This window comes from Xenorhabdus sp. SGI246, from assembly GCF_040838225.1.
Lineage (GTDB): Bacteria > Pseudomonadota > Gammaproteobacteria > Enterobacterales > Enterobacteriaceae > Xenorhabdus > Xenorhabdus indica.
Map to the genome: position 1 here is coordinate 1 of NZ_JBFPEZ010000024.1, position 57,671 is coordinate 57,671.

Annotated in this window: 46 protein-coding genes and 1 pseudogene (1 of these 47 running past the window's edge); 34 read left to right on the forward strand and 13 right to left on the reverse strand. The window is 43.1% G+C overall.

Translation table 11 applies throughout. The features are described from left to right. From ABLA85_RS06055 to ABLA85_RS06090, 8 genes are all read left to right on the forward strand, one after another. Window positions 1-893 (forward strand): thioesterase domain-containing protein (locus ABLA85_RS06055; protein WP_367962241.1); only part of this gene is annotated, 893 nt, incomplete at its 5' end. A gap of 620 nt (window positions 894-1,513) precedes the next feature. Continuing rightward, window positions 1,514-2,725, forward strand: a complete 1,212-nt coding sequence (locus ABLA85_RS06060; RefSeq protein WP_367962243.1) for an aspartate aminotransferase family protein — start codon at window positions 1,514-1,516, stop codon at window positions 2,723-2,725. 21 nt (window positions 2,726-2,746) lie between these two features. Further along, window positions 2,747-3,823, forward strand: a complete 1,077-nt coding sequence (gene astA, locus ABLA85_RS06065; protein WP_367962245.1) for an arginine N-succinyltransferase — start codon at window positions 2,747-2,749, stop codon at window positions 3,821-3,823. Then, window positions 3,820-5,298, forward strand: coding sequence for a succinylglutamate-semialdehyde dehydrogenase (astD, locus tag ABLA85_RS06070; protein WP_367962247.1), 1,479 nt, complete (start codon window positions 3,820-3,822; stop codon window positions 5,296-5,298). Before astA ends, astD begins: the two co-directional genes overlap by 4 nt. A gap of 52 nt (window positions 5,299-5,350) precedes the next feature. Next, on the forward strand, window positions 5,351-6,694 hold the full coding sequence (gene astB / locus ABLA85_RS06075) for an N-succinylarginine dihydrolase (RefSeq protein ID WP_367962248.1): 1,344 nt from the start codon (window positions 5,351-5,353) through the stop codon (window positions 6,692-6,694). 12 nt (window positions 6,695-6,706) lie between these two features. Further along, entirely contained in the window at window positions 6,707-7,696 is a 990-nt protein-coding gene (astE, locus tag ABLA85_RS06080) for a succinylglutamate desuccinylase (RefSeq protein WP_367962250.1), read from the forward strand. A gap of 46 nt (window positions 7,697-7,742) precedes the next feature. Further along, window positions 7,743-9,137, forward strand: a complete 1,395-nt coding sequence (locus ABLA85_RS06085; RefSeq protein ID WP_367962251.1) for an amino acid permease — start codon at window positions 7,743-7,745, stop codon at window positions 9,135-9,137. A gap of 369 nt (window positions 9,138-9,506) precedes the next feature. Beyond that, the gene (locus ABLA85_RS06090; protein WP_367962253.1) at window positions 9,507-10,091 is read left to right on the forward strand and encodes a GNAT family N-acetyltransferase; all 585 of its coding nucleotides are present in this window, start codon (window positions 9,507-9,509) and stop codon (window positions 10,089-10,091) included. Between the two features lie 183 nt (window positions 10,092-10,274). Here ABLA85_RS06090 and pta read toward each other — a convergent pair whose 3' ends face one another. Both pta and ackA read right to left on the reverse strand, forming a co-directional pair. Next, window positions 10,275-12,419 (reverse strand): phosphate acetyltransferase, encoded by a 2,145-nt coding sequence (gene pta, locus ABLA85_RS06095; protein WP_367962254.1) that lies wholly within the window; start codon window positions 12,417-12,419, stop codon window positions 10,275-10,277. A 96-nt stretch (window positions 12,420-12,515) separates the two neighbouring features. Then, a complete protein-coding gene (gene ackA / locus ABLA85_RS06100) occupies window positions 12,516-13,718 on the reverse strand; it encodes an acetate kinase (RefSeq protein WP_367962256.1) in 1,203 nt (400 codons plus the stop codon). Window positions 13,719-13,973: 255 nt separating this feature from the next. Between ackA and yfbV the strand changes: the two genes are divergently transcribed. The 3 genes from yfbV to ABLA85_RS06115 all read left to right on the forward strand — a co-directional run bounded on the left by yfbV (window position 13,974) and on the right by ABLA85_RS06115 (window position 17,352). Beyond that, the gene (gene yfbV / locus ABLA85_RS06105) at window positions 13,974-14,429 is read left to right on the forward strand and encodes a terminus macrodomain insulation protein YfbV (protein ID WP_340619385.1); all 456 of its coding nucleotides are present in this window, start codon (window positions 13,974-13,976) and stop codon (window positions 14,427-14,429) included. 292 nt (window positions 14,430-14,721) lie between these two features. Beyond that, window positions 14,722-15,396 (forward strand): sugar phosphatase, encoded by a 675-nt coding sequence (locus tag ABLA85_RS06110; protein WP_367962258.1) that lies wholly within the window; start codon window positions 14,722-14,724, stop codon window positions 15,394-15,396. A 126-nt stretch (window positions 15,397-15,522) separates the two neighbouring features. Then, entirely contained in the window at window positions 15,523-17,352 is a 1,830-nt protein-coding gene (locus tag ABLA85_RS06115) for an SLC13 family permease (RefSeq protein WP_367962323.1), read from the forward strand. 47 nt (window positions 17,353-17,399) lie between these two features. On the opposite strand, the gene yfbR is transcribed toward ABLA85_RS06115, so the two are convergent. Together yfbR and ABLA85_RS06125 are read right to left on the reverse strand one after the other, a co-directional pair. Then, window positions 17,400-17,981 carry a 5'-deoxynucleotidase gene (yfbR, locus tag ABLA85_RS06120; protein ID WP_367962260.1) on the reverse strand — a complete coding sequence of 194 codons (582 nt, stop codon included), beginning with the start codon at window positions 17,979-17,981 and terminating at the stop codon, window positions 17,400-17,402. A gap of 164 nt (window positions 17,982-18,145) precedes the next feature. After that, complete coding sequence (locus ABLA85_RS06125) at window positions 18,146-19,360, reverse strand: pyridoxal phosphate-dependent aminotransferase (protein ID WP_367962262.1); 1,215 nt, start codon at window positions 19,358-19,360, stop codon at window positions 18,146-18,148. A gap of 801 nt (window positions 19,361-20,161) precedes the next feature. On the opposite strand from ABLA85_RS06125, the gene hexA reads away from it, so the two are divergent. From hexA to nuoN, 14 genes are all read left to right on the forward strand, one after another. Continuing rightward, window positions 20,162-21,127 (forward strand): transcriptional regulator HexA, encoded by a 966-nt coding sequence (gene hexA / locus ABLA85_RS06130; RefSeq protein WP_367962264.1) that lies wholly within the window; start codon window positions 20,162-20,164, stop codon window positions 21,125-21,127. 714 nt (window positions 21,128-21,841) lie between these two features. After that, a complete protein-coding gene (locus ABLA85_RS06135) occupies window positions 21,842-22,300 on the forward strand; it encodes an NADH-quinone oxidoreductase subunit A (protein WP_047682314.1) in 459 nt (152 codons plus the stop codon). Between the two features lie 15 nt (window positions 22,301-22,315). Further along, window positions 22,316-22,990 (forward strand): NADH-quinone oxidoreductase subunit B family protein, encoded by a 675-nt coding sequence (locus tag ABLA85_RS06140; RefSeq protein ID WP_047682317.1) that lies wholly within the window; start codon window positions 22,316-22,318, stop codon window positions 22,988-22,990. A gap of 91 nt (window positions 22,991-23,081) precedes the next feature. Then, window positions 23,082-24,881: an NADH-quinone oxidoreductase subunit C/D gene (gene nuoC, locus ABLA85_RS06145; protein WP_367962266.1), complete on the forward strand. Its 1,800-nt coding sequence runs from the start codon at window positions 23,082-23,084 to the stop codon at window positions 24,879-24,881. A 2-nt stretch (window positions 24,882-24,883) separates the two neighbouring features. Continuing rightward, the gene (gene nuoE / locus ABLA85_RS06150) at window positions 24,884-25,429 is read left to right on the forward strand and encodes an NADH-quinone oxidoreductase subunit NuoE (protein WP_367962268.1); all 546 of its coding nucleotides are present in this window, start codon (window positions 24,884-24,886) and stop codon (window positions 25,427-25,429) included. Further along, on the forward strand, window positions 25,426-26,790 hold the full coding sequence (nuoF, locus tag ABLA85_RS06155) for an NADH-quinone oxidoreductase subunit NuoF (RefSeq protein WP_367962270.1): 1,365 nt from the start codon (window positions 25,426-25,428) through the stop codon (window positions 26,788-26,790). The genes nuoE and nuoF overlap by 4 nt, the downstream gene beginning before the upstream one ends. A gap of 108 nt (window positions 26,791-26,898) precedes the next feature. Further along, window positions 26,899-29,622, forward strand: coding sequence for an NADH-quinone oxidoreductase subunit NuoG (gene nuoG / locus ABLA85_RS06160; protein WP_367962272.1), 2,724 nt, complete (start codon window positions 26,899-26,901; stop codon window positions 29,620-29,622). Then, on the forward strand, window positions 29,622-30,599 hold the full coding sequence (gene nuoH / locus ABLA85_RS06165; protein ID WP_367962274.1) for an NADH-quinone oxidoreductase subunit NuoH: 978 nt from the start codon (window positions 29,622-29,624) through the stop codon (window positions 30,597-30,599). The genes nuoG and nuoH overlap by 1 nt, the downstream gene beginning before the upstream one ends. A 15-nt stretch (window positions 30,600-30,614) precedes the next feature. Continuing rightward, window positions 30,615-31,157 (forward strand): NADH-quinone oxidoreductase subunit NuoI, encoded by a 543-nt coding sequence (nuoI, locus tag ABLA85_RS06170; protein ID WP_047682329.1) that lies wholly within the window; start codon window positions 30,615-30,617, stop codon window positions 31,155-31,157. 12 nt (window positions 31,158-31,169) lie between these two features. Next, window positions 31,170-31,694: an NADH-quinone oxidoreductase subunit J gene (nuoJ, locus tag ABLA85_RS06175; protein ID WP_187650439.1), complete on the forward strand. Its 525-nt coding sequence runs from the start codon at window positions 31,170-31,172 to the stop codon at window positions 31,692-31,694. Window positions 31,695-31,696: 2 nt separating this feature from the next. After that, window positions 31,697-31,999 (forward strand): NADH-quinone oxidoreductase subunit NuoK, encoded by a 303-nt coding sequence (nuoK, locus tag ABLA85_RS06180; protein ID WP_038268170.1) that lies wholly within the window; start codon window positions 31,697-31,699, stop codon window positions 31,997-31,999. Next, entirely contained in the window at window positions 31,996-33,861 is a 1,866-nt protein-coding gene (gene nuoL / locus ABLA85_RS06185; RefSeq protein ID WP_367962277.1) for an NADH-quinone oxidoreductase subunit L, read from the forward strand. The genes nuoK and nuoL overlap by 4 nt, the downstream gene beginning before the upstream one ends. Before the next feature lie 19 nt (window positions 33,862-33,880). Beyond that, the gene (gene nuoM / locus ABLA85_RS06190) at window positions 33,881-35,401 is read left to right on the forward strand and encodes an NADH-quinone oxidoreductase subunit M (RefSeq protein WP_367962279.1); all 1,521 of its coding nucleotides are present in this window, start codon (window positions 33,881-33,883) and stop codon (window positions 35,399-35,401) included. Between the two features lie 6 nt (window positions 35,402-35,407). After that, window positions 35,408-36,865 (forward strand): NADH-quinone oxidoreductase subunit NuoN, encoded by a 1,458-nt coding sequence (nuoN, locus tag ABLA85_RS06195; protein WP_367962281.1) that lies wholly within the window; start codon window positions 35,408-35,410, stop codon window positions 36,863-36,865. Window positions 36,866-36,967: 102 nt separating this feature from the next. On the opposite strand, the pseudogene ABLA85_RS06200 reads toward nuoN, so the two are convergent. Both ABLA85_RS06200 and ABLA85_RS06205 read right to left on the reverse strand, forming a co-directional pair. Next, window positions 36,968-37,117: pseudogene (locus ABLA85_RS06200) on the reverse strand (type II toxin-antitoxin system death-on-curing family toxin); the annotation flags it as partial. 30 nt (window positions 37,118-37,147) lie between these two features. Further along, window positions 37,148-37,930, reverse strand: a complete 783-nt coding sequence (locus ABLA85_RS06205) for an SDR family oxidoreductase (protein ID WP_367962283.1) — start codon at window positions 37,928-37,930, stop codon at window positions 37,148-37,150. A 357-nt stretch (window positions 37,931-38,287) separates the two neighbouring features. On the opposite strand from ABLA85_RS06205, the gene betT reads away from it, so the two are divergent. The 6 genes from betT to ABLA85_RS06235 all read left to right on the forward strand — a co-directional run bounded on the left by betT (window position 38,288) and on the right by ABLA85_RS06235 (window position 44,714). Continuing rightward, window positions 38,288-40,282, forward strand: a complete 1,995-nt coding sequence (gene betT, locus ABLA85_RS06210; protein ID WP_367962285.1) for a choline BCCT transporter BetT — start codon at window positions 38,288-38,290, stop codon at window positions 40,280-40,282. Between the two features lie 254 nt (window positions 40,283-40,536). Beyond that, complete coding sequence (locus ABLA85_RS06215; RefSeq protein WP_367962326.1) at window positions 40,537-40,980, forward strand: PTS sugar transporter subunit IIA; 444 nt, start codon at window positions 40,537-40,539, stop codon at window positions 40,978-40,980. 29 nt (window positions 40,981-41,009) lie between these two features. Beyond that, window positions 41,010-41,297: a PTS sugar transporter subunit IIB gene (locus tag ABLA85_RS06220; RefSeq protein WP_367962287.1), complete on the forward strand. Its 288-nt coding sequence runs from the start codon at window positions 41,010-41,012 to the stop codon at window positions 41,295-41,297. 12 nt (window positions 41,298-41,309) lie between these two features. Continuing rightward, entirely contained in the window at window positions 41,310-42,566 is a 1,257-nt protein-coding gene (locus ABLA85_RS06225) for a PTS ascorbate transporter subunit IIC (protein WP_367962289.1), read from the forward strand. A 638-nt stretch (window positions 42,567-43,204) separates the two neighbouring features. Beyond that, complete coding sequence (locus ABLA85_RS06230; protein WP_367962291.1) at window positions 43,205-43,480, forward strand: helix-turn-helix domain-containing protein; 276 nt, start codon at window positions 43,205-43,207, stop codon at window positions 43,478-43,480. After that, complete coding sequence (locus ABLA85_RS06235) at window positions 43,473-44,714, forward strand: type II toxin-antitoxin system HipA family toxin (RefSeq protein ID WP_367962293.1); 1,242 nt, start codon at window positions 43,473-43,475, stop codon at window positions 44,712-44,714. Before ABLA85_RS06230 ends, ABLA85_RS06235 begins: the two co-directional genes overlap by 8 nt. 151 nt (window positions 44,715-44,865) lie before the next feature. Here ABLA85_RS06235 and ABLA85_RS06240 read toward each other — a convergent pair whose 3' ends face one another. From ABLA85_RS06240 to pgaA, 7 genes are all read right to left on the reverse strand, one after another. Continuing rightward, window positions 44,866-45,873 carry an EAL domain-containing protein gene (locus tag ABLA85_RS06240; RefSeq protein WP_367962295.1) on the reverse strand — a complete coding sequence of 336 codons (1,008 nt, stop codon included), beginning with the start codon at window positions 45,871-45,873 and terminating at the stop codon, window positions 44,866-44,868. 229 nt (window positions 45,874-46,102) lie between these two features. Then, a complete protein-coding gene (locus ABLA85_RS06245; protein ID WP_367962297.1) occupies window positions 46,103-47,365 on the reverse strand; it encodes a diguanylate cyclase in 1,263 nt (420 codons plus the stop codon). A gap of 4 nt (window positions 47,366-47,369) precedes the next feature. Further along, on the reverse strand, window positions 47,370-47,834 hold the full coding sequence (locus ABLA85_RS06250; protein ID WP_367962299.1) for a YfiR family protein: 465 nt from the start codon (window positions 47,832-47,834) through the stop codon (window positions 47,370-47,372). A 303-nt stretch (window positions 47,835-48,137) separates the two neighbouring features. Further along, on the reverse strand, window positions 48,138-48,569 hold the full coding sequence (pgaD, locus tag ABLA85_RS06255) for a poly-beta-1,6-N-acetyl-D-glucosamine biosynthesis protein PgaD (RefSeq protein WP_367962301.1): 432 nt from the start codon (window positions 48,567-48,569) through the stop codon (window positions 48,138-48,140). Continuing rightward, window positions 48,569-49,894 (reverse strand): poly-beta-1,6-N-acetyl-D-glucosamine synthase, encoded by a 1,326-nt coding sequence (gene pgaC, locus ABLA85_RS06260; RefSeq protein ID WP_367962304.1) that lies wholly within the window; start codon window positions 49,892-49,894, stop codon window positions 48,569-48,571. The genes pgaD and pgaC overlap by 1 nt, the downstream gene beginning before the upstream one ends. Continuing rightward, window positions 49,887-51,923 (reverse strand): poly-beta-1,6-N-acetyl-D-glucosamine N-deacetylase PgaB, encoded by a 2,037-nt coding sequence (pgaB, locus tag ABLA85_RS06265; protein ID WP_367962306.1) that lies wholly within the window; start codon window positions 51,921-51,923, stop codon window positions 49,887-49,889. Before pgaB ends, pgaC begins: the two co-directional genes overlap by 8 nt. 10 nt (window positions 51,924-51,933) lie before the next feature. Next, window positions 51,934-54,435: a poly-beta-1,6 N-acetyl-D-glucosamine export porin PgaA gene (gene pgaA / locus ABLA85_RS06270; protein WP_367962308.1), complete on the reverse strand. Its 2,502-nt coding sequence runs from the start codon at window positions 54,433-54,435 to the stop codon at window positions 51,934-51,936. Between the two features lie 833 nt (window positions 54,436-55,268). Here pgaA and ABLA85_RS06275 point away from each other — a divergent pair. The 3 genes from ABLA85_RS06275 to menH form a co-directional block, all read left to right on the forward strand. Next, on the forward strand, window positions 55,269-55,577 hold the full coding sequence (locus ABLA85_RS06275; protein ID WP_367962328.1) for a hypothetical protein: 309 nt from the start codon (window positions 55,269-55,271) through the stop codon (window positions 55,575-55,577). A gap of 130 nt (window positions 55,578-55,707) precedes the next feature. Further along, complete coding sequence (menD, locus tag ABLA85_RS06280) at window positions 55,708-57,432, forward strand: 2-succinyl-5-enolpyruvyl-6-hydroxy-3-cyclohexene-1-carboxylic-acid synthase (RefSeq protein WP_367962310.1); 1,725 nt, start codon at window positions 55,708-55,710, stop codon at window positions 57,430-57,432. Next, window positions 57,429-57,671 carry the 5' portion of a 2-succinyl-6-hydroxy-2,4-cyclohexadiene-1-carboxylate synthase gene (gene menH, locus ABLA85_RS06285; protein ID WP_367962312.1) on the forward strand. The gene runs 588 nt beyond the window's last position, so the window shows 243 of its 831 coding nt (coding positions 1-243); the start codon lies at window positions 57,429-57,431; its stop codon lies off the right edge, out of view. The genes menD and menH overlap by 4 nt, the downstream gene beginning before the upstream one ends.

A 57,671-nucleotide genomic window follows, 5' to 3' on the forward strand; every position in this document is an offset into this window, starting at 1 on the left:
TTAAACTGGCAGCCGCTATTCATCGTGAAATGGAGATTGAGATCCCATTGCATATATTGTTTAGCTACCGATCTGTGTCTTTGCTAGCAGGATGGTTGGAGGATGGGCATTCTAAATGTGAACTGCTTCATCAATTAACGCCAAAATCAACAGCAACAGATAAATTGTTTATGGTTCATGCAGCTAATTGCGGTAGTGAGGTATATACTTCTCTGGCTAATGAATTATCTGATGTCTATCACTGTATAGGTATCAATAATTATAATTTGCTGACGGAATATCACATTAGTTCATTAGAAAAAATAGCTCAAGTCTATTTAGAATTGATTTTAACTGAAACTTCTATTGATAAAACTATCAGGATATTAGGATGGTCATTAGGAGGACAATTAGCGATGGAAATTGCATTTCAACTTGAACAGCATGGAGCAAAAGATATCGAGTTATTTTTGTTAGATACAATAATAAATACCGATGAGTTAAAAAGAGTAAAAAATCAAATAGATATGTCATATGTGATTAAGAGTGTTACAAAAAAATTACAGCAGATGGGGGCTGAGGATACTTATATAAATAAAGTATTGGAAGCCATTCCTTTTGAAAATAAAATTATTAATTGTGACTTAAGTGGTAAATTAACGCATACGAAAATTATTCTATTTAAAGCAGGAAAAACAGATCAAAGTTACAAAGGAGAAATTGGGGTATTAGTAAATCAGTTAGTAGCCAAAATGCCGGATAATAATATTTCTGCCTGGGTTACTAATCCTTTAATGATTAAATTAATTGAACATTACTCTCACTCGGATATCATTGAAGCGACTTCCATTATTAAAGATGAAATCATTAATAAAAATTCAGTTAAGAAAGGTGTATCAATATTTGCTGAATAAGTTTCAAGTCACTGTGTGACTACAATTAAACGATCCTCCAGAAGCAACAGTAATCAACTTCTGGGGGATTATCAGGCCAGTTTTCTGAATGACGTGAACATTTCTCTATAGACATATCAATTAACCGAATGATTTTAATATAATTTTTTTGGTTATATTAAAAATTTGTATTTGCAAATATTTTTTGATAAATCTGATCAAAAAATATCACCTTAATAACTGAATAATTATCGAGGAAAAAAACGAATTTTTCGTCAGCACTTAATTTTATACCTCTTTTTATTTAGTTTTTATGCATAAGCATTGCATAAATTGCCGAAAAAATCATTTTTATAAATTGTGAAAAACATCATAAAGTAAATTTATTGTGATTTTTTTGTGTTGACTTTGTTAAAAATCAAGGCAATGATTCGATTAATTGTTAACCAAAAGAGGCAATGAAAGGCATTGGAAAATTAATATGAAAATTAAATGAAATATTGTTCGAATGAATGAATTTAATTGGAAATCAATAGAAATAATTAACAGAAAATAAGATTTTATCTATTAATTTGAAGAAATATTCTATTAAATAGGAATTCATAATCGCCTTTCTTGTTCATTTTTTCGAGGTAAAACAAATGTCGAAAACGATTCAGAGAAGTTGGTTTGATCAGTATATGGTTCCTTGTTTCTCACCGGCACCTTTTATTCCGGTCAGAGCTGAAGGTTCCAGAGTGTGGGATCAGGATGGAAAAGGATATATTGATTTTGCTGGAGGTATTGCTGTTAACGTATTGGGACATGCTAATAATGAGTTAAAAGAAACGTTAAGTGCCCAAATGGAAAATTTCTGGCATATCGGTAATGGTTATACAAATGAACCTGTCCTAAAACTGGCAAAAGAGCTGGTTGAAACTACCTTTGCTGATAAGGTTTTTTTCTGTAACTCCGGTGCTGAAGCGAATGAGGCAGCACTGAAAATTGCCAGAAAATATGCCTTAGATAAATATGGCAGCCATAAAAACGAAATTATCTCATTTGAAAACTCTTTCCACGGCAGAACATTATTTACAGTGACAGTTGGGGGACAACCCAAATACTCACAAGATTTTGCCCCGCTTCCACAACAAATTACCCACCTCCCTTATAACGATATTGAAACGATCAAAGCACATATTTCTGAAAAAACCTGTGCGGTTATTGTTGAACCCATTATTGGTGAAGGGGGAGTTATCCCTGCTGATCAGGCATTTCTGCAGGCTTTAAGGGCGTTGTGTGATCAACATCAGGCACTGCTGATTTTTGACGAAATACAGACAGGAATTGGCCGCACGGGCTATCTGTATGCCTACGAAGAAGTAGATGTTGAACCAGATATATTAACCAGTGCGAAAGGGCTAGGAGGTGGTTTCCCCATCGGGGCTATGCTGGTTAAACAGCATATTGCAGAGGTTTTCCAACCGGGTTCACACGGTACAACATTCGGTGGTAACCCGTTGGCAGCCGCAGTTGCTCATAAGGTATTGAGTATAGTCAATCAGCGGGAATTCCTGGCAGGTGTGCAGGCGCGCCACCATGAATTTATGCGGCAGATATCCACTTTGAACCAACGTTACCCGCTGTTTCGTGAAATCCGTGGCAAGGGGTTACTGCTGGGGGCAGAGCTGGAGAAAAAATATCAGGGCAAGGCTAAGGATCTGAACAATATCGGGGCGGAAGAAGGGTTAATTGCTCTGATTGCCGGGCCGGATGTGCTGCGTTTTGCTCCGGCATTAAATATTGAACAACAGGATATCAACGAAGGCTTTGCCCGGCTTGAGAGCGCCCTCAAGCGATTTGTTCAGGAATAAAAGCAGTTTTGAGGTGATACCATGATGCTATTCAGATCCGTTCAACATAAAGATTTGGGGGATATCCTTAATCTCTCATCTTGTGCTGGAGTTGGTTTAACATCGTTGCCAAACAATCAGGAATACTTGGCATCCCGGATTTCACGCAGTATTGATTCATTTAATGATGCCCGCGGACGCTCACAGCAGGGATTCTTGTTTACTCTGGAAGACACGGAAAAGCATCGTGTTATTGGGGTGAGTGCACTGGAAGTTGCGGTTGGGTTAGAGGAGCCTTTCTATAATTACCGGGTACAGAAATCGGTGCGCTCATCCCGCGAATTAGGTGTTTATAATGCCTTTGAAACGCTGATTGTTGGTCAGGATTATACCGGATGCAGTGAATTGTGTACTTTGTTCCTTGATCCTACTTATCATGGAGGACGCAATGGTGTTTTCCTTTCCCGAAGTCGGTTCTTATTTATTTCGGCCTTTCGTCATCTTTTTCCGAAATCTATTTTTGCGGAAATGCGCGGAGTGGTAAATAAACAGGGAGAATCGCCATTCTGGAATGCTCTTGGGCAACACTTTTTCAATGTCCCTTTTGCACAGGCAGACTATTTAACCGGCATTGGTGCGAAAACATTTATTGCTGAATTAATGCCGTTCCATCCGATTTATGTCCCTCTGTTGCCTGAAGCGGCTCAACGTGCTATCGGTCAAGTACATGAAAATACTGTGCCAGCCCGTATCATTTTAGAAAAAGAAGGTTTTACCTATCACGATTTGGTCGATATTTTTGACGCCGGTGCCATTTTACAGGCTGATATTGATGAGGTACGAGCGGTAAAAGCAAGTCAGCTTGTATCTGTACAAAGATGCGAAAATGTTTCCAGACAGTACAGCGGCAGACTATATATTGTCTCTAACCTACATTTTCAGGATTTTAAAGCGTTGCTACTGAATATTCCTGATCCTGCTGGCATTAATTCATTAAATAATAACGTACTAAATAATAATGAACTGAGGCTGACTTCCGCAGAAATGGATGCACTTCAGGTGGCGGAAGGGGAGTCAGTACGCTGTGTTGCTCTTTTTTCAGAGGAAACTTCACAATGAATTATCAGGCAAATTACATTGATGGTCATTGGATTGCAGGGCAAGGTGCGCTGCTTGTCAAATCTTCGCCCGTTGATCAGGCAGTTTTATGGCAAGCACATAGTGCTTCTGTTAATCAAGTGGATGAAGCCTGCCAGGCAGCCCGCAGAGCGTTTCCGGTATGGGCAAAACTGGCAGTTGAAAAGCGTATTGCTATTGTTCAGACGTTTGCTGCTTTATTAGCACAGGAAAAAGAAACCATTGCTCGTGTGATCAGTGAAGAAACCAGCAAACCGTTGTGGGAAACCCGGACGGAAGTTCAATCCATGATTGGTAAAGTTGCTATCTCCATTGAAGCATGGCAGCACCGCACAGGTTATTCTGAAACCACTATGCCGGATGGCAAAGCCATATTACAGCATCGTCCCCATGGTGTAATGGCAGTTTTCGGCCCTTACAATTTCCCAGGGCACTTACCTAATGGTCATATCGTTCCTGCACTAATTGCCGGTAACACATTAGTATTTAAACCAAGTGAACTGACCCCAATAACAGCAGAAAAAATCATGATCTTATGGATCAGGTCGGGTTTGCCTGTGGGAGTGCTGAATCTTGTTCAGGGAGGTAAAGATACTGGTGGCGCCTTACTGGATAACCGCGATATTGACGGTGTGTTATTTACAGGCAGTGCAACAACCGGTTTTCATTTCCACCGTTTATTGGCCGGGCAACCGGAAAAAATGCTGGCGTTGGAGATGGGGGGCAACAATGCCTTGATCGTGGATGATTATGCGGATCTGGATGCAGCAGTGTATACCATTATTCAATCCGCATATATCTCCGCCGGGCAACGTTGTACTTGTGCTCGCAGATTGCTGGTAAGACGTGGAGAGAGGGGAGATACACTGATCCGGCGGTTGGTCGAAGCAACACGTCAGATAGTTCCATCCCGTTGGGATGCCGATCCTCAACCTTTCATGGGGGGCGTTATCTCTTTGTCTGCGGCAGAAAGTTTATTGGATGCTCAGTCCAGATTAGTAGCCTTAGGAGGCAACGCGCTGCTCACTTTAACACAGCCCGATCCTCACTCTACATTTATGACTCCTGGTATTGTCGATTTGACGGGTGTCAGTCAGGTTCCAGATGAAGAATATTTCGGTCCTCTGTTGACTTTGCAACGCTATGACGGTTTTGAGGAAGCTATTTCCATTGCTAATAACACTCGGTTTGGTCTGGCAGCGGGATTGATATCCCCTGATGAGAGTCTTTTTCAGCGTTTGTCCCAGGAAGCAAGAGCCGGAATCGTGAACTGGAATAAACCACTGACCGGCGCTTCCAGCCAGGCACCTTTTGGCGGGATTGGCGCATCAGGTAATCATCGCCCCAACGCTTACTATGCCGCAGATTATTGTGCCTGGCCAATGGCATCTCTGGCGACAGATAAATTAGTTCTGCCTGATACCCCTGTGCCGGGGCTTGATTTTTTCCGCTCTTAATTTTTCTGATTAACATTATTTTCAATGAACAGCAGGAAGAGACGAGGTCATTATGTCGGGAATTGAAGCAAACTTTGATGGTTTGGTGGGCATGACACATCATTATGCCGGGTTGTCGATGGGTAATGAAGCCTCAATGAATCATCGTGGACAAGAGTCTAACCCTCGCAGAGCGGCACTTCAGGGGTTACTAAAAATGAAAGCATTGTCTGATATGGGATTGGTACAGGGGGTTTTGCCTCCGCAACAACGTCCTAATCTACCCGTCCTGCGGCAACTTGGGTTTACAGGCAATGATGAGCAGGTATTAAATAAAGCTGCACGTTATTCACCGTTATTATTATCCAATCTCAGTTCAGCTTCTGCCATGTGGGCAGCTAATGCCGCAACCGTTTCACCTTCTGCTGATAGTGCAGATCGGCGAGTTCACTTTACGGTAGCAAATTTAAATAACAAGCTGCATCGCTCACTGGAGAGTGCCACAACATCCCTGGCATTAAAGGCGGTCTTTTCTGACCAGAACTATTTTGTCCATCATGATCCGTTACCCCAACATGCTGACTGGGGCGATGAAGGTGCAGCAAATCACAATCGTTTTTGTGGTGAGTATGATGAAGCGGGAGTGCAGTTATTTGTTTATGGGCGTAGTGCCTTTCAGAACGGGATAACACCAGAACATTATCCTGCGCGGCAGACATTGGAAGCCAGTCAGGCCATCGCACGATTACATCAGCTTGAAGAGGCACAAACTGTCTTTGCTCAGCAGAATCCCATTGCTATTGACAGCGGAGTCTTCCATAACGATGTGATTGCAGTCAGTAACCGGAATGTTTTTTTCTGCCATGAGCAGGCATTTTTAAACCAGCAATCAGTATTTGCTGAACTTGAGAAAAAACTGGCACATTTGGGGCAAACGTTGATCACAATTGAAGTACCGACATCGCAAGTGACTATTCAGGATGCGGTAAGATCTTATCTTTTCAACAGTCAACTTTTGAGCCAGCCTGATGGCAATATGATGTTGATTTTGCCGGAAGAGTGCCGGCAAAATGCCAATGTCTCAGCGTATTTACAGTCTCTGGTTGCGTCAGGGAATTCACCTATCAGTAAACTCCATTTCTTTGATTTGCGTGAAAGTATGCGTAACGGTGGTGGTCCGGCTTGTCTGCGGCTTCGGGTTGCCATGAAAGAGAAAGAATTGGCAGCGGTCAATCCGGCTGTACTGATGACCCCAGATCTGTACCTGCGTTTAACGGACTGGGTTGAACGCTATTATCGTGATGCTTTGTATGCCGATGATCTGGCTGATCCACAATTGTTAACAGAAGTCTATTTTGCTCTGGATGAATTAACTCAGATCCTCAATATCGGTTCTGTCTATGAATTTCAGCGTTAATCGGGAGGTCAAATGGATTTACTTTCTCTATTGCTTGAAAAGAAGCCACTTGGAAAAAATCTTGAGAATACGCTCAGTTTCCCGTCCTCATTAACAGCAGCATGGGTGGCGGAAGGGGTATTACAGTTAATTCCACAAGAGAGAAAAGACCATACATTGATTATTTCCGCAGGAATACATGGTAATGAAACGGCTCCTGTGGAAATTCTGCTCCAATTATTATCACAACTGGTGCAGGGAACTTTACCAATACAGCATAACCTATTGTTGATTTTTGGTAATGTGCCCGCTATGCGTGCCAATAAGCGCTATATCCACAATGATCTCAATCGTATGTTTGGTGGGCGGTATCAGAATTTCCCTACCGGGATTGAATCAGAACGGGCGGCAGAATTGGAATCTGTGATACAGCGATTCTTTCAGGAGCCTATGGTTATGACATCAACACGACGCTGGCATCTTGATTTGCATACCGCCATACGTGGTTCCTTTCATGAACAATTTGCTTTATTGCCTTTCCAACAGCGTGAGTATGCGGCTGATCTATTACAGTGGCTGGAGGGATGCGATATTGATGCACTGGTTTTCCATAAAAGTGAAGGTAGTACTTTCAGTCAATTTACCAGCCAATATTTCAACATGGACAGTTGTACGATGGAAATTGGTAAGGTGTATCCCTTTGGACAGAATGATCTGACTCATTTCAAAAATATCACGACGGCATTACATGATCTGGTAGCAGGTTTATTCTCTGTTAAACGGGAAAAACCAATAATCAAACGTTACCGCGTTATCGATTCAATTATCAAACAAGACAGTAGCTTCCGGCTTCATATTTCAGAAGATACAAAAAACTTCACTGCACTGCCGGATGGTTTTGAAATTGCCAGTCAGGAAAATCAATCTTGGGAAATTATTTCCCCGGCAAACTTTATTTTGTTCCCTAATGCCAATGTTGCCATTGGTCTGAGAGCGGGTCTGTTATTGGAGCAAATAATGTAATCAATTGATGTAAATTCATCATAAACAGAAACCGTGGAGGTTATTGATGACGGATATGGTAAAAACACCTGTAGAACAGCCCATAGGCGCACAGAAACTTCACCGTGGATTAGGAAAACGTCATGTCCAGTTAATAGCCATTGGTGGTGCTATCGGGACTGGGCTATTCATGGGGACAGGGAAAACTATAGCTGTATCAGGTACTTCCATTATTCTGACTTACCTGTTGATCGGTTTTTTTGCTTTCATGGTTATGCGAGCAATGGGAGAACTCTTGCTCACTAAGCTGGATTACCGTACGTTCGCCGATTTTGTTGCTGATTATTTAGGGGAAAAAGCCAGTTATTTTCTCGGATGGACATATTGGATGAGCTGGGTAGTGAGCTGCATTGCAGATGTTGTGGTATGTGGTGGCTATATTCAGTACTGGTTTCCTGATATTTCCCTTTGGATTACCGCGTTGTTTATTTTGGGGTTGATGTGTTTATGCAACTTTTTTACGGTGCGATTGTTCGGAGAGGCTGAATTCTGGTTTGCTATGATCAAAGTAGTGGCAATAATTGCACTGATTATTGTTGGGGCAGGAATGGTTGTTGTTGGCTGGACTTCACCTAATGGAGTCACAGCATCTGTTCGTCACCTGACTGAGCCAGCAGTCTTCTTGCCCAATGGTATAATCGGGTTTCTGGCAGGTTTTCAAATTGCTATTTTCTCTTTTACCGGCATTGAGCTGGTGGGGACTGTGGCGGCCGAAACGAAAGAGCCGGAAAAAATTTTACCAAAATCCATTAATAGTATTCCTATCCGTATCATTATCTTTTATGTATTTTCCATGATGTGCATTATTGCAGTCACTTCATGGCCGAATATTTCTCCGGAAGTCAGCCCATTTGTTACGTTGTTTGCATTAGCCGGATTACCAGCCGCAGCCGCAATCATTAATTTTGTGGCTCTGACTTCAGCGATGTCCTCAGCAAACAGTGGATTGTACGCCTGTACCCGCATGTTGTATGGCTTGTCCACGGAAAAGCTGGCGCATGGTAAATTTGGTCTGCTTTCGGTGGGTAATGCAATCCCGATTTTCGGTCTGATATTCTCTGTTGTTTGTATGGCAAGTGGTGTACTTCTGCTGTTTATTATTCCTGATGTTATGAAGTTATTTACGATTGTTTCAACGGTGGCAGCCATCATGGTTGTTTATAGTTGGTGCATGATATTGCTTGCTTATCTGGCATACCGTAAGAAACGACCTGATTTACATCAGGTTTCTGCCTATAAAATGCCAATGGGCATTCCGATGACATGGTGTACCCTGATATTTTTTGCTTTCACAATAGTGATTATGATCTTTGATTATGATACACGTATTGCATTGTATGGCACACCTATCTGGTTTCTGATATTGGAAATTTTATGGCGTATGCGGAAAAAACATAAGTAGTATAAAAACAGTGGAGTTTATTGATTAGTTGAGGTTGCCATTTATTTTAATTGAAATTGATTATATCCCTTGTTTAAAAATAAAGAGTAGAATACAAATAATGATTGTGAATATAGAAATTCGTGAGATTGTGCTTTACTATTGAGTCTGTGTTTAATGAATCATACAGTTTTGGGAATAATAGGAAATTAAAGATTTATTCAATGATGATTCCCCAAAATGCTTATCTTAAAATATAAAAATCTTAACCTATTAATTAAAATTAATAATAATATTTTATTAAACTATTTAAGAATATTTTTATAGTAATTTTATATTATTAATCACAAAAATTAAATTTTAATTAATATTATTGTGTGGGTATGTATTATGAAATTTAATTTAGAGTCTTTTAATGCCAGATGGTTTCTTGTGATAAAGGAAGTATCTTTTTCAGAGGGAATAATGGTTGCTAGAAATATAGAAAGAAATATTAAAAAAGAATGGTTATATGAACCTAATAAAGGTGAAAAAATCATGGACTTACAAGAAGATTGGAATGAAAGATGCCATGCTACACTGTGTATGATTAGATCTTCACAGTCTCTTTTACAGGAGCTGCTTTTTGAATCCTCTGAGCAAGAAAATATTTGTTGTTTTGTGGCTTATATTGACGGTGCACCTATAGGTATATTGATATTTTCTTGGAAAGAAGAACCTCCTAGAGTTAAAAATTTGTTAACTCATCCCGGTTGTCGTGATTGTGGTGTTTTATTGATGGAAAAGGCTGTCAATAAATCAAAAGAATATGGAAGAAATGGAAAAGTGAGCCTTTCACCTTTTAGTGGTTCAGAGCGAGCTTATTTACGTATGGATTTTGATTATTGTGGAAAAAACGAGATGATACTTGAACCTAATAAAAGTAATCTATGGGTATTGATGGATGGGGAATATACTTTCAAGGGCACTATATAGGAATTCAAACTGATACTAACAATAAGTTTCAGAACAATTTAGTCATGTTTTGCTGGAAAAGTATTCCCAGGTAGCCCGATCAGGCCGCTTAGAGATGACTTCTGCTATATTATTTTTCCAGACGTATAGTTTGTACGGTCCCCCATCTTTAGCCGGGACCGTACAAGACAAGATACCTAAAAATTAGGCGTTTTCTTGTTGAGTTGCCTGAATAGCAGTCAGTGCAACGGTATAAACGATATCGTCAACCAGTGCGCCACGGGACAGGTCGTTAACAGGTTTACGCATACCTTGCAGCATTGGCCCGATAGAAACCAGATCCGCAGAGCGCTGTACCGCTTTATAAGTGGTGTTACCGGTGTTCAGATCCGGGAAGATGAACACGGTAGCCTGACCAGCAACCGGAGAGTTTGGTGCTTTGGATTTTGCGACGTCTGCCATGATAGCCGCATCGTACTGCAATGGGCCGTCAATGATCAGATCCGGGCGTTTTTCCTGTGCCAGGCGTGTTGCTTCGCGAACTTTCTCTACATCGCTGCCGGCACCAGAGTTGCCAGTGGAGTAGGAGATCATAGCAACGCGAGGCTCGATACCAAATGCTTTGGCAGAATCTGCGGACTGAATCGCAATTTCAGACAGTTGCTCAGCGGTTGGGTCCGGGTTGATTGCACAGTCACCGTAAACCAATACTTGTTCTGGCAGCAACATAAAGAATACAGAAGAGACCAGAGAGCTGTTTGGTGCAGTTTTAATTAACTGCAATGGTGGACGGATTGTGTTTGCCGTTGTGTGAACAGCACCGGAAACCAGACCATCAACTTCACCTTGTTCCAGCATCATTGTGCCCAGAACAACATTGTCTTCCAGTTGTTCACGGGCAACAACTTCGGTCATGCCTTTGTTTTTACGCAGTTCAACCAGACGTGGAACATAGCGTTCACGTACAGAAGCCGGGTTAACGATTTCTATGCCAGTACCCAGTTCAACACCCTGAGCGGCTGCCACACGGCGAATTTCTTCTGGATCACCGAGCAGAATACATTCAGCGATACCACGTTCAGCACAGATAGACGCCGCTTTAACAGTACGTGGTTCATCACCTTCCGGCAGAACGATACGTTTGCCAGCCTGACGCGCCAGTTCAGTTAACTGGTAACGGAATGCTGGTGGAGACAGGCGATTCGGACGTTCAGAAGCGGCTGCCAGGGAATCAATCCACTCGTTGCTGATGTGCTGCGCAACATAGTCTTGCAGTTTTTCGATACGCTCATGGTCATCCGCAGGAACTTCCAGACTGAAACTTTGCAGGTTCAGGGAAGTCTGCCAGGTATTGGTGTTCACGGTGAATACAGGCAGACCAGTGCTGAAGGCACGTTCACACAGCTCACGGATGGAGTCATCAATCTTATAACCACCAGTCAGCAAAACCGCCCCAACTTCAACGCCGTTCATGGCGGCCAGACAAGCTGTGATCAACACATCAGGACGGTCTGCTGAAGTTACCAGCAGAGAGCCAGGACGGAAGTATTCCAGCATGTTGGGAATGCTGCGGGCACAGAAAGTCACAGATTTAATACGGCGGGTCTGGATAGCCCCTTCGTTGATAATGTCTGCTTTCAGATGTCTTGCCATATCAATCGCACGGGTGGCGATCAGATCGAAATTCCAGGGAATGCAACCGAGAATTGGCAATGGGCTGTTTTTGAATGCAGTTTTCGGATCAACATGAGTAACAGTAGCTTTTGTTGCTTCGTCGAAGATTTCGGACAGGTCAGGACGAGTACGGCCTTGCTCATCAACCGGGGCATTCAGCTTGTTGACAATGACACCGATAATGTTCTTGTTCTTGCTTCCACCGTATTCTGCGCGGCTTAGTTCAATCTGTTCTTTTAATTGTTCCGGGGAGTGAGTACCCAGAGCAGTAATGAAGACAATTTCAGCATTCAGTGTTTTGGCAATTTCATAGTTCAGAGACTGCGCAAATGGATGTTTACGAGTCGGAACCAAACCTTCGATCAGAACCACTTCTGCGTCTTTAGTGTTAGCGTGGTAGCGAGCCACGATCTCTTCCATCAGCACATCTTTTTTATTGGTGGTCAGAAGAGATTCCACATAAGCCATTTCCAAGGGCTCAGCAGCGTGAATGCTGGAGTGAGAACGAATAATTGTTGTGGTTCTGTCTTGGGAACCGCTACTGCGTTGTTGCGCGATAGGTTTAAAGACACTCAGGCGAACGCCTTTTTGCTCCATGGAGCGGATTACCCCCAGGCTGACACTGGTTAAACCAATGCTGGTGCCAGTAGGGATCAACATAATTGTACGGGACACGGAAACCTCTTTAACGGTTGCTCGTTAGTCAATCAACATGATGTAAATGCGATAAACAACCACCAGCAATGCTGGCGGTTATAAGAAGTCATTTGCTTATGCAGTCAGGCGCGCTGAGTCCTGAGCGATCACCAATTCTTCATTGGTTGGGATCACCAGAGCAGGACGGCTGTTATCAGTTGTGATCACGCCATCTTTACCGAAACGAGCAGCAAGGTTACGCTCGTGATCGTATTCAAAACCTAGCAGAGCAACTTTTTTCAGCGTCAACTCACGAACCAGAGCAGAGTTTTCACCGATGCCGCCAGTGAAGATGACTGCATCCAGACGACCTTCCATCAATGCACCGTAAGCACCAATATATTTCGCCAGACGGTGGCAGTAAACATCCATTGCACGTTTTGCATCTGTTTTAGTTTCGTAGTTATCTTCTACATAACGGCAGTCGCTAGTGACTTCAGTCAGACCCAGGAAACCGGATTCTTTGGTCAACAGGGTATTGATCTGGTCAACACTCATGCCCATTGCGTCATGCAGGTGGAATACGATAGCTGGGTCGATGTCACCGCTGCGAGTCCCCATAACCAGACCTTCCAGTGGAGTCAGACCCATAGAAGTATCAACACATTTACCATTGACAATAGCAGAAACAGAGCCACCATTACCCAAGTGGCAGGTGATAACGTTCAGTTCTTCAACGGGTTTGTTCAGCATTTTAGCTGCTTCACGGGAAACATAGAAATGGCTAGTACCGTGTGCACCGTAGCGGCGGATGCCATGCTCTTTGTACAGATTATATGGCAGTGCATACAGATATGCTTCTTCAGGCATAGACTGGTGGAATGCGGTATCAAATACAGCAATGTTTTTCTCAACCAGATGAGGGAAGGCTTTTTTCGCTTCTGCGATACCGATCAGGTGTGCAGGGTTGTGCAGTGGTGCAAATGGGATTGCTGCTTCGATGCCTTTGATAACTTCATCAGTGATAATCACAGAAGAAGTGAATTTTTCACCGCCGTGAACGATACGGTGACCGATGGCTGAAATTTGCTCAGAAAGTTCTGGCTTTTCAGACAAAATCGTATTAACAATAAAGTTCAGAGCTTCACTGTGTGCTGCGCCGGCACCTAAAGCAGCTTCGTTTTTCGCTCCATCTATTTTCCATTTAATACGCGCTTCTGGCAGACCGAAACATTCAGCCAAACCAGAGAGATATTCTTCACCATTGGCAGGATCGATGATAGCGAATTTCAGAGAGGAGCTACCGCAATTAAGAACCAGTACCAGCTTACTTGACATGGAATTACCTATTATCTTGTTGTGATCTAATCTTAAAGAAGAAAAGTGTTAAAAAAATGAAGCAATTTATTAACAAACGAACCAAAATGTTGCGAAAACAGGCGGTCTTTCTGTTTTGTTGCTGCAACAACACAAAAGTCTGTGTAGGATACCGTTTGCCAGCAATAAAGACAAAATATACTTAATACTACAAAAAAGATTTTATCTTTTGTAGAGATTTTTTAAAAACTATGCTTTTAATTGATTGAGGTCATGATGAATATGACGCCACCTGTCAACCAGGGTTGGTTTAAAAGAGTCCAATTAGGGCAACAATATCTAAAAATATGGCCACTGGAAAAACAGCTTGCTCCTGTGTTTCCGGAAAACCGCGTGATTAAAGCGACTCGCTTTGGCATTCGCTTTATGCCGCCATTGGCGATCTTTACCTTAACCTGGCAAATCGCATTGGGTGGGCAGTTAGGGCCATCTGTTGCGACAGCACTGTTTGCCTGTAGCCTGCCATTACAAGGGTTATGGTGGCTAGGAAAACGGGCAGCAACGCCTTTGCCTGAAAGTTTGCTGAAATGGTTTTACGAAATTCGTGAGAAATTTGCTGAAGCCGGGATCGCAATGATGCCAGTAGAAAGCACGCCGACTTACTTATCACTGGCTGAATTGCTGAAACGGGCGTTCAAACAGTTGGATAACTCTTTCCTTGATGATATTTAAACCGTCAGAGGCCATTCTGGCCTGACGGTTTTTGAATCAGTTGACTAATAAATTCCCCATCCAGAATTTTTTCGCTATCTTGCCTATGTAGATTTTCATTCAGGTTTTTTGCTTTTGCTTACTATACCAATCTAACTTCAAGATGCGTGTGATTTCTCCCCGCGAAGCGGGGAGAAATCAGGTTTCATATAGTGTTGTAAATTGCAACTTGAAGTTTAATGCGTATATCACCTGAATATTGTTGAAATATACCAGATGATTAACAGATGACTGCATTTGAAGGAGTTGGGCTTTGGTACTGAAATGTAGAGGTTTTTTATTTGATTTGGATGGCACGCTGATTGATTCATTGCCTGCGGTTGAGCGAGCGTGGATTAAGTTCGCTGATAAGATGGGTATCGACCGTGATGAAGTCCTGAACTATGTTCATGGTACTCCGGCGATATTATCATTACGCCATTTTATGCCTGATGCTACGGAAGAAGAGATTGACAGTACGTTCAGGTGGATTGAAAAACTCGAAACGGAAGATACGGAAGGTATTGCCGCTTTACCCGGTGCCATTGCTTTGATTGATAAACTGAATGCGCTGGATATTCCGTGGGCAATTGTGACATCGGGGACTGTTCCTCTTGCGTCTGCCCGCCATAAAGTGGCGGAGTTACCAGAACCGGCTCATTGGGTAACGGCTGAATCCGTCAAGATCGGCAAACCAAATCCCGAACCTTATTTGTTGGGGGCGCACAAATTGGGATTGTTGCCGGAAGAGTGTGTGGTTTTTGAAGATGCAGCGGCGGGAGTTCATGCCGGGTTGGATGCAGGCTGTCAGGTTGTTGTCGTTCATGACTCACCGGATATTCCACGCAGAGATGAGATTCATATGACTATCACGAATCTGGAAGATATCGAAATTGTTAAATCTGGTGGTTATGTAACAATTTATGCTATGAATCAGGAAGTTTGTTGATCCACACCGAGGATTTTTTCTGACAAAACTGGTCTACTGACTCTATTCATACCCTATGGTAATAGGTTTTTGTTGATAATATCCGGCCTGCCTGTTGGCAGGTCGGCTTTGCTGATAGAGGCCGTATTGAATAGCGAATTGTTGTGGGTATTGACCCTGTTATTGATAGCCATTGTTCTTTTCACGACCAATAAAGTCAGAATGGATGTAGTGGCTTTACTGGTGATTATTGCTTTTGTCCTGAGTGGTACGCTCTCCTTAAATGAAGCTACAATTGGTTTCAGCGATCCCAATGTCTTGTTAATTGCAGCGCTGTTTGTTATCGGCGAAGGGCTGGTAAGAACAGGTGTTGCTTATCAGATGGGAGATTGGCTAGTTCGGGTTGCAGGTAATAGCGAAACCAGAATGCTGGCTTTATTGATGTTGTCAGTTGCAGGACTAGGGGCTTTTATGAGCTCCACTGGTGTTGTTGCTATTTTCATTCCTGTCGTTTTAAGTGTCGCGGCCAGAATGCAGACTTCACCGGGGCGGTTAATGATGCCATTAGGGTTTGCTGGCCTGATCAGTGGCATGATGACACTGGTTGCGACGCCTCCCAATATGGTGGTGAATAGTGAGTTAGTACGCGAAGGGTTACACAGCTTTGGTTTTTTCTCTATTACACCCATCGGTATTTTAGTTTTGTTGGCAGGGATCGTTTATATGCTGATTGTCCGCCGTTGGCTAGGAAGCAAAACGCCCCAGAAAACGGATGAGCATTACCATCGTTCATTTCGTGATCTCATTCGTGACTACAAATTATCCGGGCGTGCCCGTCGTCTTGCTATCCGGCAACATTCGCCATTGATTGGCCATTCACTGGATGAGTTGGGATTGCGTGCGCGTTATGGGGCGAATGTTATCGGCATTGAGCGTTGGCGGAAATTCCGTCGGGTGATGGTTGCTGCAACCGGCGAAACGGAATTACGGCAACAGGATGTTCTGCTGGTGGATATGTCTGATAGTGATGTGGATTTGCGGCAATTTTGTAGCGAACAACTGTTAGAACCTATGATATTGCGCGGGGAATATTTCTCTGATCAATCCCGCGATGTCGGCATGGCAGAAATATCTGTGATCCCTGAATCAGATTTGTTGGGACAATCATTGCGTAGTATGAAATTCCGTACGCGCTACGGGCTTAACGTAGTAGGCATCCGACGCAGTGGTAAGGCATTGGTCGGTAAGTTGGTTGATGAGCCACTGCTGCTTGGAGATACGTTGCTAGTCATCGGTGACTGGAAGTTAGTGCGGGAGTTGAAAACCAAAGCGCCTGATTTTATCATGCTGAATTTGCCCGTTGAAGTGGAAAGCGCTGCATCGGCAGCATCTCAGGCACCTCATGCTCTGTTTTGCCTTGTTTTAATGGTGGCAATGATGTTGACCAATGAAATTCCCAATTTTATTGCCGCTTTGATTGCCTGCCTGTTAATGGGAAAATTTCGTTGCATTGATATGGAAAGTGCTTATCGTGCCATCCATTGGCCAAGTCTGATTCTGATTGTTGGTATGATGCCATTTGCATTGGCATTACAAAAAACCGGTGGGATTGATTTAATTGTCAGTGGATTAATGGATATTGCCGGTAATATGGGGCCACGAGCCATGTTGATATGCCTGTTTGTGCTTTGTGCCATTATTGGATTATTTATTTCCAATACCGCAACAGCCGTGCTGATGGCACCTATTGCTATTGCTGCCGCGAAAGAGATGTCGGTCTCTCCTTTGCCTTTTGCAATGATAATTGGAGTAGCGGCTTCAGCGGCGTTCATGACTCCGGTTTCTTCTCCCGTCAATACATTGATATTAGGGCCGGGAGGATACCGCTTTGCTGATTTCTTGAAGTTGGGAGTACCTTTTACACTCATTGTATTGGGGATCAGTGTGGCAATCATTCCCGTTCTTTTTCCGTTTTGATGCAGTATCGGGCAACTTCACGTTTTCGTGAAGCTGCCCGGTCGTTTTTACAGGCTGATTTCATCAAGAGAAAGGTTAAAACTTGGAACAAATACGGTTATGAAATAATCCATTTCCTGACTATGACGTTTTTTTAATGTTTTCTCTAACCTGATTTTTGCTTGATTGAATTCAGAATTTCCAGCCGATAATTCTTCCAAACATTTTAAATAAGCACATAACGCATCGGCTTGTTTAATAATATTAGTTTCTTCTTCAGTGTGATATTGATCTTCTAAAATAGGGCGAAAATCATTTTGTAATTCAATTGGTAACATATCTAATAATTTATGTTGGGCGATCTTTTCTATTTTTTTATATTCATGAGCAATTTGAGGATTGTAGTATTTTATTGGCGTTGGTAAATCACCAGTAATAACCTCACTGGCATCATGATACATTGCTAATATTGCGATCCGTTCAGCATTAATATTACCACCAAATTTACGGTTTTTTATTATCGCGAGTGCATGTGCGACAAATGCGACCTGTAAACTGTGTTCTGAAACATTTTCCGTGCGTACGTTTCGCATAAGAGGCCAACGATTAATCAATTTCAGGCGCGATAATTGGGCGAAAAAGTGACTCATAATTTTCTCTTGCTATGGAACAACATGATTATGATTGTGGATGTTGGCTGGAGGGAAGTAAACCATTTGCGGGTGAAAAAAACAGCATCATACATTTTATGCTTCAAGTTGCAGCTAACAAAGCTGCAACTTGAAATCCATGGGATTAGTCATTTTTTTAATGTTTATTGATGATATTTACCGATGAAACGGGCAAATTTATCAATAGCCATTTGCAAATCTGCGATATGTGGCAGGGTAACAATGCGGAAATGATCTGGTTCTGGCCAGTTAAATGCAGTTCCCTGAACCAGTAACACTTTTTCTTGTAGTAAAAGATCCAAGACCATTTTCTGGTCATCATAAATATTGAAACGCTTGGTATCAATTTTAGGGAACATATATAAAGCACCCATGGGTTTCACACAGGAAACTCCGGGGATCTGGTTAATCAGTTCCCAGGCATGATTGCGCTGTTCATAGAGACGTCCTCCCGGAAAAATGAACTCACTGATGCTTTGATAACCACCTAATGCAGTTTGAATTGAATGTTGCATCGGAACGTTGGCGCAAAGGCGCATAGATGCCAACATTTCCAACCCTTCAATATAACCTTTTGCCTGTTTTTTCGGGCCATTCAGTACCATCCAACCCTGACGGAATCCCGCAACACGATAGGTTTTTGACAGGCCGTTAAAGGTGACGGTAAAAAGATCTGGCGCCAGGGCGGCAATGGAATGATGTTGAGCATCATCGTATAGGATCTTGTCGTAAATTTCGTCAGCGAAAATAATCAGATTATGCTGGCGGGCAATTTCCACAATTTCCAGCAGGATTTCTTTACTGTATACCGCCCCTGTCGGGTTGTTCGGATTAATAATGACAATACCGCGGGTACGCGGTGTGATTTTACGGCGGATATCATCTAAATCAGGGAACCAGCCTTGTTGTTCATCACATAAATAGTGGACAGATTTGCCGCTGGAGAGAGAAACGGCGGCTGTCCAGAGCGGATAATCAGGGGCCGGAACCAGCATTTCATCGCCGGTATTGAGCAAGGCCTGCATAGACTGAACAATAAGTTCAGAAACACCATTACCAATAAAGATATCTTCAACGGTAACGTCCAGCATGTTTCGGGCTTGATAGTGTTGCATGATTGCTTTACGCGCAGAGTACAGACCTTTTGAGTCAGAATAGCCCTGGGCTGTTGGCAGGTTGCGGATAACATCAACTAAAATTTCATCAGGTGCTTCGAAACCAAATGGTGCCGGATTACCAATATTTAATTTCAGTACCTTATTCCCTTCCTCTTCAAGCCGTTTGGCTTCTTTAAGTGTATTACCTCGGATGTCATAGCAGACATTATCTAATTTGCTGGATTTATTAATGGAAAACATACGGTGCCTTAACCTTTCTCTGGGCAAAAAGTGGATCTTATCCGGCCTACAAAATGTGATGTTCAATGTACTCCTCTCTGTCAATCTTTTGAAGAGCCTCTGATATCTTTGGTGAAAATGGTTGTTTTAAAGTCTAATGCATAAGTCTGCTATCTAAAAACATCAGTTTAATTAGATTATGGTTTTTGTTGTTTTTGTTATGTCAGAGTTTAACTCTGGATAATTGGGTGTTTTTAGTTGGCTGATTGAGATGATAGAGTATTTGGTACTGATTTTTTAACCTAAAAACAAAAATGCAAGCTGAATTGTCAATAAAAGTAAGATAATTTGTATAATGTATTCTTATAATTTATCTTTGCCGACATAAAATTAATTAAGGGTTTTATCATAGATACTTTGGCAATGTTTTTGAATTTTTACCCGTAACATTTTCATGACTTTTCGATAAAAATATTAATTCATTAAAAATACTAATATTGCTTGGTTTGGTTAAGTTTTCCGAATTGAAGTTATGTTATTCTTTGAGGCAAGTCAGAAAAAGACTATTTGTACTGGAAATTGATGGTTATGTGAGGTAAATAGGTTTTTGTTTGTGTATTAATTTAGAGATTGCATAAATTTTGTTAAGAAAGGAGAAAATAAAACCCATGAAGATATAAATAGTAAAAAAATGCAGTAAACCTTTGCCCTCTTTAATAGAGTAGAGTAATGTCAGAATCGGTATTATTTTATTTGATACTGCTGAAGTAAAAACACCAGGTTAGTTAGTAATTAAAATCAAAAAAAAGTGATGAATAAACAATGATAAATGCAAATCGTCAGATAATAAACCTCGATCTCGATCTGCTAAGAACTTTCGTTGCCGTTGCTGACTTAAATACTTTTGCAGCAGCAGCAGCAGCAGTTTGTAGAACGCAGTCGGCTGTCAGTCAGCAAATGCAACGTTTGGAGCACCTTGTGGGGAGAGAATTATTTGCTCGCCACGGTCGTAATAAGCTTCTTACTGAGCACGGGCTTCAACTTCTTGGTTATGCGCGCCAAATCCTGCGTGCTAATGACGATGCTACCGCATCATTAACATACAATGATGCAGACGGTGAGCTCAGGATAGGAGCGTCTGATGACACAGTTGATACTCTCCTGCCTTTCCTGTTGAACCGCATTGCTTCTGTCTATCCGCGTATAGCTGTTGATGTGCGTATTAAACGTAGTCAGTTTATTGAGAGTATGCTGGATAACCATGAAATTGATTTAGCATTAACCACAGCAAAAATTAACCATCATCCTAGCACCGTATTACGTTCTTCGCCTGTACTGTGGCATTGTGCACCAGATTTCCAGTTACAGATGAATGAGCCTGTCCCTTTAGTCGTAATGGACGAAACCAACACATTCCGTCAGATTGCTCTTGAAACACTAGATATGAGTGGCATTCCATGGCGTATTGCCTATGAAGCCGCTTCTTTATCTGCTGTTCGTTCTGCCGTCAATGCAGAGGTTGGCATTACTGCTCGTCCTTTGGAAATGCAGAACGCAGATTTAAGAATTTTGGGAGAAAGTGAAGGGCTACCACGTTTACCTGAAATACAATTCTTTTTGTATCGCAACAGTAACGAACAAAATGAATCTGTCCTGACTGTTTTTGATGCTATACAAAATAAGAAAACACCTTATACCGTGACATCAATTGATTCCGATGAAACAGATGATATAGATGAGTCTGTTGAATCTACTGAAGAGTCTTCGGTAGAAAATATAAACGAGTAAATATTACGTGTGTTTTATAGGCTAATATTTCCATTTTATTTGTGGAAATATTAGCCTGTTTCTAAGTTGTTATTAATAATCCTTTCACGTTTTCATTCCTATTTCTGATATTTACCACCAGAAATATCCTCTATTAATTTTCTTATCCCTTTCGAATTTTAGTTAAAACAATGTTGTTTTGTTAACAACTTTCGTTTTTTAAATTGATAATATAAATCTATTTTCAGAAATAGTTGTGTTATTGAACTTCAATCGTTTCTTTTTGAAACAATTTATTAAGAGTTGAATAAAATGCGTTCCGTTGTTTAATGTTTTTCAATGAAACTGTGCACTTGATCATAAAAATATCCCAACCGATACAGTGGAAAGACAGGTTTTTCCTGAGATAATAGTGTAGTAAAGTCGAGTTATCGGTTAAACTAGTTATAATGTGTTGATATTTTTTTGTTCTACTGACACGTTTTAGCGGTATGCAAGCACAATCTGTTAATCAAAGGTTTGTGCTTTGTAAATAAATAAGCAGGCACTTTTGTCATGACAGATAAAAGTGTTGAGAGGAATAAAAACCAAGACGATCCATGCCATCAAAAAAATTGATTAGCACTGTTTCAGATTTGGTTGTTATCCCTTCCCATGAATCGATGTGGTGCAATACTGCCGGTAAGGTAAAAAGAGCAGACCCTTGACACCACTTTTGATGAGTAAGCAACGAGTATGTCTACATCTACTGGAGTTTTGGCCCACCACTGGGCGTTTGCGATTTTCCTGATAGGTGCTCTTGGTTTGTGTGCACTCATGTTACTGGGTGCGTACTTTCTTGGGGGCAGAGCGAAAGCCAGAGCAAAACATATACCTTATGAATCGGGTATCGATTCTGTCGGCAGTGCCCGTCTCCGTCTGTCGGCAAAGTTTTATCTGGTTGCCATGTTCTTTGTTATCTTCGACGTTGAAGCCCTTTACTTATATGCATGGTCAGTCTCTATCAAAGAGAGTGGCTGGTTAGGCTTTGCCGAAGCAAGCATTTTCATTTTGGTGTTATTGGCAGGCTTGGTTTATCTGGCACGTATCGGGGCATTGAATTGGACACCCGCACGTTCAAGGCGTCAGGTCAGTAAACCTAGTGTTGATGTTCATACCGCTAATGTTAATACCAACAACAGTCACATGCAGTAATAGCGAGGCATAAAGATGGATTATACGCTCACCCGCATAGATCCGAACGGTGAGAATGACCGTTATCCCCTGCAAAAACAGGAGCTTGTCAGCGATCCCCTTGAGCAGCACGTCCACCGTAGTGTCTATATGGGTAAATTAGAACATGCTTTGCATGACATGGTGAATTGGGGAAGGAAGAATTCCTTATGGCCTTATAACTTTGGCCTTTCCTGTTGTTACGTAGAAATGGTGACGTCTTTTACCGCCGTTCATGACGTAGCCCGTTTCGGTGCAGAAGTACTGCGAGCATCTCCCCGTCAGGCTGATTTCATGGTGATATCAGGCACTTGTTTCGTCAAGATGGCCCCTGTGATCCAGCGTTTATATGACCAAATGCTGGAACCGAAGTGGGTCATTTCGATGGGAGCCTGTGCAAACTCAGGTGGTATGTATGATATTTACTCTGTTGTTCAGGGAGTTGATAAGTTTATTCCTGTTGATGTCTACATTCCGGGCTGTCCACCCCGCCCTGAAGCTTATATGCAGGCACTACTGTTATTGCAGGAATCTATTGGCAAAGAACGTCGCCCATTGTCATGGGTTGTTGGTGATCAGGGGGTTTACCGCGCAAATATGCAATCAGAAAGAGAACGGAAGCGTGGTGAACGTATTGCAGTGACAAACCTGCGTACCCCAGATGAAATTTAAGGCTTTTAGCCATTAAGAATAACCAGAGCAATGTCGTAACTCAAAAATGTGTTGCGATCACATTAAACCTGATCAAGCGTTGTGGTGAAGAATGATGACAGATCAGATAGCGCAAGAAAGCGTACGGCCTGCTTGGGAAACAAGGGATCACACGGATGATCCGGTCGTAAGCGAGCTTAATCGCCAATTTGGCCCCGATGCGTTTACCGTCCAACCTACCCGAACCGGTCTACCGGTTGTCTGGGTAAAGCGGGAACAATTGCTGGAAGTAATCACGTTCCTGAAGAAGTTACCCAAACCTTATGTCATGCTGTTTGACTTGCATGGTATTGATGAGCGTCAGCGTTCTCACCGACAAGGCCTGCCAGCGGCGGACTTTTCGGTATTTTATCACTTGATTTCCATTGAGCGTAATCGTGACATCATGCTGAAAGTTGCGCTCAATGAAAAAGATCTGAATATTCCGACCATCACATCAATTTTTCCGAATGCCAATTGGTATGAACGTGAAACGTGGGAAATGTTTGGCATTACATTCAATGGCCATCCTAATTTACGTCGTATCCTGATGCCACCAACTTGGGAAGGCCATCCGTTGCGTAAAGAATATTCTGCGCGTGCCACAGAATTTGATCCTTTCATGTTGACCAAGCAGAAAGAAGATCTGGAAATGGAAGCGCTGACTTTCAAACCAGAAGAGTGGGGGATGAAACGCGGCACTGAAAATGAAGACTTTATGTTTCTTAACCTTGGGCCAAATCACCCCTCGGCTCACGGTGCATTCCGCATTATTCTTCAGCTTGATGGTGAAGAGATTGTTGATTGTGTTCCCGATATTGGTTATCACCACCGCGGTGCGGAAAAAATGGGAGAACGCCAGTCATGGCACAGTTATATCCCTTATACCGACCGGATCGAATATCTGGGAGGATGTGTCAACGAAATGCCTTATGTGCTTGCCGTTGAGAAACTGGCTGGCATTGAGGTGCCTGAACGCGTGAAAGCTATCCGCGTCATGTTGTCTGAACTGTTTCGCATCAATAGCCACTTGCTCTACATCAGTACCTTTATTCAGGACGTTGGGGCAATGACACCCGTGTTCTTCGCCTTTACTGACCGCCAGAAAGTTTACGATGTTGTTGAAGCCATTACTGGTTTTCGTATGCATCCGGCCTGGTTCCGTATCGGTGGTGTTGCCCATGACCTGCCGCGAGGTTGGGATAAACTTCTGCGTGAGTTACTGGACTGGCTACCGAAGCGTTTGAATTCCTATGTCAAAGCGGCATTGAAAAATAGTGTCCTGAAAGGACGTTCTGTCGGAGTGGCAGCTTACAATGCTAAACAGGCACTGGATTGGGGCGTAACAGGCGCAGGTTTGCGCGCAACAGGCATTGGTTTCGATGTACGTAAATGGCGTCCTTATTCCGGTTACGAAAACTTCGATTTTGAAGTACCGACTGGCTATAACGGCGACTGTTATGACCGTGTGATGCTGAAAGTGGAAGAAATCCGTCAGAGTATGCGCATCCTTGAACAGTGTCTCAAGCATATGCCGGAAGGGCCATTCAAGGCTGATCATCCACTGACCACTCCCCCTCCCAGAGAGCGTACCCTGCAACATATCGAAACCATGATTAACCACTTCCTTCAGGTGTCATGGGGGCCCGTCATGCCTGCTAATGAATCATTCCAGATGATCGAAGCGACTAAAGGGATCAACAGTTATTACCTGACCAGTGATGGTAGCACTATGAGTTACCGCACCCGTATCCGCACACCGAGTTTTGCTCATCTACAGCAGATCCCATCGGTGATCCGCGGTAGTCTGGTTTCTGATCTGATCGTTTATCTGGGTAGTATCGATTTTGTTATGTCTGATGTGGATCGCTAACGATGCAAAGTGAATTTAACGCAAACAAGCAAGCACGCCTTGATGTGGTTAACGTAACGGACGCTCAGACATCGAATAAGTTTGTACTGAGTGCCGGAGAACGTGATGCCATTGAGCAGGAAAAACACCACTACGAAGATCCGCGTGCAGCGTCAATTGAGGCACTGAAAATTGTGCAAAAACAGCGTGGTTGGGTACCGGATGGTGCGATCTCAGCCATTGCTGAGGTTTTAGGTATTCCTGCCAGTGATGTGGAAGGTGTGGCGACATTTTACAGCCAGATTTACCGTCAGCCAGTAGGGCGTCACATTATTCGTTATTGTGACAGTGTTGTTTGTCACATCACCGGCTATCAGGGGGTTCAGGCGGCAATAGAAAAACACCTGAACATTCGTCCGGGTCAAACCACTGCAGATGGGCGTTTCACATTATTGCCAACCTGCTGTCTGGGTAACTGTGATAAAGGGCCAACCATGATGATTGATGAAGATACTCACAGTTATGTGAAACCCGAAGAAATTGAAAAATTGCTGGAGCAGTATCAATGACAACGCATTCAGGAGTGAAAGAAATTATCCGCACGGCGGAAACTCATCCCCTGACATGGCGGTTGCGTGATGACCAACAACCTGTCTGGCTGGATGAATACCGTAGCAAGAATGGTTATAAAGGAGCCGAAAGAGCACTGAAAGGTATGGCTCCTGATGAAGTTACCACATTAGTAAAAGATGCCGGTTTGAAGGGGCGCGGTGGCGCAGGTTTCTCTACAGGGTTGAAGTGGAGCCTGATGCCAAAAGATGAAAGCATGAATATCCGCTACCTGTTGTGTAATGCTGACGAAATGGAACCCGGCACGTATAAAGACCGCTTGTTGATGGAGCAACTACCGCACTTGCTGGTGGAAGGAATGCTGATCAGTGCTTTTGCTCTGAAAGCATACCGTGGCTATATTTTCCTGCGTGGTGAATATGTTGAATCTGCGGTTCACCTGCGTAAAGCCATTGAAGAAGCGAAAGCGGTGGGGTTGCTTGGCAAAAATATTCTGGGCAGTGGTTTTGATTTTGAGTTGTTTGTTCATACCGGCGCGGGACGTTATATCTGTGGTGAAGAAACTGCACTGATTAACTCCCTTGAAGGGCGTCGTGCGAACCCTCGTTCTAAACCTCCATTCCCGGCAACCGCGGGTGTCTGGGGCAAACCAACTTGTGTCAATAACGTTGAAACCCTGTGTAACGTTCCGGCTATCCTCGAATATGGTAAAGAGTGGTACATCGGTTTAAGTGAAGGCAAAAGTAAAGATGCCGGCACCAAACTGATGGGGTTCTCTGGCCGGGTCAAAAATCCGGGCCTTTGGGAACTGCCTTTTGGCACTACGGCCCGTGAAATTCTTGAAGATTATGCCGGAGGTATGCGTGATGGGCTGAAATTCAAGGCTTGGCAGCCAGGTGGGGCGGGAACCGATTTCCTGACAGCAGATCACCTTGACTTGCCGATGGATTTCGAAAATATCGCCAAAGCGGGCAGTCGTTTGGGAACGGCTCTTGCAATGGCAGTTGACCATGAAATTAATATGGTTTCCCTGACCCGTAACCTTGAAGAGTTCTTCGCCCGTGAATCCTGTGGCTGGTGTACACCATGCCGTGATGGTCTGCCCTGGAGTGTGAAAATTCTCCGCGCCATTGAAGAGAGGAAAGGGCAGCCTGGTGATATCGAAACTTTAGAACAACTCTGTCGTTTTCTCGGCCCTGGTAAAACTTTCTGTGCTCATGCCCCTGGTGCTGTAGAACCTTTACAGAGTGCGATCAAATACTTCCGCGAAGAATTTGAAGCGGGGATTGTCACCAAAGATTACGGAAATACCAGTCTGATTGCGGGTATTCAGCCGAACCTGCTCAAGCAACGTTGGTAAGGTGGGTTTGCAGGAATAACCTGTAAGAATGGCGCGTAAGAACGGTTTGTTAAAGCAGAATTTTTGATTAACGCCTGCCACGGCAGGCCATTGGGAAGCATGCTGACTATGGCTACGATACATGTAGACGGCAAAGATTATGATGTAAACGGGGCTGATAACCTGTTACAAGCCTGCCTCTCATTGGGGCTTGATATACCTTATTTTTGCTGGCATCCAGCGCTAGGAAGCGTTGGCGCTTGCCGCCAGTGTGCGGTTAAGCAATATCAGAACGCGGAAGATACACGTGGTCGTCTGGTAATGTCTTGTATGACACCGGCTTCAGATGGCACATATATCTCCATTGATGATGAAGAAGCAAAACAGTTCCGCGCAAGTGTCGTGGAATGGTTGATGACTAACCATCCCCATGACTGTCCTGTCTGTGAAGAAGGCGGAAACTGCCATTTGCAGGATATGACCGTGATGACCGGGCACTCGTTCCGTAAGTATCGTTTTACCAAACGCACTCACAGAAATCAGGAACTGGGGCCATTCATTGCTCATGAAATGAACCGTTGTATCGCTTGTTACCGCTGTGTCCGCTACTACAAAGATTATGCGGATGGAACGGATTTGGGCGTTTATGGTGCTCATGACAACGTCTATTTTGGTCGTCCTGAAGATGGCACGCTGGAAAGTGAATTTTCCGGTAATCTGGTTGAAATCTGCCCGACAGGTGTTTTCACTGATAAAACGCACTCAGAGCGTTATAACCGCAAATGGGATATGCAGTTTGCACCGAGCATCTGCCAACAATGCAGTATCGGTTGTAACACCAGTCCGGGGGAGCGTTACGGAGAATTGCGCCGGATCGAGAATCGCTATAATGGTACGGTTAACCACTATTTCATGTGTGACCGCGGTCGCTTTGGTTATGGGTATGTCAACCGTAAAGATCGTCCTCGCCAACCACAACAGCTTCGCGGCGATCAATGGATTTCGCTGAATGCTGAGCAGGTTATGCAGGGTGGGGCGGATATTCTGCGTCAGGCGAAAAATGCTATTGGCATTGGTTCACCACGTGCCAGTATTGAAAGTAATTTTGCGCTGCGTGAATTGGTCGGTGCAGAGAATTTTTACAGTGGCATTTCAGCGGAAGAGCAGTATCGTCTTGATATGATGCTGGAAATTCTGCAACAAGGTGGTGTTTATACGCCGTCTCTGCGTGAAATTGAAGATTATGACGCAGTGTTAGTTCTGGGTGAAGATTTGACCCAAACCGCAGCCCGTATGGCATTGTCAGTTCGCCAGGCAGTCAAGGGCAAAGCGCGTGAGATGGCGGCAGCCCAGAAAGTGGCAGACTGGCAGATTGCGGCTGTAATGAATATCGGCCAACATGCCAAATATCCTCTGTTCTTAACCAGCGTCGATAGTACCCGACTGGATGATGTCGCGGCATGGAATTACCACGCGCCGGTTGATGATCAGGCTCGCTTCGGCTTTGCTGTGGCACATGCCCTGAACAAGATAGCGCCTGCCGTCAATGACTTGCCGGATGAGCTAAAAGTAAAAGTAGAACTCGTTGCTCAAGCCCTGCGTGAAGCGAAAAAACCATTGATTATCAGTGGCAGTAATGTCGGCAGTGATACCCTGATTCAGGCGGCCGCTAATATTGCATGGGCGCTGAAAGATAATGGTGCTAATGTCGGTCTTTCTTATGTTGCAGCATATGCGAATAGTCTTGGTTTGGCGATGATGGAAGCACAATCGCTGGATGTAGCCTTACAGCGCATTGCCAAAGGAGACTCAGATACTGCTATCGTGATGGAAAATGATCTCTACCGTCATGCTCCGGCCGATAAAGTTGATAATGCACTGGATAGCCTGAAAAACCTGATTGTTGTTGATCATCAACGCACTGCCATCATGGATAAGGCACACTTGATCCTGTCAGCTTCCAGTTTTGCTGAAAGTGACGGCACTCTGGTTAATCAGGAAGGTCGTGCTCAGCGTTACTTCCAGGTGTATGAGCCTGCATTCTATGACAAATCTGTTGTCATGCTGGAAAGCTGGCGCTGGATGCACTCTTTGTATACAACCTACACACAACGCCAGACGGACTGGACTCAACTTGACCATGTGATTGAAGCGTGTGTCAAAGAGATGCCGCAATTCAAAGGCATCGTTAATGCAGCACCGGATGCCACATTCCGTATCCGTGGTCAGAAACTGGCCCGTTCACCTCATCGTTACAGCGGTCGTACTGCGATGCTCGCCAATATCAGTGTTCATGAACAGCGTCAGCCACAGGATATCGACACCGCATTTGCTTTCTCAATGGAAGGTAACAACAACCCGTTTGCTGAACGTCAGCACATTCCATTTGCATGGGCACCGGGTTGGAATTCACCACAAGCATGGAACAAATTCCAGGCAGAAGTGGGTGGTAAACTGCGTTTCGGTGATCCTGGAGTACGTTTGATTGAGACAGTCGATGGAGGGTTGAATTACTTTGACAGTATTCCGGCCACTTTTACTGCGCAGAAGAATGAATGGTACATCGCACCTTATTTCCACCTGTTCGGTAGTGAGGAATTGTCGCAGCGTGCAGATGTCATTCAGGAACGTATGCCTGAGCCATATGTGATGATGAATCGTCAGGATGCTGAAAAGCTGAATGTGAAGGAAGGTTCCATGATGGCATTTGATTGTGCAGGGCAGCAATTACGCTTAGCTGTGCGTTTAAGCGGCAATCTTGCTCAGGGGCAGATTGGCCTGCCGTTGGGAATGCCGGGCATTCCCCCCGTTCTGGCAGGTAAATCAGCTAATAACTTACGGGAGGTTGCATAATGAATTGGATTACTCCCGAATTAATTGTGATTTTGATTTCTGTTTTGAAAGCGGTTGTCATTTTGCTGGTTGTGGTTGCCTGTGGTGCGTTTATGAGTTTTGGTGAACGTCGTTTGCTTGGGCTGTTCCAGAATCGCTATGGGCCAAACCGCGTAGGGTGGGGCGGGTCATTACAGCTTGTTGCTGACATGATCAAAATGTTTTTCAAAGAGGACTGGGTGCCACGTTTCTCTGATCGGATGATCTTTACTTTGGCGCCTGTCATCGGGTTTTGTTCCCTGTTACTGGCCTTTGCTATTGTTCCGGTAAGTCCAACGTGGATGGCAGCAGATCTGAACATTGGTATCCTGTTTTTCATGATGATGGCGGGTCTGGCTGTTTACGCCGTGTTATTTGCTGGCTGGTCAAGTAACAACAAATATTCCTTGTTGGGAGCCATGCGTGCGTCAGCACAGACACTGAGTTATGAGGTGTTCATCGGGCTATCCATGATGGGGGTAGTGGCACAGGCTGGCTCTTTCAACATGGTGGACATTGTTAATTCACAGCAACATTTGTGGAATATCATTCCCCAGTTCTTTGGTTTCTTGACCTTTGCCATCGCTGGTGTTGCGGTATGTCACCGTCATCCCTTTGACCAACCGGAAGCAGAGCAAGAGCTGGCCGATGGTTATCATATTGAATATTCCGGCATGAAGTTCGGTATGTTCTTTGTCGGGGAATATATCGGTATTGTGACGGTATCCGCTTTAATCGTCACAATGTTCTTTGGTGGCTGGCATGGGCCTTTCCTGCCTCCATTCGTCTGGTTTGCGTTGAAAACAGCATTCTTCATGATGATGTTCATCCTGATCCGTGCTGCGTTACCGCGTCCGCGTTATGACCAGGTGGTGTCATTTGGCTGGAAAATCTGTCTGCCGTTAACTTTACTCAACCTGCTGGCGACTGCCGCAGTGATTTTATACAACGCTCAATAAAGGGGTGATTGAACCATGACATTAAAAGAGTTATTGGTTGGTTTTGCCACCCAGGTACGCAGTATTTGGATGATAGGGCTTCATGCCTTCCATAAACGCGAAACAAAAATGTATCCGGAAGAACCGGTTTATGTGCCACCCCGTTACCGTGGGCGCATCGTTCTGACGCGTGATCCTGACGGTGAAGAGCGTTGTGTTGCCTGTAACCTGTGTGCAGCAGTGTGTCCAGTGGGGTGTATCTCCCTGCAAAAAGCCGAACATAAAGATGGCCGTTGGTATCCTGAGTTTTTCCGTGTCAATTTCTCGCGTTGTATCTTCTGCGGATTGTGTGAAGAAGCCTGTCCGACTACCGCTATCCAATTGACACCAGATTTTGAGTTGGGTGAATTTAAACGTCAGGATCTGGTGTATGAAAAAGAAGATCTGATGATTTCCGGGCCGGGTAAATACCCTGATTATAACTTTTACCGTAAGACAGGTATGGCGATTGATGGCAAAGATAAAGGTGAAGCCGACAATGAAGCCAAACCTATCGACGTTAAAAGCCTGTTGCCATAAGGAACGATATTCATGGAATTCACATTTTATATCGCAGGGCTGGTTGCCATCCTCGCAACACTCAGGGTAATAACGCATACCAATCCAGTACATGCGTTGCTGTATCTGGTTATCTCCCTGCTGGCACTTTCAGTTGTGTTCTTTTCACTGGGGGCTTACTTTGCTGGTGCATTGGAAATCATCGTTTATGCGGGGGCGATCATGGTGTTGTTCGTCTTTGTCGTGATGATGCTGAATCTTGGTAAATCTGTTGTTGAACAAGAAAGGGGATGGTTGAAACCGAGAGCCTGGATTGGCCCGGCTATTCTTTCAACCATCTTACTGATTGTCTTGATCTTTGCCATTAACAGTCTGCCAGAGGCTGAAATTAGTGGTGAAGTAGTCAGTGCCAAGGAAGTGGGCATCAGCTTGTTTGGGCCTTATGTACTGGCAGTAGAACTGGCATCTTTGCTATTACTGGCTGGGCTTGTGGTGGCGTATCACGTTGGTCGTGAAAGCCGTCAGGGTGAAGTGATCAGCAATCGTGTGGAGGACTAACAATGATACCTTTAGAACATGGTCTGATTCTGGCGGCTATTCTATTTGCATTGGGCTTCACTTGCCTGATTATCCGCCGCAATCTGTTATTTATGTTGATAGGTCTGGAAATCATGATCAATGCTTCAGCGCTGGCATTTGTCGTTGCTGGTAGCTACTGGCTCCAGCCTGATGGTCAGGTGATGTACATTCTGGCCATTACGTTGGCAGCAGCCGAGGCGAGTATCGGTCTGGCACTGTTACTACAGTTGTACCGTCGTCGCCAGAACCTGAATATTGATATAGTCAGTGAGATGCGCGGATGAACTTACTCTATTTAACAATTCTATTGCCACTGTTGGGATTTTTGCTGTTGGCATTCTCCCGTGGCCGCTGGTCTGAAAATCTGTCCGCGTCTATTGGCATTGGTTCTGTTGGGTTGGCAGCACTGGTCACTCTTTGGGTCGGAGTGGACTTTCTCTCCCAGAACAGCATGGCTCACAATGAAACAGGTGGGTTTGTTTACAGCCAGACATTATGGAACTGGATGAGTGCAGATAGTTTCAGTATTCCAGTTAATCTGGTATTGGATGGACTATCATTAACCATGTTGAGTGTCGTAACCGGTGTTGGTTTCCTGATCCACATTTATGCTTCATGGTATATGCGTGGTGAAGAAGGTTACTCTCGTTTCTTCGCCTATACCAACCTGTTTATCGCCAGTATGGTGGTCTTGGTTCTGGCTGATAATATGCTGCTGATGTATCTCGGTTGGGAAGGCGTGGGGTTGTGCAGTTACCTGTTGATCGGTTTTTACTATAAAACACCTGCCAATGGCGCTGCGGCGATGAAAGCCTTTATCGTGACACGAGTAGGTGACGTTTTCCTTGCTATTGGTATGTTTATTCTCTACGACCAGCTTGGTACGTTGAGTTTCCGCGAACTGGCGGTACTGGCACCTCAATATATCGAAGCGGGTTCTACTGCAATCACATGGGCAACCTTGATGATTCTGGGCGGTGCTGTAGGTAAATCGGCTCAATTACCGCTGCAAACATGGTTGGCAGATGCGATGGCAGGTCCAACACCGGTTTCTGCTTTGATCCATGCAGCGACCATGGTTACCGCAGGTGTCTATCTGATTGCTCGCAGCCATGTTCTGTTCTTAATGGCGCCTGATATTTTGCATCTGGTGGGCATTATTGGTGCGGTTACCTTGCTGTTGGCAGGCTTTGCAGCACTGGTTCAGACTGATATCAAACGTGTACTTGCCTATTCCACTATGAGCCAGATTGGTTATATGTTTCTGGCATTGGGCGTACAGGCATGGGATGCGGCTATCTTCCATTTGATGACCCATGCGTTCTTTAAGGCACTGTTGTTCCTTGCCTCTGGCTCGGTGATTCTGGCTTGCCACCATGAGCAGAATATTTTCAAAATGGGAGGATTGAGTAAACGTATTCCATTTGTGTATCTCTGCTTCCTGGTGGGAGGCTCGGCGTTATCTGCTCTGCCTTTGCTGACAGCAGGTTTCTACAGTAAAGATGAAATTCTGTGGGGTGCACTGGCAAATGGTCATATGAATCTGATGCTTGCAGGGCTGATTGGTGCACTAATGACCTCACTGTATACCTTCCGCATGATCTTTATTGTGTTTCATGGAGAAGAAAATACCAAAGCACATTCAGTGAAAGGAATTACTCATACCTTGCCATTGTCAGTGCTGTTAGTGCTGTCCACTTTTGTGGGGGCGCAGATTGTACCACCTTTGGTGGGTGTTCTGCCGTCGGAAAACAGTATTGCAGGACATGATAGCAAAATGACACTAGAAATTGTTTCCGGTGTGGTTGCCGTACTTGGCATTTTGCTGGCCGCAGCCTTGTATCTTGGCAAACGTGGTTTGGTTAATGCGACAGCAAACAGTGCTCCGGGGCGTTTTTTCTCCACATGGTGGTTCCACGCCTGGGGATTTGATGCTCTGTATGACTGGGTATTTGTAAAACCATTCAAAGGTATTACACAACTGTTGCGGAATGATCCTCTGAACTCATTGATGAATATCCCTGCCGTATTGTCACGTTGGGGCAATAAAGGGCTTGGTTTAAGTGAGAACGGACAAATCCGTTGGTACGCTACCTCTATGGGGTTGGGTGCAGTGCTGGTTTTAGCTCTGCTGCTTTTGATTTAATTAAGGGACACATTGCGCCATGCTACTACCTTGGCTAATTCTTCTGCCCTTCATCGGGGGCCTGCTGTGTTGGCAGGCAGAGCGCTTCGGCACCCGTATGCCGCGTTGGATAGCGTTTCTGGCGATGGGGCTGACTCTGCTGCTTTCTCTGTACCTCTGGTTGCAGGGGGGCTATACGCTGACCAACCCACAGGGCATTCCACAATGGCAATCAGAGTTCTTGCTGCCGTGGATACCACGTTTTGGCATTTCCATCCATTTGGCTCTGGATGGCCTGTCACTGTTGATGGTGGTTTTGACTGCACTGTTAGGTTTAATGGCAATCCTCTGTTCGTGGAATGAGAACCAGCCATATCAGGGTTTCTTCCATCTAAACCTATTGTGGATCCTTGGCGGTGTGATGGGCGTATTCCTTGCCATTGACCTGTTCCTGTTCTTCTTCTTTTGGGAAGTGATGCTGGTGCCGATGTACTTCCTGATCGCACTATGGGGTCACAGAGGTTCACAAGGCAAAACCCGTATTACGGCCGCGACGAAATTCTTCATTTATACTCAGGCCAGTGGTCTGGTGATGTTGATTTCGATTCTGGCACTGGCTTTCATCTACCACGATGCAACCGGAGAATGGTCATTCAGCTATGAAAAACTGCTGGATACCCCGATGTCGCATACCGTCCAATATCTGTTGATGTTGGGGTTCTTCATCGCATTTGCCGTGAAAATGCCAGTTGTGCCTTTGCACGGATGGTTACCGGATGCCCATAGTCAGGCACCGACTGCGGGCTCTGTTGACCTCGCGGGGATCTTGCTGAAAACAGCGGCATATGGTCTGCTGCGTTTCAGTCTGCCTTTGTTTCCACAAGCTTCTGCGGAATTTGCCCCAATCGCTATGTGGTTGGGGGTCATCGGCATTTTCTACGGAGCATGGATGGCTTTCAGCCAGACCGATATCAAACGTCTGATTGCTTATACCAGTGTTTCACACATGGGTTTTGTTCTGATCGCTATTTATACCGGGAGCCAATTGGCTTATCAGGGAGCAGTGATCCAGATGATTGCACATGGTTTGTCAGCCGCAGGGCTATTCATCCTGTGTGGTCAGTTGTATGAACGCCTGCATACCCGTGATATGCGTCAGATGGGTGGCCTGTGGGCAAGAATCCAATTGTTGCCAGCGATATCTCTGTTCTTCGCTGTGGCGACATTGGGTATGCCGGGAACCGGTAACTTTGTTGGTGAATTCATGATCCTGTTTGGCAGTTTCAGTAAATTTACTTTAGTTACTACAGTATCCGTGTTTGGTTTAGTTTTTGCTTCTGTGTACGCCTTATACCTGATGCAGAAGGCTTACTACGGAACGCCGAAATCAGATGAACCATTACCACGGATGGATGCGCGAGAAATTTCTATTTTGCTGTTGCTGGTTGTCTTGTTGGTTATTCTTGGTGTTTACCCGCAACCAATCCTTGATACCTCGGCTGCGGCGATGAGCAACATCCAGAATTGGTATTCAGCTTCACTTTTAACTACAGGGCCGTAATTCGCCATGACAATAACTTCTGAACAATTGATCGCACTGTTGCCGCTATTGATCGTCGGGTTGACGGTGGTGGTTGTGATGCTGTCCATTGCATGGCGACGCGATCATTTCACCAATGTCACCTTGACAGTGATTGGTTTAAACCTAGCTCTGCTTTCTCTCTATTTTGTTGGATTGCAGGAGCCGATGGATGTCACTCCACTGATCCATGTGGATCGTTTTGCCATGTTCTATACAGCACTGGTGCTGATTGCGAGCCTTGCAACGACGACATTTGCCTACTCATGGTTGGAAAATTATCCCGATAATAAAGAAGAGTTTTATCTGCTGGTGTTGATTGCGGCTGCCGGAGGCGTTCTGCTTGCTTCTGCAAACCACATGGCATCACTGTTTATCGGTATTGAGCTGATTACTTTGCCACTGTTTGGTTTGATCGGTTATGCATTCCGCCAAAAACGCTCACTGGAAGCGAGTATCAAATATATGCTGCTGTCTGCGGCGGCATCCTCATTCCTGTTATTCGGTATTGCACTGCTGTATGCTGAATCAGGTGATCTGTCCTTTGCATCACTGGGCAGAAGCCTGAGTGACAGTAAGCTTCATGAACCTTTGGTTCTGGCTGGATTGGGGATGATGATTGTGGGTCTGGGTTTCAAACTTTCCCTCGTTCCTTTCCAGCTTTGGACACCTGACGTTTATCAGGGCGCGCCGGCACCAGTATCGACCTTTCTGGCAACGGCAAGTAAAGTCGCTATCTTCGCCGTAGTCATGCGTCTGTTTATTGAAGCACCGGTAACCGATAGCGAAACCTTGCGCACGGTGTTAACCGTGATTGCAATCTCCTCTATCTTGTTTGGTAACTTGTTGGCACTGACACAGAGCAATATCAAACGACTGCTCGGTTACTCATCCATTGCACATTTAGGTTATTTGCTGGTGGTATTAATCGCCATTAAAGACCATACCCTGGCAGAAGAGACCGCGGGTCTTTACCTGGCCGGCTATCTGCTTGCCAGCATTGGGGCATTTGGTGTAGTCAGCCTGATGTCCAGCCCGTACAGAGGCCCTGATGCTGAATCACTATTCTCCTATCGTGGCCTGTTCTGGCATAAACCCATCCTGTCGGCTGTTATGACGATCATGATGTTGTCACTGGCGGGGATACCGTTAACATTCGGTTTTATTGGTAAATTCTATGTTATTGCAACAGGTGTTGAGGCCAGATTGTGGTGGCTGACCGGAGCAGTAGTAGTGGGAAGTGCGATTGGCCTTTATTATTACCTGCGTGTGATGGTGAGTTTATACCTGCCAGCACCGAAAGCACTGAATCGCGACACGCCAAGAAACTGGGCGTTAACCTCCGGCGGTATTGTTGTGTTGCTTACCGCATTACTGGTGTTACTCCTCGGTGTTTGGCCACAGCCATTGATTGATATTGTCCAACAGGCAAAAAGTGTTATGTAAGGATAATATAAACCAACATTATAAAAGCCCCGACCGTGATTGGTGGGGCTTTTTGAATTTATTGGCTTGCAATTAACTTGTTCAAAAAGGCTCTATCTCAAATGATGCATTGAGTTCAAAACCATTAAGTATCAAGAAAATACTAGTAGCCTGAAAAGCTGTTCGTTTATTCGCATCGTTAAAAGCAAGTGCTGTAGCTATTGCTATCAGATACATAGCTGCAAATTTAAAGATATCTTCACATCCTTCATACTCTCTCAGCCGATATTCACAACATTTGGCTTAACTGTGGGAGTTATTTCCTGTCATATCCTCAAAAGTCGGGCCCTGAAAATAAATTGCACTAATATGGCAACTACGAGGTTGGGTCAAAACAAATCGTATGGATTCCCAGACTGAGCGCCCGTTCAATAGTTGTTTACCCATTGTTTGATGGTCATCCAGATCTACATCAAAACCATTAACTTCAAAATCAGGAGGATAGATTCCGGTTACGCGAATATTATCTTTGCTTAATTGATGGGAAATAGTCTGGCAAAAGCCACTCATCGCATGTTTGGCAGCAAAAAATACCGGATGCGCGACAGAGCGGATAAAGTTTGGAATGCCGCAGACTGATACCATCGCAATAATATCGGCTCCTTGAGACTTACGCAGGCTTGGTAATAACATTTTGGTCAATAGCATGGAACCCGTCGCACCGGAATTCATTGTGCTGATGATATCTTCATCACTGTCATCATCGCTCAGATTGCCTTCCAGCCATTGGGCTGCACTCAGTATCAGAATATCGATGGGTTTACTGTCTTGTAGTAATTGATTGGCAAAGTTGCGAACTGATTGTGCATCGCTGATATCACATTGATAACTTCTTGCAATCCCACCTTCACCCTGAATGATTTCACGAGTCGCTTCAGCACGTTCTAGTTGACGAGCACAGAGGTCAACATGTGCACCTTCCCGTGCTAACCAGACAGAAATGGCCTGCCCAAAATCCCGGCCTCCGCCTGTCACCACAACTCGTTTACCTTTTAATCCATCTAACTTATCTAATCTATTTAACATAGCGTTAACTTCCTTATGTCAGTTATTAACCTGAGTGAGAGATCATTGCACTATCGGTTATATGCTATTAATAAATCACACGGAAAAATGAGGTTAATGTTTTTTATTGTTAACTTATTAACCATTAATGTTATTTGTTTGTTAAAAGTGGTGGTTATCTACCTCGCTGTAAGTACAGTTGCTCTGATTTTTATGTTAAGGTGACCATGAACGTAGATTGAATGAATTATGAGCGCAAAAGATCTACAGGATGGGTAACCCTTAATTGGGGTTATATTTATTTCATTGAAATTTCGACAAAATATTTTTTGGATTGATATAGGAGATAGTGTCGGACACTAATTTTGAAGGATGAGTATGAGTCAAGATAATACTGGACAGGTAAAGACGAAAACTTACATTAACCCACCAGTCTTTTTCTTCTCAGCATTTTTGATCATTGCATTGGTCGCATTTGCTGGTTTGAAACCGGAGCTTGCCGATAGGTGGTTTAAATCTTTGCAGCAAGACTTGTTTGTTAATGCTAGTTGGTTTTATATCCTTGCCGTTGCGTTGATTTTACTTTCAGTTACCTATTTGGGTTTATCCAGATACGGCAATATAAAGCTTGGCCCTGACCATGCAGAACCTGATTTCAGTTATTTTTCCTGGTTTGCCATGCTTTTTTCTGCGGGGATGGGGATTGGATTGATGTTCTTTGGTGTGGCTGAGCCTGTCATGCACTATCTGTCACCACCCGTGGGCACACCTGAAAGTATTGCTGCGGCTAAACAGGCTATGAAGTTAACTTTCTTTCATTGGGGGCTTCACGCCTGGGCAATCTATGCCATTGTGGCTTTGATTCTGGCATTTTTTAGCTATCGGCATGGTTTGCCTTTAACACTGCGCTCTGCGCTGTATCCGATTATTGGTGATAAAATTCATGGACCGATTGGTCATGCTGTTGATATCTTTGCGGTTATTGGTACAGTATTTGGTGTAGCCACGTCTTTAGGCTATGGCATTCTCCAAGTGAATGCTGGTCTTAATCATCTATTTGATTTACCTATCAATAGGACGGTACAGGTTGTATTGATCATTACAATCACCGCTCTGGCTACCATTTCGGTTATTTCTGGTTTAGAGAAAGGCATCCGTGTTCTATCTGAGTTGAATTTAGGGCTGGCATTTTTATTGTTGATCTTGGTTGTTACTTTGGGGCCAACGGTGCTGTTGTTGAAGTCCTTTGTGGAAAATACGGGCGGCTACCTTTCGGAAATTGTCAGCAAAACATTTAACCTGTATGCCTATGAACCTAAGTCCAGTAATTGGTTAGGAGGATGGACATTACTGTATTGGGGATGGTGGTTATCCTGGTCTCCGTTCGTTGGGATGTTTATTGCCAGAGTTTCACGAGGCCGGACAATCAGGGAATTTGTCACTGGAGTTTTGTTCGTACCCAGTGGTTTTACTCTGATGTGGATGACGGCATTTGGTAATAGTGCGATTGATATGATTGCCAATCAGGGAGCCAAAGAATTAGCCAACATCGTACAGACAGATGTTTCCCTGGCATTGTTCAATTTTCTGGAGCATTTTCCACTGCCTACCGTTTTATCGTTCATTGCAATGATCATGGTCGTAATGTTCTTTATCACTTCTGCTGATTCTGGTGCCATGGTGGTTGATACACTGGCTTCTGGTGGCGCTCATCATACACCTGTCTGGCAGCGGATCTTCTGGGCAGGTTTGATGGGAGCAGTTGCTATTGCTTTATTGATTGCAGGGGGCTTATCTGCTTTGCAAACAGTAACGATCGCCAGTGCGCTTCCTTTCTCGATAATTTTGTTGATATCGATATATGGTTTGCTTAAGGCATTACGAATTGACGCTTATAAGAAAGACAGTCAGCAGATGACCACAATAGCGCCTCCAGCCAGCCGTAACCCGATCCCGTGGCAGCGAAGATTAAGAAATATTGTTTATTACCCTAAAAGTTCGCAGGTAAAACGCTTTATGAGCGAAGTCATCCAGCAGGCAATGAGTATGGTGGCTGGAGAATTGGCAAAGCAGAATAAAGTTGTTGTCATTAATGATGAGATGGATGACCGCATTCATCTGGAAGTGGATTTTGGCGAAAATCTTAATTTTGTCTACGAAGTTCGTCTGCGAGGTTATATTCAGCCAGCGTTTGCTATTGTAGGTCTGGAAGATAATGAGAGAAGTGAGGAACAAAAATATTATCGTGCTGAAGTTTACCTTAAAGAAGGTGGACAGGATTACGATCTGATGGGATGGACTCAGGAACAGATCATCCACGATATTTTGGATCAATACGAAAAGCACATTCACTTTTTGCATTTGGTTCGTTAACCAATATGCCCTGTTAACAGAAAATTCCAATCCTTGGGCTTACAGTCCGGGGATTTTTTATGCACATAATTTTGTATAAATGTCTATCTCTTCATTTCAGCCTGTAATGTGACTTACTCCATATTATTGTGCTTTTTCTCTTTTTCCATCGGTATGTTTGATTTGCAGTGACTATGCTTGTACTCAGTGACGTACTTTTGAAAGCATTTTTAGATGTACTGTTGGCGGAAAACACGTTAGATCAGGAGCATTCAATGTTAAAAACACTACTGAATCGTGATGTTATTCAATGGATTCCTGATGTTAAAGATTGGCAAGAGGCGATTGAATTAGCCTGTCAGCCGCTTATCGATAACGCAGCGATTCAGCCGAGTTATGTCGATGCCATTTATCGTGCCCATGAAGAGTTTGGTCCTTACTACGTGATTGGCTCAGGGATTGCGATCCCCCATGCGAGACCGGAGCAGGGAGTCAATCGTCTTGCCTTGAGCCTGACGTTTATCAAACAGGGTGTCATGTTTGGCTCTGTGGAAAATGATCCGGTCAAGTTACTGTTCGTATTTGCCACAACAAGCAGTGATAGCCATATAGAAGTGATCGCTGAACTTGCAGGATTATTTGATGATCAGCCAAAAATCAATCGATTAATGCAGGCTAAAAACCAAGACGAGATTTTTTCTATTGTCCAAGGATATTAACCAATATTTTTATTTAACAGGAAAATAAGATGAAAATTACAGTTGTTTGTGGTCATGGTTTAGGGACCAGCCTGATAATGGAGATAAGTATTAAAAATATTTTGCAGGAATTAGGCGTTGAAGCCAGTGTTGAACATACAGATTTAGGTTCAGCAAAAGCGGCCAAGAGCGATATTTTCATTGCAACAAAAGATATTGCAGAACAACTGATTAAACAGCAGATAGCCAGGAAAATCATTGTATTGGAAAATATGTTAGATAAATCTGCCATGAAAATGCGTTTATCTGCGGTATTGCAAGAACTCGGTAAATTGTAATTGGAGAAAAATATGGATTTCTTCCGCTTTTTGATGAACGACGTACTGGCAGAGCCTGCGATTTTAGTCGGGCTGATTTCATTAATTGGCTTGGTAATGCAGAAACAGCCGGTGACAGAGTGCATCAAAGGAACCGTAAAAACTATACTCGGATTTGTTATCTTAGGCGCAGGAGCGGGCCTGATAGTAACTTCATTAGGTGGATTTGCCACTATTTTTCAAGATACCTTTGGTATTCAAGGAGTTGTACCAAATAATGAAGCTATCGTATCGATAGCGCAGAAAAGTTTTGGTAAAGAGATGGCGATGATTATGTTCTTCGCTATGGTGATTAACATTCTAATTGCCCGTTTCACACCATGGAAATTCATATTCTTGACCGGACATCACACTTTATTTATGTCAATGATGGTAGCGGTTATTCTTTCTGTCGCAGGAATAAATAACACGATGCTGGTTGTGATCGGCTCAATTGTTGTTGGTATTTCAATGGTATTTTTTCCAGCGATTGTTCATCCTTATATGAAAAAAGTGACAGGCTCTGATGATGTGGCACTTGGTCATTTCTCAACACTTTCTTACGTCTTGGCGGGGTTTATTGGCAGCAAAATGGGTAATAAAGCGTATTCTACGGAAGAGATGAACGTACCCAAAAGTTTATTATTTCTGCGCGATACTTCTGTCGCCATCGCTTTAACTATGGCGATAATTTTTATTATCACCTGTTTATTTGCTGATCAGGAATTAGTCCGGCAAGTCAGCGGTGGAAAAAACAGAGTGATGTATTCACTGATGCAATCAATCACATTTGCGGCGGGTGTTTATATCATTTTGCAAGGCGTCAGAATGGTGATTGCTGAGATCGTACCAGCATTTAAGGGTATTTCCGACAAATTAGTACCGAATGCCAAGCCTGCACTGGATTGTCCGGTGGTTTTTCCCTATGCACCAAATGCTGTCCTGATTGGCTTCCTGAGCAGTTTTATTGCTGGTGTTGTTGGCATGTTTATTCTCTATTTGTTGAACATAACTGTGATTATTCCCGGTGTTGTCCCTCATTTCTTTGTTGGTGCAACCGCGGGTGTTTTCGGCAATGCAATGGGAGGAAGACGAGGGGCGATGCTTGGGGCGTTTGCTCAAGGGTTATTGATTACATTTCTGCCTGTATTCCTGCTACCTGTTCTGGGAAGTATTGGTATTGCTAATACCACATTCAGTGATGCGGATTTTAGCGTAGTAGGGATTTTATTGGGGATAATTGTTCGTTAATTGTCTAACTTTGAACCCAAAATACCCTTGTCCATGCTGCTAAAATAGAGTCTTAGACTCACCTGGTAATATGAAATAAAGGCTGGACGAATGGAGCACTATAAAAAATATACTATGGATAAAAGGCCAATCGAATGTTACAACCTGCCATTGGCAGCGAGTTAATATTATTAAGTTATATAGTATTTTCGCAAGGAAGGTAGGTTTGAACTCTTGGAAAAAAATAGATGATTGGGCAAATCGGGAGTGATGTTGAAATATGAGAATATACTTACTTTAAAAAATATCTTGTAAATAATGTATTTATAATAACTGATAATTCTTATATAAAAGACGAAGTTTATTTTATGGATATCAACCACGTTGAGACATTTATTAATAATTATTTAAATCAAAATTCAGAATTTTTTTAATAGTGATACTTTCTTTACTTCGCCTTCAACGAAATCTTTAATTGAATTTCAACATGATGAATATCTATTTTCACATAGATTATCCATTCTGATAAATGAGCATGGAAAGAGGATAATAGCAAGAAAGGTGTGATACAAATCCAGATTGGATTAATGTGTGACTATAATGACAATTTGGTATAGTATTTCCATATAATTGCTATTATAGTAACAAAAGAGGTTGCCATGCTTTCATTCTACACAGCTTATGATGTGCAGCATGAATTAAAAGACTTTATCAAGCGACAGCGTAAACAACAAAAAATCACTGTTGAAAGTTTGTCCAAACGTTCTGGTGTACCATATAGCACCATCAGGAAATTTGAGCGTACAGGTAACATTTCCCTGCGACAGTTTTTAATGTTAATGGAAGCGATTGGTGAACTGTCCCCACTCCATGAGTTAACTAAAGAGCGTGAGCGAGAACCAACGACCATTGCCGAGGTGCTTAAAAATGCTTAAGACACCACTTAATGTCAAAAGAAAATTTTCTGATGGAAATCAGCTAATTGTAGGTCAGTTGGCAGAAAACAGGAATGGTGTTTATTTCCAATATGCTGATTCATATCTCGCAGCTCATCCTAAATCACTCTCTCCTTTCTTATTGAAATCAGATAATTCACTACAGAAGGCACCAAAAGAGCCTCATTATGGCTTACATGGTGTTTTCGGCGATAGTTTGCCGGATGGATGGGGGCTTTATTTAATGGATCGGGTATTTCGCGAAAATGGTTTTAACCCGCGAATGATAACGGCCTTAGAACGGCTTGCATATATCGGTAAACATTGTTCTGGTGCCCTCTATTATGAACCAGAGATGTCCTTTGCCAATACTGATGAAAGAGACATCGATCTTATTACTCTCGGCCAAGAAGCCGTTAAGGAATTTGAAGGAACAAATTCTGATTTTATTGAGTATCTAATGAATGCCAGTGGCTCCGGTGGTGCGCGTCCTAAGCTTAATCTGACAAAATATAGTGATGGTCGGTTTACAACTCGCACTGATGCTATTGGTGAAAAACTGATTGTTAAATTGACATCAGATAAATTTTTCCTGAAGCACTCTGAAAGCCTTATTGAATATGTTTATATGAAAATAGCTGCGAATGCAGGTATTGAAGTACCTGATTTTAAGTTACTCGATGCAGGAAAAGGGCGATTCTGGCTACAACAAACTCGGTTTGATTGTACCGAGAAAGGGCGTTATCACATGATTTCTGCCTGTGGGTTATTGGATGCCCCATTTAGGGAACCATCTTTAGATTATGTTGATTTGGTTAAAGCAACACGGCATTTTTGTGGTGTAGAAGAAGCACAGAAACTGGTAAAACGTGCGTTATTTAACTATCTAACGGTTAATCAGGATGATCATGCCAAAAATTTTGCTTATCTGGCGGATGATTCAGATAACTGGCGGCTTTCTCCATTCTATGATGTGGTATATACCCCATCACCTTATAATGAGCATATGACATCTTTTAATGGTAATGGAAAAATTATCACACCTAAGGCATTGGAACTGCTAGCTGCACAGGCCGGGTTTACCAGTAAAAATCCGTTAATTGATATGTTGGCAGAGATTTATCATGCCACTCGCCAATTTAAGTTTTTTGCCAATGAGTTGGGGGTGGATAAGTCATTGGTAACAATGATTGATCTACATATGCAACAGAAATGGATGGAATTAAAATTGTAATACCATAGTAGCAATATGGCCTGAGATATATCATTAATTGCTACTATGGTAATAATTCTTAAGAGGGTATTGGAATAAGTACTTTGATCTGGACACAGATATTTTCAGAAATTATTTTCTATAGGCTGAGACTTAAGAATAGTTGTATTATTTACTTCAACCATTTATTAACAAAGTCTTCCAACGGCACGGGACAATCAAAATAATACCCCTGTAAATAATTTACGGAATAGCTTCTTAGTTGATTCACCTGTCTTTGGTTTTCAATGCCTTCTGCCACAATTTCTAAATTCAGTCGTAATGCTAAGTCAATGATATTTTCAATAATATGTTTCGAAATCATATCCGTATTCATTTTGCTGATGAAGTTATGACCTATTTTCACCATATTAACATTAAATTTTTGTAAATATGTATGGTTTGAATAACCTGTGCCGAAATCATCTAAAGCGATTAATACACCTAATTCATCTAATTTATTAAATAGTTTAATTGAGTACTCATCCGGCTCCAGTAATTCTCTTTCTGTAATTTCTAATATCAACCGGACAGAATCTTCAGGGAATGCCTGCAGAAAATCACGACAATCATCTAATAAGCCAGCTTCTTTATAATGTTTTGCACTGATATTGAAGCTAAAATGAAAGTTCTTAGGTAACTGATGGATAAGCGGAGCGAAGAAATCCCGTACTTGCGTGATTAAATTACGCGTTAAAGGAACAATCAGATCTGATTTCTCAATTTGCGCGATAAAATCTTTTGGTGTCAATAGCCCTTGTACTGGATGTTGCCAGCGTACAAGGATCTCACACCCGATGATGGTGTTACTTTTGCTACAAATAATAGGCTGTATATAAGGGATAAATTGTTTATTTTTAATGGATTTTTTTAATTGATATGTTGGAATAATAACAGTTTTAGTGTATTGATATAAAAAAATGGCGGATACGAGTATGAATATTGTCAATGAAAGCAAAACGCTTTCCAGCTCCATATCAGGCTTGATATTATTCTGATAATTGGAAAATACTTTCCATAATATATTGCCAACACTCAATGTGATGACGATAAATAATACCACAAATACCCGATACAATGTTTGGTATGATTTAAAATTCAGCCCCATCATTTCTCCTTTTTGATAAAGCCCATTACCCAACAGTAGACTTACCGTCTAATTTTGTAAAATTCTGTGAGCGTGTTGTTTATAAAAAATAGCTTTCTGTTTGAAAAAACAACGTCGGCTATCTTACAGGAAGATATTGAATACAGGAAATATATATAGCTGTATGGCGAGGATCGGCTAATAGATTGCGTAATTGATGGATTATTATTGCCATCCTTAGCGAAATAATTAAATTATTTTATTGATTAATGCCAATCTTTTATCATGATGAATTCCTGGATAAGTAGTTTATTTTTGTTGTATCAACGGAGTACCAGCCACCACCTCGTTGTTTGATGTGATACATGGCAGCATCTGCTTCAGAGAGGAGTTGTTCTGCTGTCAAATCACCATTTGACAGGGCGATACCAATACTGAGTGTGATACGCAGGTGTTGACCACTGGGGAGTTGAATTGGAGTGTCCATGGCGTGGATAATATTTTTTGCGATTCTTTCTGCATCTTCTAAATTGGCTGAAGGTAATAAAATGGCGAATTCATCGCCACCAAGACGAGCGACAGTATCGGTTTTTCGTACTTTCATTTTTAAAGTATCAGCTATTGTGATCAGGACGTGATCACCTGCTGCATGCCCATAGACGTCATTGACATATTTTAATCGGTTGCCATCAATAAATAAGATCACTGCGCTTTCACGCATGAATTTATCATTCATCACAGTCGATAATACGCGTTCAAAAGTGGCTCTATTGGGTAACCCTGTAAGGGAATCATGTTGAGCCTGCCATGCCAATGCTGCTTTTTCAGTTTGTAAATGGTGTTGCCACTCTTCCAATTCTTCAAGCAGATGGTTAAAAACCTGGCTTAATTCATGAAGTTCTGCAATTTTGGCAGAAGGAACACGTTGTGAAAAAGCACGTCGTTGCCGGACATCATGGGCAACACCAGCAATGTTTTGTAATGTCCTGACAATCCCATCGTGCATACGCAGGGAAAGATAGAGTGAAAGTATGGCGCTAATCAGTAAACAAGCAAAGAGTACTAATAAGGCTTGATAGATAAATTTGATGATGTGTTCACTATTACCGATTAACCAAACCGAACCCACTTGTTGGTGGTGGTGATATATGGGAAAAGTGATCGGTTCAGGGAAAATCCAATATTCAAGCAGTTTCTTGAAATTATCGGTTCGGGCTGTTTTATTGGCTTGCCAGCTCGCCAAAATTTGATTTTTTGCATCGAAAATTTTCGCTTCTGTAAAATTATTATGAGCCGCAATCATTTCCAATATTTCATTCGCGGCTGTCTTATCATTAAATACAACCGCAGCCTGAACAGTATGGGCTATTGTTGATGAGGTCTGCTTTAAGTTATTTTCAGCATATTTCTGCATGGCAACGAGTGCCAGCAATGAAAGAAATAGGCCGACAACGGATAATGTAACAAAAGTAATGATCAAATGGATACGATGAACAGCTTGACGTAAGGTCGGGCGTGATGGCATTAGTGAATAACGCTTTTTCATACAGTTATTCCGCCTTGCGAGCCAATTGCAGGACATTTGGATCTACGCGTACACCACTGCGTGTCAAAATATCGAGATTAAGGTTAAAAGTCGTTTGTGTATTGCCAATATTAAGACAAAATGCACTACCGATTTCACAATGTTGATTCTGTTCAGCAATTGTGAGAAGTGGTTTGCCATTTTTTTGACTAATCACTTGATGTTGAAGTATGGGATCAATTTGACCGTAATAAACAATATCACATTGCGATAATAATTTTTCTGCGTTGAAGTTCAGAATTTCTATTTGTAATTTTGTATCGTCAGTAGGCATATTGATGTTGGTTAAGACATCAATGTAATTAGATGGTGCTACCAGACACAAATGTAACGTTGAACGTGAGACTGGCCAGTGTGTATAACTGATAATACCAGAAACGACACGTGCAACGTTTTCATTGAGTTTTATTTTTTCTTTAGCATCAGGCATGGCTGTTACTATTGAATTACATATCACAATGGTTAAACAAAAAATCGTTAGTATCCGTAGAAATACTTTGGAAACGTAACGTCTAACAATACAATGAGTCCCTTCAGTAAAGCACATAGCAAGTTCCAGTATTTGCCTTTCATTTAATCCAGATAACTAAATTATTGATGGAATATATCCTCAATTAGAACCTATCTCATTATGGTGTTTTTGCAAATGTTATTAATTATCAGACACTAGTAACATTGGCTGAGATAGGTTGCAAAATGTTTAAATGATAGGAAGTTTTAATTTCCTTGATAATTATTTGCTGGCTAATTGATTTGATTTTTCAGTTATTCCTATTATATGTCCATGGTTATTATAAGTGACACTGGAAACTTTGCCTTGATTTAGTCTGTTCATTAATTGCTGTTCTAAAGAAAAGCTCTTTGCCAATTCTTCATTATTTAATGCAGGTCGATGGCGGCGACGTTCTATACGAAAGCGGATTTGATTGTATCTCGCCCACCCGATCAACAGGAGTGAATTAAATATGGCGATGATAATATAAAGTACAATTGAACTTACTTCTGAGGTAAATACAGACGTAACAGGTTTGGGGCCATGATGGGGCGAATTAAATAGCCCCACAATGAATAAATAGGAAAATCCAACCCACGCTATAATGGTGAGTATAATATCAATAAGACGAGGTAATAATCTTTGTTCTGTAAATATCAATGGATCTTTCATTATTCTATTCTCTCTATTCCACGATCAGGGCTTTCCCAACGGGCACGTTTCCGGTGTACTTTAAGCATGACTTTGGGGAAAGATACAAGTGTAGTGAATAGATTCAGCATCCAGTACACCACTGGATACCAAATCACCCAGAAAAGTGATGATGCAACGTGTTTCTCATAACGTCGTTCAATGACCAAACTGACAATAAATTGGATCAGGCAAGTTACGGCTAATACCAATCCTGTATACCCAGGCGGGAAAAGTGTATAGACACGAATATTTTCGGGTAATGTGATAAACATGCCGAGGAAAAACAAAATAATTGAGAGGGCAAACGTAAATGACCAGATTACAGAACAGCAGAATTCCGTAAATAATACCCACATGCGGTGATATTCCCATGACCAGAGTTTTCGCAGGTTTTTGAGGAATACTTCTGCTCCACCCTGTGCCCAACGTAGCCTTTGTTTCCATAACCCCCGGAGAGTTTCGGGCATCAGAATCCAACAGATAGCACGAGGCTCGAAGAAGATAGACCAGTGGTGTAATTGTAGCTTCCAACTGACATCAATATCTTCGGTAATCATATCATTGCTCCAATAACCGACATCAGCAAGGGCACGGCGGTTAAAGGCGGCAACAACGCCAGAAACGGTAAATACCTGACCATAAACCCGTTGAGTACGCTTGATTAAGCCAATGATAGAAGAAAACTCACCTACTTGAATTCGGCCAATCAAGGTAGAACGGGTACGGACACGAGGGTTGCCTGTGACCGCACCAACACGAGGGTGATCGATCATGGGTTTTACCATCCATACTGCTGCGTCGCGATCTAGCAGAGCATCGCCGTCAATACAGACCAGATAATCACTATTGGCAGCGGCAGCTCCTGCCTGAAGCGCTGTAGCTTTCCCCTGATTTTGTTCTAAGTGTATTACTCTCAAGGCGCTATGCTGTTTAGCCATCTCATCGAGTTCATGGGCAGTGCGGTCAGTTGAACCATCATTGATTGCGATCACTTCAATGTGCGGATAACGCTGGTTTAATGCTGCCCGTAATGTTTCGCGCACGTTTGGCCCTTCGTTATAGCAAGGGATCAAAATAGATATCAGGGGTTCCCCTTCCAGGTGGGGAGGGACATCGTTTTTTTTCCAGTGTCTTTCACGGTAAAACCAGAAATAAATCCCTCCTGAGATCCAGATAGCAGACATGAATAATGGCCAGAAAAACACAAAGTGCAGCATAACCTCACCTGTAAAGGTGATGGCGATACCGACCGGAATGCTCAAGACAATGCAGAGCACAATAAAAGCAAGAATACGATCAATCATTAAGTGGATACCATTCTGGAGAAAGAACAGGACGGATTTTGTTCATTTCTGGTTGATTATTAAGAAAGTCATCAGGGTAGTAACCAAAATTTTGTGCGCCATTCAGTTGTAATTGACGCATCCATTCAGCCATTTGTTCGCCTGATATCGCTCTTTTATTTAATGGTTTTCGCCAGTCAACAGCCTGAAGCTCAAAAACTGTTTTATCCAGAGCTTCCGGGCGTTGGGCAACCGCTTTCACTAAACGGGATAGCCACTGATTGCTTTCTGATAGCGGTATTTTTTCCATTAATGGCATTGCCATTGGTGCAACCCAATCATAATGGGCAAGAAAATCATCCAGATTTTGAGCAAACCACTCTTCACTATCTGGCTCCAGAATAGGCAGGGCGAAAATATTACGTGCTGTTTTTACCTGATAACCACGGATTGATTTAACGGTTTGTGTCAATTCTTGGGTAAACTCAGTCAGATATCGGCTCTTGAAACGGCTCCAGCGGGCAAACTGTTCTGGCTCCTGACGAATTTCGGCAACAGATGCCGGAAAACCGGCTTGTTGATAAACATTAATTGCGTCAGGGCTGGCATCTTCAAAGTCTGACATGACAGCATCATCGTGATACAGCACACCCTGGAATATGGCATGAGCAGCTAAGTCCTGGTAAATCTCTTTAATCCTCCGGCGGTTTTCCGCGTTATAAGGAGATAAACGACGATATTGTGTTTTACTGACGGATAACTCGCCATTATCTTCGTTATAGCGCGTTACGCGAGGCAGGGAAGGTTCTAATTCAAATGCCAGAACTGGCATCCACGCATAAACATCAATATTCAACCGGCTGTGTAGTTGCCAGGAAACCCGGTTAAATAAATCTGCCCGCATCGGTAACCAGCGGTTAGGGAAATAAAGCTCATAGATATTGCCATCGCCTTTAGGGTCGGCAAATGCTTGCAGGAAGACAGCATTAATACGGAGATCAGCAACACGTTGTACTAGCTGATCGAGATTGCGCGCTTGTTGAATAGGGTCAGGATCATACACATAATCCAGATCAATATGGGCAACGCGTAGGATACGTTTATTCTGAACCTGAATAACCTGCTCAGCGAACTCTTTTAATGTTGGGTTATTAGTGAGCAATATTCGCGGAATGTTATTTAAGTTTTCTGCCTTGGCCAGTCCATTGTCGAGTGTCAGTGCCATTTTGTAACCATGACGTTTGGCAATATCCAGAGTAACGCCGCTGTCAATGCCGTAAGGCCAAACCCAGACGCGTGGTTTTTTGCCTGTGGCAGAAACGATTCGCTGTGTGATTGTGGCGATATCCTGTTCCATGCGTTGGCGGAATTTGTGATCGCTTTCATATTTACCCGTTTTGGGATCATAGATCCGGATAGTGGCGGCAGGCTCGGTATTGCCTTGTGGATTACCAATAGCACCATAGTGGTGTTGATAGGTATGAGAAGCAATCTCCACCAAACCAGAACGGGACATCTCCGCAATTTGCTCCCAGGTCGTAAAGCGTTCCCGTGATACCTTCAAACCACCAAAATTCACAGGCTTTCCTGCGGGAACATCAACCCAAATGCCGACTGGTGCCAGAATTGCAGGCCAGTTATAGGCTTTCAGCAAGGGAAAAACTCGGTGATAAAAACTGCTGTAGCCATCATCAAAGGTGAGTAGTACCGCTTTTGGGGGTAATGGAGTTCCTCCCTGGTTGGCAACGAGGATTTGATCAACGGTGACAGGTTGGTAGCTATTTGCGCGTAGCCAGGCAAATTGTTCGTTCAGCGCACTGGTACGAACTGACATAAATCGTTGATCAGCTCCGTCATCTTCAACATCATGGTAAGCCAGTACGACGAAACCATTATGAGGCCAGGGGCGCTCATTCATGGGCAAAGGGCGCTCTGCTGGTGGAACGAACTCTGGTTTTTCAGCATAGGCCACGATGCTGAGTTGCGGAATAAACAGGCTAACCAGCAAAGCTAAAATCATTAACCAATAGCGAATTACGTTGAAAGTCATAAAAAATCCTTTAGAACCGATAGATCAAATCAAAAGCAGCTTGCAGGTTTTTTTCACGTTTACCGTCATAAGGGCGTTTATCCAGCGTGATCCTCACACCTGTATCCACCACATCATTCCACTTAATACGTTGCCCATAACTCACAGTCGTTATCAGACCCCCGCCATACCCGTTCTGCCAGTATTCACCGATACCAGCCGCGAGCTGCTGACTCCAAACGGTTTGGTAATGCCGATACATGATATGGTCGGCTTCCAATACTGGCAGGAAGGTAAAATCATTTTTTGGATTGAAATAAGGGGTATTTTGTTTGCTGTTATGTGTCGTACTGATTTCCAGCGTGGCATCAAGTTTCAGGTAAGGTGCTGTGTAGATGCGTTGCATACCGTCAATAGCATATGCAAAGCGTTTATTGCCATCGGAAAAAAATGAAGGGGCAAAACGAGCTGTCCACTGACTGCGCTCACTGTGTCTCCAACGAGTATAAAGTTGCCCGCCATTAGCATAGATATTATTGGTTAATGCCCGTAAAGGAGTATTACGAGCCAGTCGTTCCGCTGAACCTCCCAGACGCCATTGATCATTTAAATCATACCATCCGGCAAAACGTAGACCGACTTTATTACCATGACGATAATGACGGCCAGAAATTTCGCCTTCCAGCCAAATATCCCGTGCCCGCCATTCTATACCGCCACGTAAATCGCGGTTTAAGCCACGGCCTTCACTGAATTGGCTACGATTATAAGCACCGCCAGCAAACAAGCGCCAATTATCATGAATAGGAGGGCTATAAATGACAAGATCAATGTCTGAACTACTTTTACCACTCGTGGGGCTGTCTGAATCAATACCCTGATTAACTCTGACACGCAATTCTGACATGTGATGAACATTACGCAGACGATTAAAACGTTTGGCCAGCATATTTTCAGGGGCACGGGTGATGACATCATCAGACAACAGATCAGCTTGTCGCCATTCTTGTAATGCTAAAGCGGTATAGCCTTGCTGAATTTCCAATGACAAATTACGGTGATCAAGACCCTCGATTTGTTTCAGTTCACTTTCTGCCTGACGTGGCCAGCCACGATCTAGCCAGACGGCTGCCAGATCAATACGTAACTTCTGATTACCAGGAGCGGTACGAGCCAAGTGGGTAAAACGTCTTTCTGCTTCGGGAAGATCTTCATGCAGTTGGGCTGATTCAGCCAAAAGCTGTTGCCCCTGCAACCAGTTATCGTTAGGCACCCGGATTGGAGAACCGTAAACATTCGTCATATAAGCATTACGTTGCTTGATATTAGTTGCCAGTTGTTGAGCTTCATTAAGTTGTTCACTCTCTACATCGGCATAAAAAAGAACGCTATCATCTTCCTGTGTGATATGGTGCACTGGTGTTTTTTTATCTGGATATTTTCCAGTGGGATAATTCAGTGGACGCAGGATATCCCTTGCTTTATCTGGCTGGCGAAGGTTCAGATAGGCAGACGCAGCCCATTTATGCGCGTAATCCGGTATAACGACATTTTTTTCTGTCTGGGAAAGTTGTTGCAGGCGTAAATACTCTTCAATGAGTTCTTGAGTCTGGAAACGGGCAAGCAGTGCGCCGAGGCGATCAATACGGGCACGTCGATAGTCTTGCCAGGCATCCGGTTGTTTCTGCCATTGATTGAGCATATGTTCATAGCGGGCAAGTGCTCTATCAGCGATGTCAAATCGTTCTTTTTCACTACGGTTGGGGATCATTGCAAGGCGAACTAACTCTGCCGCAGCGTCAGCTTCCAGTTTACGTTGTTGGCCGGCGGATAACTGTAATTGTGTGGTGTGTTTTTGTTCCAGTAGCCAAGCCGGACCATTCACCCGATTGTTTTTCAGACTGAACAGATAATCGTGGGTTGTGGCCTTATCTTTGGGGAAACGTTCGTGGGCGATAGTGAGCATCTGCATGGCATCCCATGAGCGTCCGGCGGCTTGATCCACATAGGCCATTAAACGGTAATTAGCGGCACTGAGTTGATGGGACAGTAAGTTTTTTGCCAGGCGACGGGCTTCACTGTCTCGCCTGGCATCTGCCAACGTCATAATCAAGCCCGCTTTTATAGCGTGGTTGTGTTTTTCAAGAATTGAAGCCAGGTGCCATAATTGAATGGCTTGATTCCACTGGCGCTGATTGCGATAAGCGCGTGCGGCAGCGGCGATCCCCCTGGCTGGTAATTCCATAGCATGATAACGTTGCCAAAGATTAATCACTTCATTGTCATGACCCGCCCAGCTTGCGACCTGTAACCAATCAGCTACCTGAGAAGGAGAGAGTTTCCGCCGTTTTTCTTCTTGACGAATATATTCAAGTATGGGGATGGTATTGCCACTTCTGGCTTGTTGAATTAATGCATCATAACCCGCTGTCGCGGTCTCTGTTGTTATTAGACAACTTAGTGATATAAATAACGATAACAGACTATACCGATATCTAAGAAAGCCTATCGGCCTAAAATAAAGATATAACACGGCATCCCCTTTTTATACTGCTTATTTATTTAAAAAAACAGCAGAATCAGACGAAATAAAATTGAATTTTGATTAAGACAAGCATTTTGTTTCTTCATTTTGGAAGAGGCAAAATAATACGTATTGTGTGGCTTTATATCAATGGGTATTTTTTGAAAAACAATAGACGTAACATCAGGCAATATTGTTTCTTAATTTTATTATGGGGTTAATAAGTAATACCTTGTTGTTATTTTTTTATATAAAATAAAGGCATTATATTTAACCTGTTGTTTTTAATTGTTTTTGAGAGTTTTCTTATAGTATTTTTAATTTAATATTTATGAATGAAATTAACCACAATAAAAAATGTTAATTATGAATGTGAATATTTTTCATTGCTGATATTTTTGGTAATTATTATCGGTGGGTGATTTTTTTTAGCCTTACTTTTAGGTTTTGAGAATGATTTTATTATCTTTTTGCAAATAAGAATTATATTTTAGGTTTTTCGTGGGATGAAATTCATAAACATTAAATTAATCATTTTCCTGATAACTAAGTTTGGCATGTTAGCCTTGTGTTGTATATTTTTAGGTATAAGGTTCTATCGGTGTCAACAATATGATATGTCATCTATTATACTGATTCACTTAAAGAAAATGTGTAATTATTGATTTGAGTAATAAAAATGGGCAATAAATCAGTAAAAGTGGCGAAGTTATTGTTAGATACTCAGATCAAAACCAATCACATAAATAACCAGGTAAACAATAAGTACTTTAATAATTTCTGCCGGCTCGTATAATTTTGCATTTTATTACGTTATTAGTGGAGGAAGTTTGTGGATCAGATTGTCAATATTATCGCTGATATATGCGAAATTATTAATACCAAAAATATTAGCGAAGTTGGTATTCAGTCGTTCTGCTTTTCTTGCTTCGACCCCAGAACGGCTTTATTACCGCTATCAGTTACAGATATTTACTGAAACATTAGCAGGAACGACGGCAATTTCACCGTGGCTGGTATGCCGGATCTGTGGGGTATTTATGTTTGGAACAGGCATTGTTTCTGGCTCTGATCCTGGGCAGGAATGGATAGAAATTGAGAATAAAGCCGCAGGACTACGTTCATTATTAGGTAACTCAGCAAATGAATAAGTTCATGGAAATAACGTCAATTACATGACATTTCTTTGAGCTATAACAAAGAAGGCGTTTTTAAGAGAATAAGCGTGAAGAATGTCTTATATAATTCATCCTATTTTTAAAAGAAGTTTTCGAACACTTTATGTCAAACAGCGCACTGAACCGTCGTTGGGCGGAACTCTTACTGGAAGCACTGACTCGTCATGGGCTACGTCATGTCTGTATTGCCCCTGGTTCTCGTTCCACACCATTGACACTTTCCGTTGTAAAAAAAGCTGCTATAGAGAACGGTAAACTGATATGTCATACCCACTTTGACGAAAGAGGGCTGGGTCATCTAGCGCTAGGATTGGCAAAAGCGAGCCAGGAACCCGTTGCTGTTATTGTGACGTCAGGAACCGCAGTGGCTAACCTGTATCCTTCCCTGATTGAGGCCGGATTAACCGGTGAACGCTTGGTTTTTCTCACTGCGGACAGGCCACCGGAATTAATCGATTGTGGTGCGAATCAGGCTATTCGCCAGAGTAATATTTTTGCCTCACATCCGGCCCAAACACTTTCTCTACCACGACCAACCACTGATATTTCAGCCAGTTGGTTGGTTTCTGTCGTTGATAATGCGATGTCGAATCTGAAGCAAGGAGGGCTGCATATCAATTGTCCTTTTGCTGAGCCGTTATATGGTGACGATGAAAAATATCAGGCATGGTTACAAACGCTAGGTAATTGGTGGCAAGGCCACCAGCCGTGGCTTAAGCAATCAGTAACGCATGTTACTACTAAAATAGCGGATTGGGATTGCTGGCGGAAAAAACGCGGTGTCGTACTGGCAGGAAGAATGGGAGCCGAAGAAGGGAAACTTGTCGCACAGTGGACGAAAGAAATGGGCTGGCCATTGATTGGAGATGTGTTGTCTCAAACAGGTCAGCCTTTGCCTTACGCTGATTTATGGCTGAACCATCCCTGTACGCAGGAAATCCTGGCAAAAGGGCAGTTAGTTATTCAGTTTGGCTCTAATCTGACCGGAAAAAGATTATTGCAGTGGCAAGCCAAATGTCAGCCAGAAGAGTATTGGATTATTGATCCTATTATGGGAAGGCTTGATCCCGCTAATCATCAGGGACGCAAGTTTACTTGTCATGTGGCTGATTGGTTACGGGATCATCCGGCTCAAACAGAGATGCCTAATGTTTTTGAAACGAAGGTTTTTGGGACGAATGTTTTTTGGGCGGATGAACTGAGGATTTGGTCTGAAAAAGCATTCAACTGTGTTAGCGCACAACTGGATGGAAAATTCAGTGAGGCAGCGGTTGCTCATCAGCTACATCAATTATTACCGCAGCAAGGACAGTTATTTGTCGGCAATAGTTTGATTGTCCGTTTGATTGATGCGTTAGGACAACTCCCTGTGGGTTATCCGGTTTACAGCAATCGTGGTGCAAGTGGAATTGATGGGTTAATAGCGACTTCTGTCGGCGTGCAACGGGCGACCAGTAAACCGACTTTAGCGATTATTGGCGATATTTCCGCGCTTTATGATTTGAATAGCTTAGCTTTATTGCGGGAAAGCGTTTCACCTATGGTGTTGTTTATCGTAAATAATAATGGCGGCCAAATTTTTTCATTACTGCCTACGCCACAGGAAACACGCCAGCGTTTTTACTGTATGCCGCAAAATATCAATTTTAACCACACTGCCGCCATGTTTGGCTTGAATTATAGCGCGCCACAAAATTGGTCTGAATTGAAACAGTCGGTTGAACAGGCATGGCAGCAAAAAACAGCAACAATCATTGAACTGATCGTGACAGATAACGAAGGTGCGGTATGTCTGCAAGAATTGCTGAAACAGGTGGCTGAACTATGAAATTGGCCTGTCAGATAGTCAATGCAGAGACAGTGAATGTAGATAGAAAAAACACATGGCTGGTTTGGTTGCATGGTCTGTTGGGATGTGGCAATGAATGGTTGCCCATTGTAAACGCCTGTAACCAATATGCTTCTTTAGTGATTGATTTACCCGGTCATGGTGACTCTGCCGATATTACGGCTGCGGATGGTTTTGCAGAAATGAGTAAGCTATTGAGCGAAACTTTGCTCGCATAC

Excerpts from the sequence above, each read along its gene's own strand:
- ABLA85_RS06060 (WP_367962243.1), top strand. The coding sequence starts at position 1,514 with ATGTCGAAAACGATTCAGAGAAGTTGGTTTGATCAGTATATGGTTCCT.
- astA (WP_367962245.1), top strand. The coding sequence starts at position 2,747 with ATGATGCTATTCAGATCCGTTCAACATAAAGATTTGGGGGATATCCTT.
- astD (WP_367962247.1), top strand. The coding sequence starts at position 3,820 with ATGAATTATCAGGCAAATTACATTGATGGTCATTGGATTGCAGGGCAA.
- astB (WP_367962248.1), top strand. The coding sequence starts at position 5,351 with ATGTCGGGAATTGAAGCAAACTTTGATGGTTTGGTGGGCATGACACAT.
- astE (WP_367962250.1), top strand. The coding sequence starts at position 6,707 with ATGGATTTACTTTCTCTATTGCTTGAAAAGAAGCCACTTGGAAAAAAT.
- ABLA85_RS06085 (WP_367962251.1), top strand. The coding sequence starts at position 7,743 with ATGACGGATATGGTAAAAACACCTGTAGAACAGCCCATAGGCGCACAG.
- ABLA85_RS06090 (WP_367962253.1), top strand. The coding sequence starts at position 9,507 with ATGAAATTTAATTTAGAGTCTTTTAATGCCAGATGGTTTCTTGTGATA.
- ackA (WP_367962256.1), bottom strand. The coding sequence starts at position 13,718 with ATGTCAAGTAAGCTGGTACTGGTTCTTAATTGCGGTAGCTCCTCTCTG.
- yfbV (WP_340619385.1), top strand. The coding sequence starts at position 13,974 with ATGAATATGACGCCACCTGTCAACCAGGGTTGGTTTAAAAGAGTCCAA.
- yfbR (WP_367962260.1), bottom strand. The coding sequence starts at position 17,981 with ATGAGTCACTTTTTCGCCCAATTATCGCGCCTGAAATTGATTAATCGT.
- ABLA85_RS06125 (WP_367962262.1), bottom strand. The coding sequence starts at position 19,360 with ATGTTTTCCATTAATAAATCCAGCAAATTAGATAATGTCTGCTATGAC.
- hexA (WP_367962264.1), top strand. The coding sequence starts at position 20,162 with ATGATAAATGCAAATCGTCAGATAATAAACCTCGATCTCGATCTGCTA.
- ABLA85_RS06135 (WP_047682314.1), top strand. The coding sequence starts at position 21,842 with ATGTCTACATCTACTGGAGTTTTGGCCCACCACTGGGCGTTTGCGATT.
- ABLA85_RS06140 (WP_047682317.1), top strand. The coding sequence starts at position 22,316 with ATGGATTATACGCTCACCCGCATAGATCCGAACGGTGAGAATGACCGT.
- nuoC (WP_367962266.1), top strand. The coding sequence starts at position 23,082 with ATGATGACAGATCAGATAGCGCAAGAAAGCGTACGGCCTGCTTGGGAA.
- nuoE (WP_367962268.1), top strand. The coding sequence starts at position 24,884 with ATGCAAAGTGAATTTAACGCAAACAAGCAAGCACGCCTTGATGTGGTT.
- nuoF (WP_367962270.1), top strand. The coding sequence starts at position 25,426 with ATGACAACGCATTCAGGAGTGAAAGAAATTATCCGCACGGCGGAAACT.
- nuoG (WP_367962272.1), top strand. The coding sequence starts at position 26,899 with ATGGCTACGATACATGTAGACGGCAAAGATTATGATGTAAACGGGGCT.
- nuoH (WP_367962274.1), top strand. The coding sequence starts at position 29,622 with ATGAATTGGATTACTCCCGAATTAATTGTGATTTTGATTTCTGTTTTG.
- nuoI (WP_047682329.1), top strand. The coding sequence starts at position 30,615 with ATGACATTAAAAGAGTTATTGGTTGGTTTTGCCACCCAGGTACGCAGT.
- nuoJ (WP_187650439.1), top strand. The coding sequence starts at position 31,170 with ATGGAATTCACATTTTATATCGCAGGGCTGGTTGCCATCCTCGCAACA.
- nuoK (WP_038268170.1), top strand. The coding sequence starts at position 31,697 with ATGATACCTTTAGAACATGGTCTGATTCTGGCGGCTATTCTATTTGCA.
- nuoL (WP_367962277.1), top strand. The coding sequence starts at position 31,996 with ATGAACTTACTCTATTTAACAATTCTATTGCCACTGTTGGGATTTTTG.
- nuoM (WP_367962279.1), top strand. The coding sequence starts at position 33,881 with ATGCTACTACCTTGGCTAATTCTTCTGCCCTTCATCGGGGGCCTGCTG.
- nuoN (WP_367962281.1), top strand. The coding sequence starts at position 35,408 with ATGACAATAACTTCTGAACAATTGATCGCACTGTTGCCGCTATTGATC.
- ABLA85_RS06205 (WP_367962283.1), bottom strand. The coding sequence starts at position 37,930 with ATGTTAAATAGATTAGATAAGTTAGATGGATTAAAAGGTAAACGAGTT.
- betT (WP_367962285.1), top strand. The coding sequence starts at position 38,288 with ATGAGTCAAGATAATACTGGACAGGTAAAGACGAAAACTTACATTAAC.
- ABLA85_RS06215 (WP_367962326.1), top strand. The coding sequence starts at position 40,537 with ATGTTAAAAACACTACTGAATCGTGATGTTATTCAATGGATTCCTGAT.
- ABLA85_RS06220 (WP_367962287.1), top strand. The coding sequence starts at position 41,010 with ATGAAAATTACAGTTGTTTGTGGTCATGGTTTAGGGACCAGCCTGATA.
- ABLA85_RS06225 (WP_367962289.1), top strand. The coding sequence starts at position 41,310 with ATGGATTTCTTCCGCTTTTTGATGAACGACGTACTGGCAGAGCCTGCG.
- ABLA85_RS06230 (WP_367962291.1), top strand. The coding sequence starts at position 43,205 with ATGCTTTCATTCTACACAGCTTATGATGTGCAGCATGAATTAAAAGAC.
- ABLA85_RS06235 (WP_367962293.1), top strand. The coding sequence starts at position 43,473 with ATGCTTAAGACACCACTTAATGTCAAAAGAAAATTTTCTGATGGAAAT.
- ABLA85_RS06245 (WP_367962297.1), bottom strand. The coding sequence starts at position 47,365 with ATGAAAAAGCGTTATTCACTAATGCCATCACGCCCGACCTTACGTCAA.
- ABLA85_RS06250 (WP_367962299.1), bottom strand. The coding sequence starts at position 47,834 with ATGCCTGATGCTAAAGAAAAAATAAAACTCAATGAAAACGTTGCACGT.
- pgaD (WP_367962301.1), bottom strand. The coding sequence starts at position 48,569 with ATGAAAGATCCATTGATATTTACAGAACAAAGATTATTACCTCGTCTT.
- pgaC (WP_367962304.1), bottom strand. The coding sequence starts at position 49,894 with ATGATTGATCGTATTCTTGCTTTTATTGTGCTCTGCATTGTCTTGAGC.
- pgaB (WP_367962306.1), bottom strand. The coding sequence starts at position 51,923 with ATGACTTTCAACGTAATTCGCTATTGGTTAATGATTTTAGCTTTGCTG.
- menD (WP_367962310.1), top strand. The coding sequence starts at position 55,708 with ATGTCAAACAGCGCACTGAACCGTCGTTGGGCGGAACTCTTACTGGAA.